This is a genomic window from Leifsonia sp. NPDC058292 (assembly GCF_042880955.1).
Classification (GTDB): domain Bacteria; phylum Actinomycetota; class Actinomycetes; order Actinomycetales; family Microbacteriaceae; genus Leifsonia.
Genome location: NZ_JBHVYL010000022.1, coordinates 1 through 57,671, shown reverse-complemented (window position 1 = coordinate 57,671; position 57,671 = coordinate 1). Strand labels below are relative to the sequence as shown.

The 57,671-nt window shown below is 68.6% G+C and carries 49 protein-coding genes (1 of these 49 running past the window's edge); 22 read left to right on the top strand and 27 right to left on the bottom strand.

The features are described 5' to 3' along the window. The 7 genes from ACFVWR_RS12935 to ACFVWR_RS12905 all read left to right on the top strand — a co-directional run. Positions 1–187, top strand: the final stretch of a protein-coding gene (locus ACFVWR_RS12935) for a DUF917 domain-containing protein (RefSeq protein ID WP_387212447.1). 941 nt of this gene lie to the left of the window's left edge; 187 of the gene's 1,128 nt are visible here — the last part of the coding sequence; its start codon lies off the left edge, out of view; it ends in the stop codon at positions 185–187. 20 nt (positions 188–207) lie between these two features. Next, a complete protein-coding gene (locus tag ACFVWR_RS12930) occupies positions 208–1,245 on the top strand; it encodes a DUF917 domain-containing protein (protein ID WP_387212444.1) in 1,038 nt (345 codons plus the stop codon). Then, positions 1,242–2,765, top strand: coding sequence for a helix-turn-helix domain-containing protein (locus ACFVWR_RS12925; RefSeq protein WP_387212441.1), 1,524 nt, complete (start codon positions 1,242–1,244; stop codon positions 2,763–2,765). Before ACFVWR_RS12930 ends, ACFVWR_RS12925 begins: the two co-directional genes overlap by 4 nt. Before the next feature lie 136 nt (positions 2,766–2,901). Next, entirely contained in the window at positions 2,902–3,972 is a 1,071-nt protein-coding gene (locus ACFVWR_RS12920) for a zinc-dependent alcohol dehydrogenase family protein (RefSeq protein ID WP_387212438.1), read from the top strand. 4 nt (positions 3,973–3,976) lie between these two features. Further along, a complete protein-coding gene (locus ACFVWR_RS12915) occupies positions 3,977–4,582 on the top strand; it encodes an HD domain-containing protein (protein WP_387212435.1) in 606 nt (201 codons plus the stop codon). Between the two features lie 111 nt (positions 4,583–4,693). Then, positions 4,694–6,049, top strand: coding sequence for a DUF222 domain-containing protein (locus ACFVWR_RS12910; protein ID WP_387212432.1), 1,356 nt, complete (start codon positions 4,694–4,696; stop codon positions 6,047–6,049). A gap of 348 nt (positions 6,050–6,397) precedes the next feature. Next, on the top strand, positions 6,398–7,531 hold the full coding sequence (locus ACFVWR_RS12905) for a DUF1611 domain-containing protein (RefSeq protein ID WP_387212429.1): 1,134 nt from the start codon (positions 6,398–6,400) through the stop codon (positions 7,529–7,531). A 3-nt stretch (positions 7,532–7,534) separates the two neighbouring features. Here ACFVWR_RS12905 and ACFVWR_RS12900 read toward each other — a convergent pair whose 3' ends face one another. Further along, a complete protein-coding gene (locus ACFVWR_RS12900) occupies positions 7,535–8,203 on the bottom strand; it encodes a TetR/AcrR family transcriptional regulator (RefSeq protein WP_387212426.1) in 669 nt (222 codons plus the stop codon). A 72-nt stretch (positions 8,204–8,275) separates the two neighbouring features. Here ACFVWR_RS12900 and ACFVWR_RS12895 point away from each other — a divergent pair, with 72 nt between their 5' ends. Then, positions 8,276–9,814: an MFS transporter gene (locus ACFVWR_RS12895; protein WP_387212423.1), complete on the top strand. Its 1,539-nt coding sequence runs from the start codon at positions 8,276–8,278 to the stop codon at positions 9,812–9,814. A 98-nt stretch (positions 9,815–9,912) separates the two neighbouring features. On the opposite strand, the gene ACFVWR_RS12890 is transcribed toward ACFVWR_RS12895, so the two are convergent. Beyond that, positions 9,913–12,480, bottom strand: coding sequence for an ATP-dependent Clp protease ATP-binding subunit (locus ACFVWR_RS12890; protein WP_387212420.1), 2,568 nt, complete (start codon positions 12,478–12,480; stop codon positions 9,913–9,915). A gap of 102 nt (positions 12,481–12,582) precedes the next feature. On the opposite strand from ACFVWR_RS12890, the gene ACFVWR_RS12885 reads away from it, so the two are divergent. Beyond that, on the top strand, positions 12,583–13,686 hold the full coding sequence (locus tag ACFVWR_RS12885) for a DNA glycosylase AlkZ-like family protein (protein ID WP_387212418.1): 1,104 nt from the start codon (positions 12,583–12,585) through the stop codon (positions 13,684–13,686). Between the two features lie 3 nt (positions 13,687–13,689). Here the strand turns inward: ACFVWR_RS12885 and ACFVWR_RS12880 are convergent, their stop codons facing one another. Further along, positions 13,690–14,454: an SDR family oxidoreductase gene (locus tag ACFVWR_RS12880; RefSeq protein ID WP_387212415.1), complete on the bottom strand. Its 765-nt coding sequence runs from the start codon at positions 14,452–14,454 to the stop codon at positions 13,690–13,692. Between the two features lie 101 nt (positions 14,455–14,555). Between ACFVWR_RS12880 and ACFVWR_RS12875 the strand changes: the two genes are divergently transcribed. Together ACFVWR_RS12875 and ACFVWR_RS12870 are read left to right on the top strand one after the other, a co-directional pair. Beyond that, positions 14,556–15,395, top strand: a complete 840-nt coding sequence (locus ACFVWR_RS12875) for a helix-turn-helix transcriptional regulator (protein WP_387212412.1) — start codon at positions 14,556–14,558, stop codon at positions 15,393–15,395. Positions 15,396–15,464: 69 nt separating this feature from the next. Beyond that, positions 15,465–16,367: a hypothetical protein gene (locus tag ACFVWR_RS12870; protein WP_387212410.1), complete on the top strand. Its 903-nt coding sequence runs from the start codon at positions 15,465–15,467 to the stop codon at positions 16,365–16,367. A 27-nt stretch (positions 16,368–16,394) separates the two neighbouring features. Here the strand turns inward: ACFVWR_RS12870 and ACFVWR_RS12865 are convergent, their stop codons facing one another. Together ACFVWR_RS12865 and ACFVWR_RS12860 are read right to left on the bottom strand one after the other, a co-directional pair. Then, complete coding sequence (locus ACFVWR_RS12865) at positions 16,395–16,991, bottom strand: ClpP family protease (protein ID WP_387212407.1); 597 nt, start codon at positions 16,989–16,991, stop codon at positions 16,395–16,397. Further along, entirely contained in the window at positions 16,988–17,563 is a 576-nt protein-coding gene (locus ACFVWR_RS12860) for a ClpP family protease (protein WP_387212404.1), read from the bottom strand. The genes ACFVWR_RS12865 and ACFVWR_RS12860 overlap by 4 nt, the downstream gene beginning before the upstream one ends. 211 nt (positions 17,564–17,774) lie before the next feature. Between ACFVWR_RS12860 and ACFVWR_RS12855 the strand changes: the two genes are divergently transcribed. The 4 genes from ACFVWR_RS12855 to ACFVWR_RS12840 are packed head-to-tail and all read left to right on the top strand — an operon-like array spanning position 17,775 to position 20,909. Then, a complete protein-coding gene (locus ACFVWR_RS12855) occupies positions 17,775–18,437 on the top strand; it encodes a hypothetical protein (protein WP_387212401.1) in 663 nt (220 codons plus the stop codon). After that, entirely contained in the window at positions 18,424–18,780 is a 357-nt protein-coding gene (locus ACFVWR_RS12850; protein WP_387212398.1) for a hypothetical protein, read from the top strand. Before ACFVWR_RS12855 ends, ACFVWR_RS12850 begins: the two co-directional genes overlap by 14 nt. A 21-nt stretch (positions 18,781–18,801) precedes the next feature. Then, positions 18,802–19,671: a hypothetical protein gene (locus ACFVWR_RS12845; RefSeq protein WP_387212395.1), complete on the top strand. Its 870-nt coding sequence runs from the start codon at positions 18,802–18,804 to the stop codon at positions 19,669–19,671. 20 nt (positions 19,672–19,691) lie between these two features. Next, the gene (locus ACFVWR_RS12840; RefSeq protein WP_387212392.1) at positions 19,692–20,909 is read left to right on the top strand and encodes an OmpA family protein; all 1,218 of its coding nucleotides are present in this window, start codon (positions 19,692–19,694) and stop codon (positions 20,907–20,909) included. A gap of 49 nt (positions 20,910–20,958) precedes the next feature. On the opposite strand, the gene ACFVWR_RS12835 is transcribed toward ACFVWR_RS12840, so the two are convergent. The 5 genes from ACFVWR_RS12835 to ACFVWR_RS12815 form a co-directional block, all read right to left on the bottom strand. Beyond that, complete coding sequence (locus ACFVWR_RS12835) at positions 20,959–21,477, bottom strand: hypothetical protein (protein ID WP_387212389.1); 519 nt, start codon at positions 21,475–21,477, stop codon at positions 20,959–20,961. Further along, complete coding sequence (locus ACFVWR_RS12830) at positions 21,474–23,087, bottom strand: MFS transporter (RefSeq protein ID WP_387212386.1); 1,614 nt, start codon at positions 23,085–23,087, stop codon at positions 21,474–21,476. Before ACFVWR_RS12830 ends, ACFVWR_RS12835 begins: the two co-directional genes overlap by 4 nt. Beyond that, positions 23,084–24,514: an ATP-binding protein gene (locus ACFVWR_RS12825; protein ID WP_387212383.1), complete on the bottom strand. Its 1,431-nt coding sequence runs from the start codon at positions 24,512–24,514 to the stop codon at positions 23,084–23,086. Before ACFVWR_RS12825 ends, ACFVWR_RS12830 begins: the two co-directional genes overlap by 4 nt. 93 nt (positions 24,515–24,607) lie before the next feature. Beyond that, a complete protein-coding gene (locus ACFVWR_RS12820) occupies positions 24,608–25,507 on the bottom strand; it encodes an RNA polymerase sigma-70 factor (protein ID WP_387212381.1) in 900 nt (299 codons plus the stop codon). Position 25,508: 1 nt separating this feature from the next. Then, positions 25,509–25,976 carry an ATP-dependent zinc protease gene (locus ACFVWR_RS12815; RefSeq protein WP_387212378.1) on the bottom strand — a complete coding sequence of 156 codons (468 nt, stop codon included), beginning with the start codon at positions 25,974–25,976 and terminating at the stop codon, positions 25,509–25,511. Between the two features lie 44 nt (positions 25,977–26,020). Between ACFVWR_RS12815 and rimK the strand changes: the two genes are divergently transcribed. Next, positions 26,021–27,211, top strand: a complete 1,191-nt coding sequence (gene rimK / locus ACFVWR_RS12810) for a 30S ribosomal protein S6--L-glutamate ligase (RefSeq protein WP_387212376.1) — start codon at positions 26,021–26,023, stop codon at positions 27,209–27,211. Between the two features lie 116 nt (positions 27,212–27,327). Continuing rightward, a complete protein-coding gene (locus tag ACFVWR_RS12805) occupies positions 27,328–29,004 on the top strand; it encodes an AAA family ATPase (protein WP_387212373.1) in 1,677 nt (558 codons plus the stop codon). Positions 29,005–29,033: 29 nt separating this feature from the next. Here ACFVWR_RS12805 and ACFVWR_RS12800 read toward each other — a convergent pair whose 3' ends face one another. The 3 genes from ACFVWR_RS12800 to ACFVWR_RS12790 all read right to left on the bottom strand — a co-directional run bounded on the left by ACFVWR_RS12800 (position 29,034) and on the right by ACFVWR_RS12790 (position 33,229). After that, positions 29,034–31,076: a VWA domain-containing protein gene (locus ACFVWR_RS12800; protein ID WP_387212370.1), complete on the bottom strand. Its 2,043-nt coding sequence runs from the start codon at positions 31,074–31,076 to the stop codon at positions 29,034–29,036. Beyond that, positions 31,069–32,457, bottom strand: a complete 1,389-nt coding sequence (locus ACFVWR_RS12795) for a sigma 54-interacting transcriptional regulator (protein ID WP_387212473.1) — start codon at positions 32,455–32,457, stop codon at positions 31,069–31,071. The genes ACFVWR_RS12800 and ACFVWR_RS12795 overlap by 8 nt, the downstream gene beginning before the upstream one ends. Positions 32,458–32,533: 76 nt before the next feature. Further along, the gene (locus ACFVWR_RS12790) at positions 32,534–33,229 is read right to left on the bottom strand and encodes a hypothetical protein (RefSeq protein WP_387212470.1); all 696 of its coding nucleotides are present in this window, start codon (positions 33,227–33,229) and stop codon (positions 32,534–32,536) included. A 163-nt stretch (positions 33,230–33,392) separates the two neighbouring features. Here ACFVWR_RS12790 and ACFVWR_RS12785 point away from each other — a divergent pair, with 163 nt between their 5' ends. Next, on the top strand, positions 33,393–35,969 hold the full coding sequence (locus tag ACFVWR_RS12785; RefSeq protein WP_387212367.1) for a DUF4062 domain-containing protein: 2,577 nt from the start codon (positions 33,393–33,395) through the stop codon (positions 35,967–35,969). Here the strand turns inward: ACFVWR_RS12785 and ACFVWR_RS12780 are convergent. Both ACFVWR_RS12780 and ACFVWR_RS12775 read right to left on the bottom strand, forming a co-directional pair. After that, positions 35,966–37,234, bottom strand: coding sequence for an MFS transporter (locus tag ACFVWR_RS12780; RefSeq protein WP_387212467.1), 1,269 nt, complete (start codon positions 37,232–37,234; stop codon positions 35,966–35,968). The two genes, ACFVWR_RS12785 and ACFVWR_RS12780, sit on opposite strands and share 4 nt — an antisense overlap. 42 nt (positions 37,235–37,276) lie before the next feature. Continuing rightward, a complete protein-coding gene (locus ACFVWR_RS12775; RefSeq protein WP_387212364.1) occupies positions 37,277–38,338 on the bottom strand; it encodes an NAD(P)H-dependent flavin oxidoreductase in 1,062 nt (353 codons plus the stop codon). A 114-nt stretch (positions 38,339–38,452) separates the two neighbouring features. On the opposite strand from ACFVWR_RS12775, the gene ACFVWR_RS12770 reads away from it, so the two are divergent. Both ACFVWR_RS12770 and ACFVWR_RS12765 read left to right on the top strand, forming a co-directional pair. After that, complete coding sequence (locus tag ACFVWR_RS12770) at positions 38,453–40,252, top strand: DEAD/DEAH box helicase (RefSeq protein WP_387212361.1); 1,800 nt, start codon at positions 38,453–38,455, stop codon at positions 40,250–40,252. A gap of 72 nt (positions 40,253–40,324) precedes the next feature. Beyond that, positions 40,325–41,161 (top strand): MerR family transcriptional regulator, encoded by an 837-nt coding sequence (locus ACFVWR_RS12765; protein ID WP_387212358.1) that lies wholly within the window; start codon positions 40,325–40,327, stop codon positions 41,159–41,161. A 54-nt stretch (positions 41,162–41,215) separates the two neighbouring features. On the opposite strand, the gene ACFVWR_RS12760 is transcribed toward ACFVWR_RS12765, so the two are convergent. The 5 genes from ACFVWR_RS12760 to ACFVWR_RS12740 all read right to left on the bottom strand — a co-directional run bounded on the left by ACFVWR_RS12760 (position 41,216) and on the right by ACFVWR_RS12740 (position 46,827). After that, the gene (locus ACFVWR_RS12760) at positions 41,216–42,391 is read right to left on the bottom strand and encodes an alcohol dehydrogenase catalytic domain-containing protein (RefSeq protein WP_387212355.1); all 1,176 of its coding nucleotides are present in this window, start codon (positions 42,389–42,391) and stop codon (positions 41,216–41,218) included. 106 nt (positions 42,392–42,497) lie between these two features. Next, on the bottom strand, positions 42,498–42,944 hold the full coding sequence (trxA, locus tag ACFVWR_RS12755) for a thioredoxin (RefSeq protein WP_387212464.1): 447 nt from the start codon (positions 42,942–42,944) through the stop codon (positions 42,498–42,500). After that, positions 42,941–44,341 carry an aldehyde dehydrogenase family protein gene (locus tag ACFVWR_RS12750; protein ID WP_387212352.1) on the bottom strand — a complete coding sequence of 467 codons (1,401 nt, stop codon included), beginning with the start codon at positions 44,339–44,341 and terminating at the stop codon, positions 42,941–42,943. The genes trxA and ACFVWR_RS12750 overlap by 4 nt, the downstream gene beginning before the upstream one ends. A 117-nt stretch (positions 44,342–44,458) precedes the next feature. Continuing rightward, positions 44,459–46,318 (bottom strand): thiamine pyrophosphate-requiring protein, encoded by a 1,860-nt coding sequence (locus ACFVWR_RS12745; protein WP_387212349.1) that lies wholly within the window; start codon positions 46,316–46,318, stop codon positions 44,459–44,461. Continuing rightward, entirely contained in the window at positions 46,315–46,827 is a 513-nt protein-coding gene (locus ACFVWR_RS12740) for a uracil-DNA glycosylase family protein (RefSeq protein ID WP_387212346.1), read from the bottom strand. Before ACFVWR_RS12740 ends, ACFVWR_RS12745 begins: the two co-directional genes overlap by 4 nt. Positions 46,828–47,218: 391 nt before the next feature. Here ACFVWR_RS12740 and ACFVWR_RS12735 point away from each other — a divergent pair, with 391 nt between their 5' ends. Together ACFVWR_RS12735 and ACFVWR_RS12730 are read left to right on the top strand one after the other, a co-directional pair. Continuing rightward, positions 47,219–49,057, top strand: coding sequence for an alpha/beta hydrolase (locus ACFVWR_RS12735; protein ID WP_387212343.1), 1,839 nt, complete (start codon positions 47,219–47,221; stop codon positions 49,055–49,057). A 107-nt stretch (positions 49,058–49,164) separates the two neighbouring features. Continuing rightward, positions 49,165–49,614, top strand: coding sequence for a hypothetical protein (locus ACFVWR_RS12730; protein WP_387212340.1), 450 nt, complete (start codon positions 49,165–49,167; stop codon positions 49,612–49,614). Between the two features lie 1,004 nt (positions 49,615–50,618). Here ACFVWR_RS12730 and ACFVWR_RS12725 read toward each other — a convergent pair. The 7 genes from ACFVWR_RS12725 to ACFVWR_RS12695 all read right to left on the bottom strand — a co-directional run bounded on the left by ACFVWR_RS12725 (position 50,619) and on the right by ACFVWR_RS12695 (position 57,024). After that, complete coding sequence (locus ACFVWR_RS12725) at positions 50,619–51,584, bottom strand: hypothetical protein (protein WP_387212337.1); 966 nt, start codon at positions 51,582–51,584, stop codon at positions 50,619–50,621. A 4-nt stretch (positions 51,585–51,588) separates the two neighbouring features. After that, positions 51,589–52,419, bottom strand: a complete 831-nt coding sequence (locus ACFVWR_RS12720; RefSeq protein WP_387212334.1) for a thioesterase family protein — start codon at positions 52,417–52,419, stop codon at positions 51,589–51,591. 41 nt (positions 52,420–52,460) lie between these two features. Then, the gene (locus ACFVWR_RS12715; protein ID WP_387212331.1) at positions 52,461–52,667 is read right to left on the bottom strand and encodes a hypothetical protein; all 207 of its coding nucleotides are present in this window, start codon (positions 52,665–52,667) and stop codon (positions 52,461–52,463) included. Next, on the bottom strand, positions 52,664–53,107 hold the full coding sequence (locus ACFVWR_RS12710; RefSeq protein ID WP_387212329.1) for a VOC family protein: 444 nt from the start codon (positions 53,105–53,107) through the stop codon (positions 52,664–52,666). The genes ACFVWR_RS12715 and ACFVWR_RS12710 overlap by 4 nt, the downstream gene beginning before the upstream one ends. Before the next feature lies 1 nt (position 53,108). Then, a complete protein-coding gene (locus ACFVWR_RS12705) occupies positions 53,109–54,569 on the bottom strand; it encodes a dihydrolipoyl dehydrogenase family protein (RefSeq protein ID WP_387212326.1) in 1,461 nt (486 codons plus the stop codon). 116 nt (positions 54,570–54,685) lie between these two features. Continuing rightward, the gene (locus ACFVWR_RS12700; RefSeq protein WP_387212323.1) at positions 54,686–56,443 is read right to left on the bottom strand and encodes an ABC1 kinase family protein; all 1,758 of its coding nucleotides are present in this window, start codon (positions 56,441–56,443) and stop codon (positions 54,686–54,688) included. 5 nt (positions 56,444–56,448) lie between these two features. Further along, positions 56,449–57,024, bottom strand: coding sequence for a PadR family transcriptional regulator (locus ACFVWR_RS12695; RefSeq protein WP_387212320.1), 576 nt, complete (start codon positions 57,022–57,024; stop codon positions 56,449–56,451). Between the last annotated feature and the right edge of the window lie 647 nt (positions 57,025–57,671).

The following is a 57,671-nucleotide window of genomic DNA, read 5'->3' as shown; positions in this document are numbered from 1 at the left end:
GCCGATCACGACCGAGGGCCTGCGCTACGGCCAGCGCGTGAAGGTGCTCGGCATCTCGACCCCCGACCTGATGCGCACGCCCGACGCCCTCCGCGCTTTCGGGCCGTCGGCGTTCGGACTCAGCGAGACGTTCGTTCCGGTCGAGACGCTCGCGGATGCCGCCGCTGCAGTGGCAGCAGCCGTGTGATTCATGTCTACGCTTGACGCATGGTGAGAACCCTCGAGCAGGCGCAGCTCACTGAGCTCGCCCGGGGGTTCTCTCTGCTCGGCTCCGGGGGTGGCGGCAGCACCGACCTGCTCGAACTGATGATCGCCGATGCGCCGCTCTGGCCGATCGACCTGTACGCCCCCGACGACCTCGACCCCGACACTCCCTGTCTCGCCGCCGCGTACGTCGGCTCCACCTACCTGCTCACCGAACGCATCCCCGACCTAGACCCCTTCGTCTCGCTCATCGCGGCCGCGGAACGGTGGACGGGCGTGCGCGCCGAGGCGGTCTGCTCGCTCGAGGCAGCCGGGATGAACGGACTCACCCCCCTGCTGTTGGCCGCTGATCGCCGGATCGTCGACGCCGACTTCATGGGTCGCGCGCTCCCCCGCGTCGACCAGGTGTCGCTGTTCGCCGACCGGGTTCCCGGAACGGTCACCGTGTGCAGCTCCGGCGCCGACGGCATCGTGCTGGTCGCGACCGACCGCGCCGCCGATGTAGAGCATGTGGTGCGGAGCGCCGTCGTTCAGGCCGGCGGTGTCGGGCCGCTCGTGATCGCCGGCTTCACCGTCGGCGAACTGCGGGAGCACGCCATCCTCGGCAACCACAGCCGCGCGCTCGAGCTCGGGGCGGCCTTCGAAGCGGCTGCGACGGCGCCACTCTCCGAGCTCGCGGTGCGACTGGGCGGCCGGATGCTCGGCACCGGACGGGTGACCGGCGTCGAGGCATCCCCGACCGATCCGCACGCGTCGACCATCGAGATCAGTGACGATCGCGGCGAGATCTTCCGCATCATCGGGCGCTCCGAGTTTCTCGCCTTCATGCGCAACGGCGTCGTCGAAGCAGCGACACCCGAGATCATCGTGACCATCGACTCGATCTCGCGCGACGTGCTCCTCGTCGACGGTGTGACGTTCTCGCGGCACGTCGCCGTGATCGCGTTGCCTGCACCTGCCTGGTGGATGTCGACGCCCGAGCGGCTCCGACACGTCGCTCCGGCTGCGTTCGGGCTCGACGGGCTGGTGCCGGCCGCATGAGTCAGCAGCTCGATCTCGCCTCCCTGCTTGCGCATCCCGCGAACGGCGGACTCCGCCCCGTGGCCGGAACCGACGACTCCCCCTGGAGCGACGTCGTCGTCGACTCCGTCGAGGCGCGGCTGACGGCACAGGGCGACGCCACGACAGACTCCGCCCTCGGCATCCTCACCGTCGAACCCCCGCCGACCTCGTGGCAGCAGGATGCGCTGATCCGTCGCGTGCGCGATCGCGGGTACCGCGCGCTCGCCATGCCGGGAGCCGACCACTTCGGCGCCGGAAGCCGCATCCTCGCCGACCGCATCGGGCTCATGCTGCTGAACACCGACGATCCGATGGTGCTCGCCAAGGCGTGCTGGCAGCTGCTCGAAGGGCGCGACGCCCTCACGCTCGGCTACGTGCGGCGGGTCGCGCAGTCGATCGAGTACCACGCCGACAACCTCGCCGACCTCCTGCGGCACCTCTCGTCGAGCGTCGGTCACGGCATCGCCCTCATCGACGCCGAAGGTGTGCTCCTGCAGGCCGGTGGCGGGCTCCCGGATGCCGTGCACGCCGCCATCGACTTCGGCCCCTGGCTCGACACGGTCACGGTCGCCGACGGCTCCGCCGCCTCCGTGCACGTCGACAGCCCCAGCCGCGCGGGGCTGCGGCTGGCGTTCTTCGGCGCCGGGTTGAGCGCCCTCCAGCTGAGCGCCCTCGCCGTCGCCGCGGAGGTCGCCATGCCCGCCGTCGCCGCGCGCATCCTCATCGACGAGGTCGCCGACGTCAACGACGCCGCCGTCGCCTCCGCGCTCATGCGCGACTTTCTGGAGCACAGGGACGGCCGCGACGCCGAACTCGAGCAGCGCATGGTGGATCGAGGATGGCGCACCAGCGGACATCACCTGGGATTCCGCATCGTCGGCCGCACCCGCGTCGACACCTTCCAGCTGCTGCGGTTCGTCACACGCGAGCTCGGCTCCCTTCCGATGGACTCGCACGCGGTCATGACCGGGAGCGGCCTGATCGGCTGGCTCAGCTTCACCTCTCCCCAATCGCCGAGCGAGGTCGAGGCGCACGTCGCCGCCCTGCGGGCCGTGCACACCGCCACCCGGCGCGGCTTCAATGTGGCCACCGGCATCGGCTCCCCCGAGAACGGCTCGGCCGGGCTCGTCACCACGATCGCCGGCGCCAGGGATGCCGCCCGCATCGCCGTGGACCGCTCGGCGACCGGCTGGTTCGTGCGCATCGACGCCCTCGGTCTCGAACAGCTGCTGCTCTCGTGGACGGAGAGCGACACGTTCGTGCCCGCCGCGCAGTCACTGCTGGCCCCCCTGGTCTCGGCCGCGCCGGAGCTGCTTCCCACCCTCACCGCCTATCTCGACCACGAATCCGGGATAGCCGCCACCGCCGACGCGCTCGGCCTCCACCGCAACACCGTCTCCGCCCGCATCGCCCGCACGCAAGAGCTCCTCGGGCTCGACCTCGGCGACCCCGAGGTGCGGCTCGCGCTGCACCTCGCCTGCCGGGCGGTGCGAGGGTGACGGGCCGTGCGAGGGTGACGGGCCGTGCGCGGGTGCCAGGCCGTGCGCGGGTGCCCGGCCGGGCGAAAGTGAGGGGCGCGCGCATCCGTTGGGCCCGGATCGTGTCCGTTCCGTCGTTCCCGTTGAGAGGCGATCTATGAAAGCTATGGTCTACGAGCGCTTCGGCGGCGAGGTCGACGTTCGGGATGTGCCCGACCCTGTCGCGCCCGACGGCGGCGTCGTGATCCGGGTCGGTGCTTCCGGGCTGTGCCGCAGCGATTGGCATGCCTGGGCCGGCCACGACGACAGCGTGCACCTCCCCCACGTTCCCGGCCACGAGTTCGCCGGCACCATCGAGAGCGTCGGCGACGGCGTCAGCTCGTGGAGTGTCGGGCAACGGGTCACCGCACCTTTCGTGAACGGTTGCGGCACCTGCGCCTGGTGTCTCGCCGGCCAATCCCAGGTGTGCCCGAACCAGACCCAGCCCGGGTTCACCCACTGGGGCTCGCACGCCGAGCTGGTCGTCATCCGCGCGGCCGACCTGAACGTCGTCGCCGTGCCCGACAGCCTCACCGACGATGCCGCCGCCAGTCTCGGCTGCCGGTTCGCCACCGCCTACCGAGCCGTTCGTGCGCGGGCCGACGTTCGTGCCGGCGAGTGGGTCGCCGTCTACGGCGCCGGCGGTGTCGGGCTCAGCGCTGTCATGATCGCCGCCGCCCTCGGGGCGCGCGTGATCGCCGTCGACCGCAACCCCGCGGCCCTCGACCTCGCGCTCACTCTCGGCGCCGAACAGGCCATGCTCGCCGGCGACACCACCCCCGATGACATCGCCGACCTCACCGGCGGCGGCGCGCACGTCAGCATCGACGCGGTCGGTTCCGCCGGCACGAGCAGCGCGGCCGTGCGCTCGCTGCGCCGCCGCGGACGCCACGTGCAGATCGGGCTCCTTTCGTCCGCCGAGCTTCCCGTGCTGCCGCTCGACCGCATCCTCGCCTGGGAACTCGACATCCTCGGCAGCCACGGCATGTCGGCGGCGGACTACCCGGGGATGCTCGACCTCGTTGCCCGCGGCGAGCTGCGGCCCCAAGATCTGCTCGGCGGCGCCGTGACGCTGGAAGCGGGAGCGTCACTGCTGCCTCGGCTCGACCAGGCGAGCGTCACCGGGATCACGGTCGTGCATCCGGGTGCCGCCGGCAGCGCTGCCCACGGCATCCCGGGAGCAGAATAGAGGCGTGCTTCCCACCGACATCCCCACTCCCGACACCGCGGCCGCTCGCGCCGCACTCGAGATCGCCACCGAGTACTACTCGGAGTCGCTGCTCAACCACTGTCAGCGCGCCTGGCTCTGGTCGGTCGGCTTCGCCACCGAGGAGTCGCGCGAGTTCGACGCCGAACTGCTGTACGTCGCCGCGCTCCTGCACGACATCGGACTGGTCGAAGAGTTCGACAACCACACGCTCGCCTTCGAGAACGGCGGCGGCCACGTCGCCATCGCGCTCACCGCCGGCGCCGGGTGGGACGCAGCGCGACGAACACGTGTGCACGAGATCATCGAACGCCACATGTGGCTCTCCGTCGATCCCGCCCAAGACGTCGAAGGCTACCTGCTCGAAACCGCTACAGCCCTAGACATCTCCGGTGCCCGGGCGGATGCCTTGCCCACCGACTTCCAGCGCGCTGTGCTCGCCGCCCATCCCCGCCTCCGACTCGCGGAAGAGTTCGGTGCCCACGTCACCGACCAGGCGCGACGCAAACCGGGCACGTCGTCGGAGCGGATCGTCAAGGGCGGCGTCGTGCGAAAGCTCGCCGACAACCCCCTGGAGCAACTCGGACGCTGAGAGCGCGTCGCGGCCTCCTCCACAGGTGGGGGTGACGGTCGGGTTATCCACAGGTTAAATCCCTGGTCACGGCCCTATTCGAGTGTCGGTGGGTGGTGGTTGGGTTGAGTCATGACCACAGCACGAGACTCCGTTTGGCGGGATGCGTTTGACGCGTTGCCGGATGCGGCGTCGTTGTCCCCGCGAGCACTGTTGGAGTTCGTGGATGAACTCGGGGTGCTGCAGGCGCGGTTGGATGCGGTGAAACTCGGTGCGGTGGGGCAGGTGCTGCGGCGGTGGAACCAGTTGGACGAGGAGGGCCTGGTGCTGCGGGGTGGGCACCGCCATGCGGTGACCCTGGTCGCCGAACGGTGGCAGGTCGCCGTGCCGGCGGCCCGGCAGGTGTGCTTGGTTGCGCAGGCGGTCACCCCGCGGGTGGGGTTGACCGGGGAGATACTGCCGGCCGGGTTCCCGGCGTTGGCTTCCGCACTCGATCCTGATGCGTTGGAGGCGGGGTGGGTGAGTGTGGATCAGGCGGCGGTGATCGTCCGCGAGTTGGGGAAAGCGGCGCCTGCCTGCACGGTCGCGTCGTTGCAGTTCGGGGAACGAGTACTGGTACAGCACGCACCGGGCCTCACGGTGGCTGAACTACGGGTGCTGGCGGGGCAGGTGCGGGACCGGCTCGACCAAGACGGAGTGCTCCCCCGCGAGGAGGTGCAACGGTCACGGCGGTCATTGACGATCAGCACCACATCGGATGGTCTGACGCACATCGACTGGTACCTGCACCCCGAAGCCGCCGGCCACGTCGTGGCTGCCATCGACACGCTGGTCGGACACGAACTCCGGGCCGTGCGATTCCGGGACACCAACGGACCCGACTTCACGGCCGACCGGGCCGAGGAGGAACACCGCACCTTGCCGCAGTTGCGATCGGATGCGGCGGTGGACGTGTTCCGGCACTACGCCACCCACCCCGGCACCGGGAGCACACCACCGGTGACCATGGTGGTCCGCATCGGACTCACCGCTCTGCAGACTGGGACGGGTGTTGGGGAGATCGACGGTGTCTCCACGCCGATCTCCGCCACCACCGCCCGACGGTTAGCCGCCGACGCGAACCTCATCCCGGTGGTTCTCGGCGGGGATGGAGAAGTACTCGACCTCGGCCGCAGCCGCCGCTTGTTCAGTAGCAAGCAGAAGCTCGCGTTGGCCGAACGGGACGGTGGGTGTGCGTGGGCCGGGTGCCCCCACCCACCCTCCTACACGGAAGCGCACCACATCAGGTGGTGGGACAAACACCACGGGGCCACCGACCTCAACAACGGTGTTCTGCTCTGCTCCAACCACCATCACCGGGTCCACGACGACGGATGGGACATCACCGTCCGTGACCACGTGCCCTGGTTCATCCCACCCAGCCACATCGACCACCACCGACGACCCCGACGCGGCGGACGCATCCGACTCCAAGAAACAGCAGCATGACGGCCGCGCGAACCTGTGTCGATCCGATGCCGAAATGAGCGCGCCTGAACCTGTCGCTCCCACCAGGCGGCGCGAACCCGGCCGCGAGTCCGGCGTACTCAGCCGCAGGGGCGATCCGATCGAGTATGCCGCATGGCGAGGGATCGCCGGCCGCCACCCGAACGGCTCCCGCGAGAGCATCCCGAAGCATCCTCAGCAATGACTGCTAGCGTGGGCAGGTCGGCACGTCGCCGACGTCAGGGAAGACTTCTTCGAGAGTGTCGCCTCCTCTGATCCGTTCAGAGGAGCACCATGCCCGCGTTCAACCGACCAGCCGGCCTGTCACCCACTGCAGCATCCACTGCGGCCGTGGCCACCGCACCAGTCCCTACAGCATCCCTTCGGGCCACCGCCGTCGTCTACTGCGAGGGCAACTTCGGCGAACAGGACGGCAAGACGGCCAACGGCCTCATCCGGCACTCCGAGAAGTACGAGATCCTCAGCGTCATCGACAGCCGGTGCGCTGGCGCCGACTCGGGGATGTTCCTCGACGGCGTGCCCAACGGCATCCCGGTCGTCGCAGACCTCGCCGCAGCGATCGACGAGACCGGTGAGCTACCAGCGAACCTCATCTTCGGGATGGCACCGGCGACAGGCATGCTCGACGACGCCCAGCGTTCGGTGATGCTCGACGGAATCGACCGAGGGATGAACCTGGTCAACGGCCTGCACGAGTTTCTGGCCGATGATCCGGAGTTCGCGGCAGCGGCGTTGATCGCGGGCGTGACGATCACCGACATCCGTCGGCCCAAAGCAAAGAAAGACCTCAAGCTCTTCTCGGGCCGCATCTTCGACGTGACCTGCCCGCGCATCGCGGTGCTCGGCACAGACGGGTCCATCGGCAAACGCACGACCGCGACACTCCTGGTCGACGCGCTGGTGGCGCGCGGTGTCAAGGCGGTCATGGTCGGCACGGGACAGACGGCGCTCATCCAGGGCGCGCGCTATGCGGTGGCTCTGGATGCGACGGTTCCGCAGTTCTGCTCGGGCGAGGTCGAGGCGCAGGTCGTGGCAGCGTTCGAGAACGAGAACCCTGACGTGATCATCGTCGAAGGCCAGGGCGCCCTGAGTCACCCGGCCTATCTGACGAGCGCGTACATCCTGCGCGGCAGCCGCCCGGAGGGAGTGATCGTGCAGCACGCACCCAAACGACAGGCCCTGGGCGACTATCCGGCGCTGCCGATGCCGACCGCTGCGAGCGAGATCGCTCTGATCGAGGCTTTCGCCGACACGAAGGTCATCGGGGTGACGATCAACCACGAAGAGATGACGGATGCCGAGATCGGCGCCGCCATCGACGAGCACGAGCTCGAACTGGGCGTGCCGGCGACCGACCCGCTCACCCGCCCGCTCGACCAGCTGGCCGACATGGTGCTGCTCGCCTTCCCTGAGGTGGCAGCAGCGTCCGCACGTCGCAGTGCGACGGGGCCGGCCGCGACCTGACCGCTAGCGCGACCCGGCGCGCAGGCCGACGGCGGGTAGCAGCACCCCGTCGATCAGCGAGATGAGAAACGCCCGGTCGACGGGCTTGCGCAGAACGAGCACCCGATAGGCGACCATCGACGGCGTGATCTGCGCGAGCGTGTCGATGTCGCAGTCTGCGGTGATCTCACCGCGCTCGATGGCCCGCTTCATGAACAGACGGTTCACGGATGCACGGGGCTCGACGATCGCGGCGTTCACCGCTTCGGCGAGTCCGGGCTCCTTTGCCAGCATCGACATCAGCCCGGCCATGATCTGCAGCTTGCGCTCACCGTCTTCGATGCGGTGCGGTTTGATCATGGCGACGAGATCCCCACGCAGAGTGCCGGTGTTCGGCAGGGCATCCGGGTCGACGTCCGCCTTCTTCATGCAGGCGACGGCGTCGATGACGAGGTCTGCTTTCGAGGCCCAGCGCCGGTAGACGGTGGCCTTACCGGCTTTGGCCCGTGCGGCGACCATGTCGATGGTCATGCCGTCGTATCCGGTCTCGGCGAGCACGTCGATGGCGGCCTGAAGAATCTCGGGGTCGCGGGTGTGGTCGCGTTTGCGGCCGAGTTTCGGCGCGTCCGCGCCGGCCGGTGCGGCGGTCTCGAGCTGCGTCATTGCGGCGTCCTCCGTGGTGTTGCTTGTCATTGAGACTATTCTAAGGTTAATTCTAGAACTTGATAGATCCGAAACTGGTTAGTTTCGTATATGCTGACCTGCATGTCACAGACTTCCTCGACCGTTTCGGGTGCCGCGACCGCCCCGGGAGCTCGACCCGTGAGCTCCCGCCGCTGGTGGACACTCGTCACCGTCGCCCTCGCCCAGCTCATGGTGGTGCTCGACTCCACTGTGGTCAACATCGCCCTTCCGTCCGCCCAGGCCGACCTGGGATTCTCCAACGGCGACCGCCAGTGGATCGTCACGGCCTACTCCCTCGCCTTCGGCAGCCTGCTGCTTCTGGGCGGCCGCATCTCCGACCTGATCGGACGAAAGCGCGCCTTCATCATCGGTCTCATCGGCTTCGCCGGCGCTTCGGCGCTGGGCGGCGCGGCGGGGACCTTCGGGATGCTCGTGGGCGCCCGCGCCCTCCAGGGCGTGTTCGGCGCACTGCTCGCGCCGACGGCACTGGCCGTGCTGACGACGACGTTCACCGTTCCGAAGGAGCGCGCCCGCGCGTTCGGCATCTTCGGCGCCATCGCAGGTGCCGGCGGCGCGGTGGGACTCCTGCTGGGCGGTGTTCTCACCGAACAGTTCGACTGGCGCTGGAACCTCTACATCAATGTGATCATCGCGATCGTGGCCGTCGTGGGCGCGGCGTTCTTCGTGACGTCGCTGAAGCGCTCGGGCCCACGCCCGAAGCTCGACCTGCCGGGAACGGTCTTCGTGTCGGGCGCCTTGTTCGCTCTGGTCTACGGATTCTCGAACGCCGAGACCGACGGCTGGGGCTCGCCGCTGACCTGGGGCATGCTCGCGGCGTCCGGAGTTCTGCTCATCGCGTTCGTGCTCTGGCAGCGCCGCGCAACCCATCCGCTGCTGCCGCTGTCGATCGTGCTGGACCGCAACCGCGGCGCCTCGTACAGCTCCATCCTGATCGCCGGCGCTGGGATGTTCGGCATCTTCCTGTTCGTCACCTACTACCTGCAAGCATCGCTCGGCTTCACTCCGATCCAGACTGGGCTCGCCTTCCTGCCGATGATCCTCATGCTGATCACGGCCGCGCAGCTGTCCACGAACATCTTCGTGCCGCGGTTCGGCCCGAAGGTGATGGTGCCGATCGGCATGACCATCGCGATGGTCGGCATGCTCTACCTCACGCACCTCGGCGTCACGGCCAACTACGCCGTGGACATCCTGCCGGGTCTGATGATCATGGGCTTCGGAATGGGCTCGATCATGCCGGCGGCCATCCAGACCGCGACCCTCGGCGTCGACGGCCGGTTCGCCGGAGTCGCCTCGGCGATGGTGAACACGAGCCAGCAGGTCGGCGGCTCGATCGGAACGGCCCTGCTCAACACGCTGGCGGCGACCGCTGCGACCGACTACCTCGCGTCGCACATCCCGCCGACGGCGAGCGTCGGCGCGCAGGCAGCAGTGCACGGCTACGCGACCGCGTACTGGTGGGGCGCGGGCTTCTTCGCCTTCGGAGCGGTGCTCTCGGCCCTGCTCTACCGCCGCCGCGCCACGGCCCCGGCGACCGGAGAGACTGCCGCGACAGCCGCCGCCACGTCGCCGACGGCGGAGCCGGTCGCCGCCCACTAGCGGCGAGCCGAAACTGCGACCCTGTAAACCAGAAACGCTCCCGGGACCGAGGTCCCGGGAGCGTTTCTTCGTTGTCGGCGCTGAGCGCTCGTGGCAAGCTACGCGGCCAGCGGCATCCGCGCGTCGGCCGTCACAGCGAGGGAGCCGTCGCGGACGTCCAGGTGAACTGTGCCGCCATCGACGAGGTCGCCGCTGACGAGCAGGTCGGCGATGCGGTCGTCGACCTCGCGCTGGATGTGGCGCCGCAGGGGACGCGCGCCGTACTCGGCTTCGTAGCCGTTCTCGGCGATCCAGTCGACCGCCGCGTCCGTCACATCGAGAGCGATCTCTCGAGTGGCGATCCGTGCGGCCGTGGCGTTCAGCAGGAGGCGGACGATGCCGCGCAGCTGAGCGGTGTCCAGCTTGCGGAACAGCACGATCTCATCGATGCGGTTCAGGAACTCGGGACGCATCGCCTCACGGAGCTTGCCCATGACACGGTCGCGAAGATCCTTCTCCGAGGCGAACCCGGAAGCGTCGCCGGAGGCGCCCATGGGCACGAAGCCGAGCGCACCGCTGCGGGAGGCGAGGAACTCCGAGCCGAGGTTCGAGGTCATGATCACCACCGTGTTGCGGAAGTCGACCGTGCGGCCCTGCCCGTCAGTGAGGCGCCCGTCGTCGAGCACCTGCAGGAGCAGGTTGAACACATCCGGATGCGCCTTCTCGATCTCGTCGAACAGCACCACGGAGTACGGGTTGCGACGCACGCGCTCGGTGAGCTGGCCGGCTTCGTCGTAGCCGACGTATCCGGGAGGGGCACCGACGAGTCGCGCCACGGTGTGACGTTCGCCGAACTCGCTCATGTCGAAGCGGAGCATGGCTTTCTCATCGCCGAAGAGCGACGACGCGAGAGACTTCGCGAGTTCGGTCTTGCCGACACCGGTCGGCCCGAGGAACAGGAAGCTGCCGACGGGGCGGCGCTCGTCCCCGAGTCCGGTGCGGTTGCGACGAACCGCCTTGGCGACAGCGACCACCGCGTCGTCCTGACCGATCACACGCTGGTGCAGCTCGGACTCCAGACGCGCAAGGCGCTCGCGGTCGGCCTGTCCGACCTTGCTCACGGGGATGCCCGTGGCACGGGAGACAACCGCGGCGATCTCGGGCTCGCCGACCACCGCATCCTGCTGCGGGCGCGAGCCGAGTTCGTCGAGCGAACCCTGAACCGACTCGATCTCGTCACGCAGCCGAGAAGCCTCCTCGTAGTGCTCGGCACTCACGGCGGCGTTCTTCGAAGCTTCGAGGTCTGCCAGCCGGGCGAGCAGCTCCGAGGCGTCGATCCGCTTGCCGAGCGAGAGACGCAGACGGGCACCGGCCTGGTCGATCAGGTCGATCGCCTTGTCGGGGAGGAACCGGTCGGAGACGTAACGGGCGGAGAGCTCGACGGCGGAACGGATGGCCTCGTCCGTGTACCGCACGCCGTGGTGCTCCTCGTAGGCGCTGCGCAGTCCGGAGAGGATCAGCACGGCATCCTCGACACTCGGCTCACCCACGGTCACGGGCTGGAACCGGCGCTCGAGGGCGGGATCCTTCTCGATGCGGCGGTATTCCTTGAGCGTGGTCGCACCGACGAGGTGCAGGTCTCCGCGGGCGAGACGGGGCTTCAGGATGTTGCCCGCATCCATGCCACCCTCGCCGGACCCTCCGGCGCCGACAACGGTGTGCAGCTCGTCGATGAAGACGATCAGCGAATCCCGGTGCGCCGAGATCTCGTCCATCAACGTGGTGAGCCGCTCCTCGAAGTCGCCGCGGTACCGGGTTCCGGCGAGCATGGCAGGCAGGTCGAGGGAGACGACCCGCTTCTCGAGCAGCTGCTCGGGAACGGCGCCGTCGACCACGGCCTGCGCGAGACCCTCGACGATGGCGGTCTTGCCGACACCGGCTTCGCCGACCAGAACGGGGTTGTTCTTGGTGCGACGCGAGAGGATCTCGACGGTCTGCTCGAGCTCGTCGAGGCGGCCGATCACGGGGTCGAGCTTGCCGGTGCGGGCGAGCTCGGTGAGGTCGGTGCCGAACTGGTCGAGCATGGGCGTCTCAGAAGCCTCGGCCCCGGCTCCGTCGGTCGCCGAACCGTCGCCGGCCGCGCCGGCGCCCACGGTGGACGTCTCGCGGAGGGCGGAGGTCAGCGCCTCGGCCGTGACGCCGGCGTTCTGCAGAACCTGCCCGGCGGGCGAATCCTGCACGATGACGAGCGCGAAGAAGAGGTGCTCAGGGTCGATGTAGGTCGAACCGGATGCTCGCGCGACCTGGTACGCGTGGAACAGCGCGCGCTGAGCGGACGGGGTGATGGATGCGGAGTCGATGTCGATCGCGGTGAGACCGGACTGCGGAAGCCGCTGCTCGGCGGCGACGGCCACGCGGCCGGGGTCGACGCCGATACGGCGCATGGCGTCGGCTGCGGGCTCCTGCCCGACCATCACGCGAAGGATGTGAAGCGAGTCGAGCTCGCGGTGGCCGTGCTCCAGGGCGAAGCGCCCCGCCTCGGCGAGGATCTCCTGGGTGCGGCGACTGAGGAAGCGACTGATGTCGATCGAGCGCGCGGAACGCGCGCGCTCACCCGCGAGATAACGGGCGAGGAACTCGTCGAAAGAGTTGCTGCCGTCACCATCGGGAGTGAAGTTCTCGGGCACGAAATCTCCTGTTTCTTGAAAGTTGAGTCGTGAACACTCAAGTTCAACACACGGGCGGGGATGTTATTCCCGGGTGCAGCAAGACGTTGCTAGCGTGAACCCATGACTGCGGTGACCATCGCCAAGGAGGACGCTCGGCGTATCGCGATCCGGGCCCAGCGTCTCGACGCCGACCGTCCGACCGACCTGCTCGACCTCGTGCGGGAGCTGACCTATCTGCAGCTCGACCCGACGGCGGCCATCGCGCCGAGCGCAGAGCTCATCGCATGGTCGCGGCTCGGCTCCTCGTTTCAGCCGACAGCGCTGAAGACCGCCATCGAGGTGGACCGCACCCTGTGGGAGCACAAGGCGCAGGATGAACAGACCAGCCCGGCCATAGCGATGGTGCGCTCGACGGCCGACCTCGGGTTGCACCTGGCCGAGATGACGCAGGGCGTGCGCTACAAGGATGCACGCGAGTGGCTCGCGGCCAACGAGCGGTTCCGGCGCGATGTGCTGGCCAGGCTGCGAGACTCCGACGGCCCGCTGCTCTCGCGGGAGATCGCCGACACCGCTCAGGTGCCCTGGGTCTCCACGGGGTGGACCCACGATCAGAACGTCACGCGGATGCTGGAGTTCCTCGTCGCGGAGGGCGAGGTCGCGACGGCGGGCCGGGTCGGCCGCCAGCGCACGTTCGACCTGGCCGAGCGCGTCTACCCCCGGGGCGTGGTGGCCCTTCCGCTCGACGAAGCCAGACGCATCCGGGATGAGCGACGGCTGTCGGCCCTGGGGATCGCCCGAGCGCCGATGGTCGGCGAGGCTGGCGAGCGGGTGCGGGTCGAGGGCAGCGACCGCGAGTGGCGGGTGGCGCCGGACGCGATCGCCCGCCTGAGCGCCGAACCGTTCGTGGGACGCACAGCCCTGCTGTCGCCGTTCGACCGCCTGATCCACGACCGGGTGCGCTCCCAGGAGGTCTTCGACTTCGAGTATCTGCTCGAGATGTACAAGCCGGCCGCCAAACGGCGCTGGGGCTATTTCGCGCTGCCGATCCTGCACGACGACCGCCTGGTCGGCAAACTGGACGCGCTCGCCGACCGCAAGGCGGCTGCGCTCGTGTTGACCGCGATCCACGAGGATGTGCCGTTCACCAAGACGATGACGGCGGACGTGAACGCCGAGATCGAACAGCTGGCCGGGTGGCTCGACCTCACGGTCACGACCGGCTGACGGTCACTTGCCGTGCGGGTCGCTGGCGTTGAGCGTCGCGACGACCTGCTGGTAGTCGCCACGCGCCTCGCCGAACCTCAGGAACTTCACCCGCTCGACCAGGATCTCGTTCGCCTCGGGGCTGCTCTCGAAGAGCGACACCACCTCGGCGATGAACTCGTCCAACGGCATGGCGTGGTCGTTCTCGCTCTGCCCGGGCATGAGGTCGGTCTGCACCGACGGCGGCACGAGTTCCACGACCTTCACCGTGGTGTCGGCCAGCTGCAACCGGATGCTCTCGCTCAACATGTGGATCGCCGCCTTGGCAGCGTTGTAGCTCGGAGTCGCCTTGAGGGGTGCGAAGGCGAGCCCGGACGACACGGTGACGATGGTCGCGTCGGGGCGGCTCTGCAGGTGCTCGACGAGAGCGCCGATCAACCGGATGGGCCCGAGCACGTTGGTCGTGATGACGGCCTCGGCCGTGTCGACGAAGCCCGCCGGCGTGTGCCAGTCCTCGACTCGCATGATGCCGGCCATCGCGACCAGCACGTTGAGCTCCGGATGCGCGGCGATGACCTCGGCCGACGCGGCGGCGATGCTGGCGGCATCCGTCGTGTCGATGCGGACGGTGCCGATGCCGGGATGTTCGCGAGCGATCGTCTCGAGCAGATCGGTGCGGCGCCCGCCGACGATGACGGTGTTGCCTTTCGCCTGCAGGGCGAGGGCCAGCGCGAGGCCGATGCCGCTGGTCGCGCCGGGGATGAAGATGGTGTTTCCTGTGATGTTCATGCCTCCACTTTCGGCGAACCGAGCGCGAAGCGGGAGAGGAGCGTTCATCGGGGGATCGCCGATCCCTGGTTACCGGCAGCTCGACCCCTCATGATGGAGATATGGACCGCCCAGCGCTCGCCGACTTCCTCCGCACCCGTCGCGGAGCGCTGCAACCGTCGGATGTGGGGCTCCCGTCGGGTGCGCGCCGCCGCGCTCCGGGGCTCCGCCGCGAGGAGGTCGCGCAGCTCGCCGCGATGTCTGCCGACTACTACACGCGTCTCGAACAGCAGCGAGGGCCGCAGCCGAGCGAGCAGATGCTCGCCTCCCTGGCCCGAGCGCTTCGCCTGACCGCCGACGAACGCGATTACCTCTACCGGATGGCCGGCCACAACGTTCCCGACCGGTTCAGCGGCTCGGGACACGTGTCGGCCCCTCTCCAGCGGGTGCTCGACCACCTCGACGACTCCCCCGCCCTGGTGATCTCGAATCTGGGCGAGACCCTGGTGCAGAACCGGCTCTCGGCCGCGCTGCTCGGCGACCGCTCGGGCTTCACCGGGCTCGACCGGTTCGAGGCGTATCGCTGGTTCGTGCATCCGGAGACCGAGCGCAGCCGCTACCCCGAAGACGACCGCGACCGCCAGAGCCGCGCGCAGGTCTCGTCGCTGCGAGTCGCTTACAGCACGATGGGCGCCGAGTCGCGAGCGGGCGAACTCGTGCGCGCGCTCCTCAAGGCCAGCCCGGAGTTCGCCGAGCTGTGGGAACGCCACGAGGTCGCGAAACGGTTCGAAGACCACAAGACGCTCGTGCATCCGGAGCTCGGCCCGATCGAGCTCGATTGCCAGGTGCTGTTCACCGAAGACCAGTCGCAGTGCCTTCTCGTGCTGACGGCGCCGCCGCGGTCGGAGGGGGCGGAGAAGCTGGCCCTGCTCGGCGTGCTCGGCACGCAGGCGTTCAGCTGACGACGACTGTCCTCGCCGCGTGAGCGGACGGTCTTGTGGGGCCCGCGCCACCGCAGTACGGTGGCGCGCATGGATGTCACCGAGTGGCTGCTCGACTCCGATCCGGCGATCCGCTGGCAGGTGCTCCGCGATCTGACGGATGCCTCCCCCGACGTGGTCGCCGCCGAACGCGCCCGCGTGGCCACCGAGGGCTGGGGCGCCGCTCTTCTCGCCGAACAGGACCCGGAGGGCACGTGGGACGGCGACGTGTTCTTTCCGCCGTGGACGTCGACGCTCAACACGGTGCAACTCCTCCACGACCTCGGCATCGATCCGCAGAGCCCGGAGACCCGGCGAGCGATCGACCTGGTGGCCCGCAACGTGCACTGGCAGGAGGAGTTCGGCAGCAACCTTTACTTCGACGGCGAGGTCGAGGCCTGCATCAACGGACGCGTCTTCGCGGCGGGTGCGTATTTCGGGCATCCGAGCACGGTGTTGCGCGATCGCCTGGTGGGCGAGCGTCTGGCCGACGGCGGCTGGAACTGCTACGTGCCGCCGAGCGAGCGCTCCTCTTTCAACAGCACGATCTGTGTGCTCGAGGGCCTGCTCGAATACGAGACGGCCGTTGGCGCCACCGCGGAGACGACGGAGGCGCGGCGAACCGGCGAGCAGTACCTCCTCGATCGCGGGTTGCTGCGCCGGCTCTCGACGGGTGAGATCGTCGACGAAGACTGGACGAAGCTGTCATTCCCCGTGTACTACTCCTACGACGTGCTCCGCGGGCTCGAGTACTTCCGCGCGGCCGGCGCCGAGCCCGACGACCGGTTCGCCGAGGCGATCGCCCTGATCGAAGGCAAACGGGATGCGGACGGCCGCTGGGCGCTGGAGCACACCCACGAGGGCAAGCAGTGGTTCGAGATGGAGCCCGAGGGCGAGCCGAGCCGCTGGATCACGCTCCGCGCACTCCGCGTGCTCGCCTGGTATCACGCCTGAACGGCGGCTGCCGACCCGCCCGCGCGCTCACCCGCCGACTCGCGGTTGGAGCACGTGGTCGACGAGTCCGTAGTCGCGCGCGCTCTGAGCGGTGAAGACCCTGTCGCGGTCGGTGTCGTGCCGGAGGGTCTCGATCGACTGACCGGTGTGCTCGCTCAGAATCGACTCCAGCTCGCCACGGATGCGAACCACCTCGTCCGCCTGCAGGATGAGGTCGGGAATCGTTCCCTGACCACGAGCCGCCGGCTGATGCAGCACGACGCGGGTGTGCGGAAGCACGGCCCGTCGCCCGGTGGCGCCGGCGGCCAGCAGCACGGCACCCGCGGCGATCGCCTGCCCGACGCACGTCGTCGCGACCGGCGACTGGATGTACTGCATCGTGTCGTAGATCGCGAGCATTGAGGTCATGTCCCCGCCCTCGCAGTTGATGTAGAAGTTGATCTCCCGGCCCGAACCGTCGGAATCGAGGTGGATCAGTTGGGCGATGAGAGCGTTCGCGACGCCGTCATCGATGCCCGTGCCGAGGTACACGATGCGCTCGCTGAGGAGGTGCGAGTACACATCCATGATCCGTTCGCCGCGCGGATGCTGCGCGATCACGTTGGGGATCGTGTAGCCGCTCACGGCATCACCTGCTCGAACGAGTCGACGATGCCGTCGACGAAGCCGTAGTCCAGCGCCTGCTCGGCGGTGTACCACCGGTCGTGCAGCGAGTCCTCGAACACGCGCTCGACGCTCTGGCCGGTGTCGTCGGAGATGAGACCGAGCACGACATCCCGCGTCAATCGCAGATCGTTGGCCTGCACCTCGACCTCGACGGCCGAGCCGCCGATTCCGGCCGACCCCTGGTGCATCAGGATGCGCGCGTGCGGCAGCGCGAACCGCTTGCCTTTCGCGCCGGCCGAGAGCAGGAACTGGCCGGCGCTGCAGGCCAGCCCGAGCGCGAGCGTGCTGACGTCGCAAGGCACGAGCCGCATCACATCCCGGATCGCCAGCATCGACGGAACGGACCCGCCCGGCGAGTGAATCCAGAGCGAGATGCCCGCGCGCGGATCCTCCGCCGCGAGGGTGAGGAGCTGCGCGATGAGCAGCGATCCGTTGTCGTCGTCGAGTGGTCCGTCGAGCACGACGACGCGGCGGAACAGCAACTGCTGCCGCATGCGATCGTCGAACTGTGGTTTCTTGTCGTCTGCCATGGGACGAGCCTCCCCCGCCCTGAGCTCTCGCGCAGCAGACTCTGCCCAGGGCAGATCTGCCGTGGGCAGACGACCTCGCGGGGCCGACAACGAGGCCGGTACCTCACACCCCGCTATCGGGATTCATTCGACATTCGCCTAGAAGTTTGCCAGGACGCGTGCGTACGCTCCGATGCCTGACCATGCGGGCAGAACGATGGAGGGGATTCTCTTGGCACCACGGCCACACCGCGCGCCACGCGCAACGCGCAGCCCCTTCCGCGTCGGCCTCCTCGCCCGGCACCGCCTCGAGCGGCTCGCACTGCAGGACTCGGCAGCGATCGCAGCGCAGTCACGGTCGGATAACGATCGCGCGATCGCCGAGACGACCACGCCGACGGTGCAGGCGATCCAGGCGCACGCCAACGCGTACGCCCGCCGCGAGGAGCAGCGCTTCTTCTCGAACGTGCAGAACGAGCTGACCGAGTACCGCGTGCTCACGAAGTCGCTCGAGGCCGATCTGGCCGTCTACGAAGAGAAGACGGCCGGGCTGTCGCTCGCCGACCGCGAAGCGATCGCCCGTGGCAGTGGTCCGGCGATCGAGGAGCTTCGTCGCGTCGAGCGGCGGATCAAACGCGGCCACCGCCGCGCCGACGAGCTGTCGGCACTGATCCACTCGCGCTTCACAGCCGCGAAGCTGCGCGCGGGGCGCTACTACGACTTCTCGGACGAGCGCATCGCCATCTACTGGGGCGCGCTGCGGCGAGCGTCCGCCGGCACGGTGGCCGATGGGATGCGCAGCATTCCGGCACTCGGCCGCCCCGACTGGCTGACCACCAAAGAGAACACCAAGCTGATCGAACTCTGGCAGGGGAGAACCGATGTCCAAGCGTGACAAGCCGCTGGCCGACTACGCCGTTCCGAAGACACGGCGACTGCGCCGCCGGCTGCTCTGGCAGCTGCGCCGGATGCGTGACGCGGTCGACGTCGAGACGCTCGAAGTGTTCGAGCACGAGCTCGGTGCATTCGAACGCGCGGGGGTGGCCGACATCGACCGGCAGCGCACGCGCAACGTCGCGACCAGTGCGGCGCGGGTGGCGACGGCGCAGAAGCGGGAGGAGCTCATCCGCACCGCGATCATTCGTGCTGAGACCGACATCCGCCGCGCCGAGGTGGCCGCCGAGCGGCTCGACGCCAAGCTCGTCGGCCACGACCCCGACCTGCACAACTACGCGTGAGCGCCGAACAGGAGAACTGACATGGCAAGAGACATCGTGTTGAGGCCCCCGCGCATCCGGTCGGGCGTCGGGCACATCTCGCCCTTCGCCCACGTGATCGTCTACGTGCTGCTGCTCGGCATGATCACCGTCGACTACGTACTGCTGTCGCAGGCACTCACCCTGCTGCTGCGCAACGACAGTCAGTACGGCTCCATCGGACTGCAGATGTATGTGATCACCCTCGGCATCTCGCTCGCCGTGGTGACCCTGCCGCACGTCGTCGCGATCGTGATGCGCCGCATCCAGGCGGGGGTCATGACCCGGCGCTGGTCGATCGTCGCGGTGGCGCTCGCGCTCGTCTGGGCCGCACTGCTCGCGGCGATCACGATCGCCCGCATCAAGGCGGGCATCGACGCGCAGAACGCCGGAGGTCTCACCGGTCTCACCGGAGCGACGACGGCACCGGCGACGACCGGATTCTCCTGGTCGGCGCCCGACACGATCATGGCCTTCCTGATGCTCGGCGTTCTGGCCACCTCCGGTGCCATCAGCTTCATCGCCGCGTGGCTGACCACCCGGCCACTGCTCACCGCCGCGGAGAAGGCGCACACCCATGTCGAGAAGCTGCGCGTGCACCACGACCGCCTGCTCGGCGAGGCCGTTGCGGCTCGCGAAGAGACCATGCAGGCCATGCGCCTCGACCATGAAGACGCGGTGCGCTACACCGGCGCCCGCATCACGTTCGCGTCGCGCGTCGACCTCCTGCGCGCCCAGCTGGCGACGAAGCTCGCCCAGCGCGAGCGCGACCCGGAGAGCACGAGCCAGATCATCCGGGAGCTGAAGGCCCGTCACGTCGCCGAGCCGTCCGAGATCTCGCCCGCCATACCGCCCGCGCAGCTCACCGACTGAGCCGCCCCGAAAGGACCCCCGTGATCCGCACCCCCCGCCCTCGTCTCTTCGCCCGCCGCTCCGTCGGCCGGGCCGGTCTCGCAGTCGCCGCCGTCATCGCCCTGGCGGCCGGCCTCACGGCGTGCGCGCCGGCCACCGCATCCGGTCAAGCGTGCGACCAGTCGGCCAGGCGCAACCTCGGCGTCGTGGCGGGAAGCACCGCCAACGCGCCGACCGCCGCGCTCCCGACGTCGGCGGTCACCCAGCTGGCGGCCGTCGGCAAGAGCAACGGCAGCGTGACCGTCGTCGTTCCGTCGGGAACCCCGCAGGTGATGGGCACCACGGTGATCGGGTCGACGGCGCAGGATGCCGTCGTCTGCCAGAACGACCAGCGCACCAAGCTCACCCAGATCACGTCGTACATCAACGCCCTCAAGGCGTCGGCTCCCGAGGTCGACTTCCTCGGCTCCATCGAGCAGGCCGCCCGCAACCTCGGCGCCAACCCGATGGGCGTTCTCGTGATGGGCAGCGGCCTGCAGACGACCGACCCGCTCGACTTCGCGACCAGCGACGTGCTGTCCGCCGACCCGGCGCAGGTGGCAGGCGACCTCCAGACCAGGGGTCTGCTCCCCACCGATCTGAAGGGTGTGACGGTCTACTGGGCGGGGATGGGCGACGTCGCGGGGTCGCAGAGCCCGCTCACCATCCCGGCGCGCAGCAACCTGGCCGCGATCTGGACGGCGATCATCAAGGCCGCGGGCGGAACGCTGTCTCTGCTGCCCGAACCCGCATCGGGCTCGGCTGCCGCCGGGCTGCCGACCGTGACCGCTGTTCCCGTCGCCGCGGTGCAGACGAAGACCGATTGGACGCATCCCATCGTCATCCGCAACAGCGAACTGCTGTTCACGAAAGACGCCGCGACGTTCTCGGATGCGGGCGCCGCCTCCGCCGTTCTGCAACAGCTCGTGCCGTCGATCGAGCAGAACGGCCAGGCCGTCACGATCACCGGCACGGCGTCGAAAGACCAGGCGACGAACAACACCGCCGACACCGCTCTGTCGCTGCGCCGCGCCGAGGCCGTGAAGTCGGCGCTCGTCGCACTCGGCGTGCCGGCGTCGCTCATGACCACGGCCGGGGTGGGCTACGAGTGGTGCGGTTGGAAGAGCGAGACCGATGCGTCGGGCGGGTACTCGGATGCGCTGGCCGAGCAGAACCGCTCGGTGATCCTGACGTCGGCGGGCGTCGACCTCTGCGGCTGACTTGCGGCTGATCGGCGGCTGATCGGCGGCAGCGAGCCCGTCTACCGGGTCAGTGGATCACGGCCTTCAGAAGGATCATCGCGACCCCGAAGGCGGCGGTGCCGAGGCAACCGAGGATGCGCACCGGCCAGCTGCTACCTCGAATGGTGAACGCGCTGTAGCCGATGACGCCGAGGATGACGACCCCCAGCCAGAGCGCGGTGTAGATGGCGACGTCATCCGGGATCGCATGCAGGGCGCCGGCCAGCAGAACGACCGACGGCAGCAGCGCCGACGTCAGAAAGCCGAGCGACCGTCGCAACGAACGCCGCAAGGCCGTTCCGAGGGTCGTGGTGTCTCCTTGCACGACGCCGTGACCGGCGACCGTTCCGGCGTAGACGTGGGCGCACCAGAACACGATCACGGTTCCCAGCACCGTGACGAACGTGGCCCAGGAGCTGGCGTCGTCGGCGCCCGAAACGACGATGATGCCGCTGACGAGGATGGTTCCGTAGACGGATTCCGCGGTGATGAGCGTCTCCCGAGGTTCCGGTGGGCTCGCGGAGGCGGCGCGGTCGGGCGCGCTCATCGAGCCGCCGCCTTCGACCGGGGTCGCCCTCCCACCTCGTGGGGAAGACCACGGGCGAACGCGAGCGACAGCAGGCTGATGGCGATGAGCCCGAAGAAGGAGACGCGCAGCGACGAGAGCTGAGCGTCGCGGTAGATGGTGGTCAGAGTCTTCGCATCCTCATCGGAGAGCCCGGCATCCTCTGCGATCTTGTCGACGCTCGCCGCCGGCACGATGGCGAGACCGCCCTGGGTGCGCTCGTCCACGATCGAGATCGTCTGAGCGGAGAGCTCGCTGCTCGCGACGCCGGAGGCGAACGAGGTCGACAGTGCACCGATCAGGATCGAGCCGATCAGGGCGGTGCCGAGCGAAGAACCGAGGTTCTGGAACACCCCCTGCAGCCCGCCCACCTCGCTGGTCTCCTTCTCGCTGACGCTCGACATGTTCACGTTGCCGAGCTGCGAGGCGAGCAGACCGAGAGCGGCACCGGCCAGGAACATCCCGGCTGCGAACAGCCCGCCGCGCAGGTCGGTCGTCACCGAACCGAGCAACAGGAGCGCGCTGAGAACGAGCACGAGCTGACCGACCCAGACGATCCGCCGCGGCGACCACCGCCGGGAGAGCCGGGTGCCGACGATGGAGAAGAGGATGATCGCGATCGACAGCGGAAAGATCTTGATACCGGTCTGCAGCGCGTCGAAGCCGAGCGTCATCTGCAGGTAGACCGGAACCATGAAGAACAGCCCGGCCGTCACCGCGTACTGCGCGCCGAGCACGGCCAACCCGCTTCGCAGCCGTGTGATCGAGAACATCTCGACGTGAACGAGCGGTGAGGCTCCCCGAGCCACGAGACTCCGCTGGCGCCGGACGAAGAAGTAGATGAGCACGGCACCGACCACCATGAGCCAGGCCGTCAGGGAGATGCCGAGCGGCGCGATCGGCACCCCGCCGATCTCGGGCGAGACGAGAGGGGTGACCCAGCCCCAGGTCTTGCTCTGCAGCATCCCGAACACCACGAGCACCAGCCCGACGGCAGACAGCAGCACGCTCACCAGGTCGATGCGCACCGCCTGCCGCTCGGTGTCGTCTTTCACCACGCGCGTGAAGATCACGACGACGGCCATGATGACGACTTCGGCGACGAACACGTAGCGCCAGCTGAAGTAGGTCGTCACGAACCCGCCGATCAGGGGGCCGGCGGCCACCGCGGCACCGGACACCGCGCCGATGATCGCGTAGGCGGTGATCCTGTCTTTGCCCTTGTAGTTGTCGGCGACGAGCGCCGCGATGGCCGGGATGACGAGCACTGCACCGAGGCCTTCGACGATCGACCAGCCGAGAAAGAGAAACTGCACCGTCGGGCTCAGGGCGGTGATGAGCGAGCCGGCGGCGTACACGCAGGCTCCGATCACGAAGGCGCGGCGCCGGCCCCAGACATCCCCGAGCTTGGCCCCGAGAAGCATGACCGCCGCCATGGTGAGGGTGTAGAAGGTGATCGCAGCCTGCATCGCGGCGACGGTCGTCTTCAGGTCGGCGACGACTGTGGAGATCGACACGTTCATCACGGTTCCGTCGAGCACCATGACGAACTGGGCGCAACCGAGGATGATCACCACCGACCACTTCTTCACGAGGACACCCCGATCGAGTCGCGCGACGCGCGAAGCGGAACCCCGACATCCGCGCCGCCCTCCCGGGTGAGACGGCGACCCATCCGCACCATCGTCGGCGCCGGAACGAAGCCGCCGGCGAACAGCGCCTCTCCTTGCCGAAAGCCGGGCGAGCGCGCGAACATCGCACTCGGTACGAAGCCGAAGATCGTCGACAGCTCCTCCAGATCGCCCGGAGCGGTCATCTTCATCAGGGCGAGATTGTCGCACTGCGAAATGATGCTCGGGTGGATTCGCGACGGGCGCTGGGTCGACAGCAGCAACCACAGCCCGAACTTGCGACCCTCGGCGGCGATCTGGATGATCCGCTCGCGCACGGCCACGTGCAGCGGACCCGTGCCGTCGGGCGAGCACAGATTGTGCGCCTCGTCGATCACGATGAGCAGCGGGCGCCGCTGTTCGCGTTTCGCCCACAGATCGTCGAGCACCGCCATCGCGACCACGAGGGCTTCGTCGGGAAAAGTGAAGCCTCCGAGGTCGAGCACCGTCGCGTCGGGCCGTGTCTCGACGATGTCGGTGACCGCCTGGTAATCCGCCGCCCACACGCTCCAGTCGATGACGCGCAGGTTCTCCACCCTCGAGGCGAGGGCGAGAGCGGATGGCGTTCCCCGTTCGATCAGGCGCGGCACGATGTGCTCGGCCTGCAGCGAGCCCAGCGTCTCGGACAGGTGCATCAGCTCGTTGAACTCCCCTCGGTCGTCGAGCGGATCGAGGTGCAGCACCGCCCCCTGCGCGGCGATGGGGAGGTCGACGAACCGCACGCGCAGTGAATCCGGGTCGGGAGACGACGGACGCAGCACGCGGATGTCGCGCCGTGCGATCTCGCCCACGGCCGGTTCCACCGCCGCGCCGGCCGGGCTCTCCGCCGGCTCGCGCAGGCGCACGAAGTCGCCGTTCGGATCGAAGACCACCATCGGCAGCGCCGTGTGGAGCAGCAGTTGCTCGAGCACCACTCCGAGCGCGTACGTCTTGCCGGAACCGCTCTGACCGCACCAGAACGTGTGCCGGTTGAAGCGGTGCGGCAGCAGGCGAACCGCAACCTCCGGATCGCCGAGGGTCGTGCCGATCTCCAGGGTCGCACCGACGGTCTTCTGCACGGCGTCGATCGATGCACGGTCGGCATCCATCATCTCGGCCGCGCTGAACGGGAACGAGCGCCGGCCGTCGAATCGCCCGTCGCTCGAGATCACGCCGAGGATGCGACCGGAGCCGGAGAGCGGCCCGCCGATGGCGGCGCGCACCTCGTCGACCTGGCCGAGTTGCGTCACGCCGTCAGGAGAGCGCAAGGCGACGACCCCGCCGGTCTCGATGACTGCCCCCGGCGCCGCGGCGAACTGGAACAGACGCCCGTCGAGAGAGAGCGCAGTGTTGCCGATAGCATCCGTCATCGTCGCCATCCATCCAGGGCCGGAGGACCCCTGAGGCACAGAGTAGCGTCGCCGCTGCGTCGAGCGGAAGATGCCGGCTCGGCCGCCGGACCGTCAGCCGCCGAGCGTCAGCGGTGTCTCCGACTCCATGCGGGTGAGCTTCTCGGGGTTGCGCACGTAGTAGACGCCGGTGACCGCGGCCCCCTCGATCGTGACCGCGAGCACGCCGTCGGGCTCTCCGTCGAGACGCAGGAACAGCGCGGGGCTGCCGTTCACGGCGGTGGGGGCCGACGTCACGGAGGCGTTCGCCTTGGTGAGGGCGCCCACCATGAACCTGGCCACCTTGTCGGCGCCGAGGATCGGTCGGAGAGCGGCCTGCTTGAAGCCGCCGCCGTCACTGAGGAGAACGACATCGGGCGCGAGCACGTCGAGGAGGGTCTGGATGTCGCCGGTCGCGATCGCGCGCTGGAAGGACTCCAGCACTGCGCGGGTCTGGCTCGCTGTGACCGTCTCGCGCGGCCGGCGCGCCTCGACGTGCTCCTTCGCCCGGTGCGCGATCTGCCGCACCGCCGCCTGCGACTTGCCGACCGCATCCGCGATCTCGTCGTAGCCGACATCGAACACCTCGCGCAGCACGAAGACGGCCCGCTCCGTGGGCGACAGTGTCTCGAGCACGAGCATCAGCGCCATCGAGACGCTCTCGGCGAGTTCGACGTCGTCGGCCACATCTTGCGAGGTGAGCAGCGGTTCGGGCAGCCACGGCCCGACATACGACTCCTTGCGACGGCTCAGGGCGCGCAACCGGTCGAGCGCCTGACGTGTCGTGATGCGCACGAGATACGCGCGCTTGTCGCGCACCTGATCGAGGTCGACGCCGACCCAGCGCAGCCAGGTCTCCTGCAGAACATCCTCGGCGTCGGCGGCCGAACCGAGCATCTCGTACGCGACCGTGAACAGCAGGTTGCGGTAGGCGACGAACGTCTCGGTCGCCTCGTCCACACGATCGTCTGTCATCTCACGCCCGTCCACGGTTCTTCCGCCGCACCTCGCGCGGCGCCCGGCCGCCGAGAAACGAAGCACTCGGGTCGACGATGAACCCCTGGCGCAGCGCCTCGCGGCCGATGAGCATCCGGAAACCCATCTGGTCGCGGTTGCTGAGCGTGACCTCGGCCGTCACGGTCTCGCCCGAGAGCTGCACCGGCAGCAGCACCACGATGCGCTGCTCGGTGTGCCCCGACGAGCTGCGGACCACCCGGCGGTCGTGCACGGGGCACTCGACCACCACATCCTCCTCCGCACGCTGCCAGGGCCGCACGCGGAACCGCACCCGGTCGCCGGGCAGCTCGTCGATCTCGTATGCGTGCAGAGCCGAGCTACGGGCGCCGGTGTCGAGCTTGGCTTTGATCCAGGGGATGCCGGCACCGGGCAGACCGACCCATTCGCGCCAGCCCACGATGGTGCTTGAATGGACGTCGTCTCTCACCCGACCATCCTCTCAAACCCGACGACCCCCGTAGGGACCCATCCATGAAACTCGCCATTCTTTCGCGCGCCCCGCAGGCGTATTCGACGCAGCGACTGCGGGCCGCCGCCCTGCAGCGCGGGCATCGCGTGAAGGTATTGGACACCCTGAGGTTCGCGATCGACCTCTCCGGCGACGAGCCCGACCTGCAGTACCGAGGCAAGCTTCTCTCCGACTACGACGCGATCCTGCCGCGCATCGGCAACTCGATCACCTACTTCGGCACGGCTGTGGTGCGCCAGTTCGAGCAGATGGACGTGTACACACCGAACACCGCGAACGGCATCACCAACTCGCGCGACAAACTGAGGGCCACGCAGATCCTCTCGCGCCACAACATCGGGATGCCCGCTACGGCGTTCGTGCACAGCCGCGCCGACGTTCGCCTGGCGATCGAGAAGGTCGGCGGTGCGCCCGTCGTCATCAAGCTGCTGGAGGGCACACAGGGCATCGGCGTGATTCTGGCGCCGGATGCGAAGATCGCGGAGGCGATCATCGAGACGCTGCACTCGACCAAGCAGAACGTGCTCATCCAGAGCTTCATCAAAGAGAGCCGCGGGCGCGACATCCGCGCGCTCGTCGTCGGCGACCGCGTCGTGGCGGCGATGCGGCGGCGCGCGAGCGGAGACGAGTTCCGGTCGAACGTGCACCGCGGTGGAACCGTCGAGCGGGTGGAGCTGACGCCGGAGTACGAGCAGGCGGCGGTGCGGTCGGCCCAGATCATGGGGCTGCGCGTTGCGGGCGTCGACATGCTCGAAGGCAACGACGGACCGCTGGTGATGGAGGTCAACTCCTCCCCCGGCCTGGAAGGCATCGAGCGCGCGACCGGCCTCGACGTCGCGGGGGCGATCATCGACTTCATCGACAACCAGGTGGCCTTCCCGGAGATCGACGTGCGCCAGCGGCTCAGCGTGTCGACGGGCTACGGGGTCGCCGAGCTGCTGGTCTACGGCAACGCCGACCTGGTGGGCAAGCGGATGCGCGACTCTGGTCTCGGCGACCGCGACATCACCGTGCTCACCCTGCATCGCGGCGCCCAGGTCATCCCCAACCCGCGCGGAGACGTGGAGCTGGAGGCGGGCGACCGGCTGCTGTGCTTCGGCAGGCTCGAAGAGATGCGATCCATGATCCCCGAACGCCGCCGGCGCCGCGCGAAGGTGCGCAAACTGCCCAAAGAGCCGATCCCCGAAGGCTGAGGCCAGGCGGCCGGGTCTACCCAAAGCGGCGAACCCGGCCTACGGTCAGATGCAAGTATTTGTGTGAAGCGCGTCGCACCCCCGCTGCGCGCTCCCGAAAGGACGCTGTAACCGCTGTGGCTCTCGACATCCCCGCCCTTCCCCTGATCACCGCCCGTTTCGGTGGTGACAACACGGGAGAGTTGAGCGTCGACGGCGTGAGCGAATCGATCGACGCCGAGAGCACGGAGCACCTGCGCGAGCAGATCCTCACGCGGGTGACGGCGATCGCGGCCGAGCTCGGACGACCCGTGCAGATGACGACCCAAGACGATGAAGGCCAGTGGATGCTCGTCGTGCACCCGGACGGCGAGATCGGTGAGGAGGAGCTGCTCGCCGCTGAGACCCAGGAGACCGACCCGCAGTCGCACGCGGAGCACCCGCACCCCGAGCACCCGCACCGAGCGCCAGCGGCCCCCGAGCCGCAGACCGATGACGTACCGGACGGGGTCTCGTATCTCGCCGACTTCTTGTCGGAAGACGAGCGCCACGACTCCGCCTGGCACATCGACAGCGAAGAGAGCGACGGGGCCGAGGCTGCCGACGACGCCGACCCCGTCGAGGACCCCGACGAGGACGCCGACGGCATCGACGATCCGGTGGTGACGTCGTTCGAGGAGCTGCTCGGCGGCGTCACGGTCGAACGCATACCTCCCGCGCCGCTCCCGAGCCCGCCGCCGCCGGGCGAGTCGCCGGTGTCCGTCGTCTCCTCCGAGGCGGCGACCCAGACCGCGCCGAGCCTGCTCATCCCTCCGCTGATCGCGCAGCCGCCGATGACGCCACCGGCCGAGGCCTCGCCGCTCCACACCGTCTCCGCGCCCGAGCCCGCACCGACTCCCGGCCGGGCCTCCTTCCTCGCCGAGGAGCGTCAGCCCGACCGGGCGAAGAAGGGCTGGCGCGGCTTCCTCGCGAAGACCGGCCTGCCCATCCCTGCGTCGACCAAAGAGCTCACCGAGCGCGCGGAGGTCCACGCCGTGAGCCAGCACTGGGCCGGCCCGCGCACGATCGCGATCGTGAACGGCAAGGGCGGCGCGAACAAGACCCCGACCACGGCCATGCTCGCGGCCGTGTTCGCGCGCAACGGTGGTTCCGGGGTGCTCGCGTGGGACAACAACGAGACCCGCGGAACGCTGGGCTGGCGCACGGAGCAGGGCACGCACGACGCCACGGTGCAGACGCTGCTGCCGAACACCGACCACCTGCTCTCCCCCGGTGCGCAATCGTCGGACCTGTCGCACTTCGTGCACCACCAGACCGGTGACAAGTACGACGTTCTGCGCTCCAACCCGACGATGCTCGCCACCCAGCAGCGCATCACGACCGACGACTTCGACCAGCTGCACTCGGTCGCGGCCAAGTACTTCCGGCTCATCTTCATCGACAGCGGCAACGACGAGTCGGCCGAGCGTTGGCTGAGGATGATCGACCACACCGACCAGCTCGTCATCGCCACCACGGCGCTCGGCGAGCACGCCGAGGCCGGGGCGCTGCTGCTCGAAGCCCTGGCTCAGCGGGACGAGCGGTCGGCGAGCCTCGCATCCGGAGCCGTCGTCGTCGTGTCGCAGTCGGAGAAGACGGGCAGCCTGGATGCGGCGCGCAAGACGGCGGCCGGGTTCGAGCCGCTCGCGCGCCGGGCGGTCGCCGTTCCGTATGACGCGGCCATGCACGGCGGGCGGCTCGAATACAGCGCGCTCGCCCCGGCGTCACGCCGGGCCTGGCTGCACGCGGCCGCGGCGGTGGCCGAAGGGCTCTGATCCGGGCCAGGGTCGCCGGGAGGCGCCGCCTACACCCACCACCCGCGACCGCCGAACCAGTCGCCGTAACCGCTCCCGACGTCGTCGGAACGGGACGACCCTCGCGTGCCGAGATAGGAGCCGACGACCGCGGCGCCGAGATCGTCGGGTTCCGGGGCGACGACGCGGCCCGACACGCGGCGCGCCATCGAGTCGATGAAGCGCGCGAGCCCGGGGTCTTCCCCGAGCCGGAAGAAGGTCGTCTGAGCGCCGAGACGGCCCGAGTTGTCGAGTTCGGCGAGCGTGCGCGCGATCGTTCTGGGATGCGGCGGATACGAGAAGCTGATGACCCCGTCGGCCTCGAGATGGGAGGTCGGCTCGCCGTCGGTGACGATGAGCAGCACGGGCTGGGCGTTCGGGTGCTTGCGGAAGTGCCGGTTCGCGAGCAGCAGCGCGTGATGCAGGTTCGTGCCCTTGTCCCAGACGGCGTCGAGGGCGGTGAGCTGCTCGATCTGCATGACCTCGGCGGCGCGGCCGAACCCGATCAGCTGCAGATCGTCACCGCGGAACCTCGACTTGATGAGCGTGTGGAGCGCGAGCGCGGTGCGCTTCATCGGCACCCAGCGGTCATCGAGGGCCATGGAGAAGGATGTGTCGACGAGCAGCGCGACGGCGGCCTGCGTGCGCGCCTCCGTCTCGGCCACCTCGATGTCGTCGACGGCGATCAGCCGCACTGGCCCGGCGGACCCGGGGTCGCCGGAGCCACGCTCGCCGAACCGCCGCTGCACGCCGTTCAGCACCGTGCGCGGGATGTCCCAGGGTTCGGTGTCGCCGAACGCCCAGGGGCGGGTGGCTCCCGAACTCTCCCCTGCGGCTCCGGCCTGGTGCAGCTCGCGCTCGCCCTGGGGCCCGGAGGAGCGCGTGGCGATGTCGCGCAGCAGCGACTTGCCGAGCTGCCGCATCGCCTTCGGAGTGAGCTGCAGGTCACCGGTCGAGTCGCGCCGCAGCGTGCCGCTGTCGCGCAGCGTCTTCTCGAGATCTTGGAGCGTGCGCGCGGAGACGGCCGCATCATCCCCGAGCTGACGTTCGAGGCGATCGAGGTCGATGTCATCGAGTCGGGCGCCGCGATACGACTGGGAGAGCTGGTCGCTGAGCTGGTCGAGGTCGGCGAGGTCTTGGAGCACGCCGGTGCCGTCACCGAGGCCCAGTGCGTCGTCGCCGTCGAAGTCCTCCGAGCCTCCCCAGTTCTCGCCGGGCCGCAACGCCTGCAGATTCGCATCCAGCTGGGCGAGCGAATCCATCAGCGCCGGCGTTCCGAAAGCCTGGGCCGACAGCTGCATGAGCTCGTCGCGCTGCTCGGGGGTCATCGAATTGAGCATCCTCTGCGCCGCGGCCGACCGTTGCGCGAGCGTGTCGATCAGGTCGTCGATGTTCTCCGGATGCTCAGGGAACGCATCCCCGTGCTTCTCCATGAAGTCGTCGAAATCCTGCTGCGTGTCCTCCCCGCGACGATGCTTCTCCAGCAGGCCGTTGAGGTCTTGCAGCATCTCGTTGATCGCCGCCCGGTCGTCGTCGTCCGCGTCGGCGAGGGCCTGTTTCATTCCGGCGAAGCGCTGATCGAGCAGCTCGCGCCCGAGCAGGTCTTTGATCTTGTCGTAGTCGGCGCGCGCCTGCGACGACTGCCAGCGGTAGTCGCCGAGTTCGTTCACCGCCGCAGCGGTCGAATCGGGGAGGTTGTCGAGCCGTAGCTCAGCGAACGCCCGGTCGGCGTCGTCCATCGTCGCGTCGCGCACCAACTGCTTGCGCTCCTCGAGCAGCGCATGGTCGAGCAGCTCTTTGACCTGCTGCAGGGTGCCGTCGAGGTTGTGCCGCTTCACCAGCTCGCGGCGTCGCTGCGCGACCCGCCGTGCGAGGTCGTCGAGACCTGTCTGGTTCTTGCCACCCCGACGGAGGAACTCGCCCATGGCACGCTCGGGCGAGGTGCCGGCCATGACACTCTCGCCGATCGCATCCAGCGCCTCGGCGATGTCCACCGGCGCCGCGAGCGGGTCTCCGCCGTCGTAGCGCCGGAAGCGCGAACGGCTTTTAGCCATAGACCGTTTCGATCCCGTCGGTGTCTTTGCCCACCTTGCGGGCGAGGTAGAGTCCCTCGAGCGCCAGCTCGACGGCGGCGGCCTGCTCGCCGGCGGTGTCGGCGTCGAGTGCGTCGAAGATGTCGTCGTACAGTTCCGACTCGCCGAGCACGGGCAGTTCGTCGAGCAACTGCTGCGCGGTGACCTGCTCCCCGGTGACGACCATGGCGCCGTCTTCGATCACCGCGACGAGCGGGCCGAAGTCGATGCCGCGGAAATGCTCGCGCACGGCATCCGCCGTCGCCGTGCGCAGCAGGTGGGTGAGGATCTCGGGCTCCCGCCCCTCCTCGCCGTTCTCGAACTCGATCTTGCCGCCCAGCACATCCACCGCGGTCTGGAGGTCGACGACGCGCGCGACCGCTTCGTCCTCCCCCTGCGAGGTCGCGCGATGCAGCGCCGCCGCGGCGATCGTCTCAGCGCCGGCGATGGCGAACCGCGCGCTAACACCGCTTCGCTGGTCGACCGATGACGACTCGCGCAGGTTGCGGGTGAAGCGCGCGAGGATCTCGACGAGATGGTCGGGCACCTCGGCCACGAGGTCGGCCTCCTGACGGATCACGGCGATCTCGGCTTCGAGGCGAGTGGGGTAATGAGTGCGGATCTCGGCGCCGAACCGGTCTTTCAAGGGGGTGATGATGCGGCCGCGGTTCGTGTAGTCCTCGGGGTTCGCGCTGGCGACGACCAGCACATCCAGCGGCAGTCGCAGCACGTACCCGCGCACCTGGATGTCGCGCTCCTCCATCACGTTCAGCATCGCGACCTGGATGCGCTCGGCGAGGTCGGGCAGTTCGTTGATCGCCACGATGCCGCGATGGCTGCGCGGGATCAGCCCGAAGTGGATGGTCTCCGGGTCGCCGAGCGAACGCCCTTCCGCGACCTTCATCGGGTCGACGTCGCCGATCAGGTCGGCCACCGACGTGTCAGGGGTCGCCAGCTTCTCGACGTAGCGCTCCGACCGGTGTCGCCAGGCCACCGGCAGTCTGTCGCCGAGTTCGAGCGCGCGGCGGCGGGATGCGTGGGTGATGGGCTCATACGGATGCTCGCCCAGCTCCGACCCCTCGATCACCGGCGACCACTCGTCGAGCAGACCCCCGATCGTGCGCAGGACGCGCGTCTTGCCCTGCCCGCGCTCTCCGAGCAGAACGATGTCATGCCCCGCGATGAGAGCGCGCTCGAGTTGCGGGATGACCGTGGACTCGAACCCGTGCAGCCCGGGCCAGGGGTCGTCGCCCGCCCTGAGTTTCGCGAGCAGATTGTCGCGGAGCTCGGCCCGCAACTGCTTCTGCACATGCCCGGAGGCACGCAGCTCTCCGACGGTTTGGATGGTGGGCGCTTCGGTCACCGTGCTGGTCACCTCTTCAGGCTAACTCCGCCGCAGGCACAGGTGGCCGGGATCGGCGATATTGGTCGCGAAGACCTCAGAATCCGCCGAAATCTCCGCCGCCGAAGTCTCCGCCACCGAAGTCTCCGCCGCCGCCGAAATCACCCCAGCCTCCGCCACCGTCGGCCGAGGCCGCGGAGGCGTCCGCGCCGCCGGCGTCTGCGCCGCCCGCGTCTGCTCCCCCGGCGTCAGCGCCGCCATCGGAGCCACCGTTGTCGCCGCTGTCGCCGTTGTTGTCGCCGCTGCCGTCCGCTGCCTGCTGGTCGGCCGGCGACGGCAGAAACGCGCTGACCAGGGTCGAGGCGATCACGTAGCCGGCGACGCTGCCGAGGAGCGAGCTGGCGAACATGCTGCCGAACCCCATCCCCGAGCCGCCGCCCATCGAGCGTTCGAGCGTGCCGGGTTGCCGCAGCTCCGCCCTGGTCGCGGACTGGGCGAGGGATCGAGCGTCGTCGCCTCGCGGCTGCTCGCCGGCCGGCGCGTTCTCGCTGAGCTGCTTGAACAGCAGCTGCCGCTGCTCGGGCGATAGCTTTGAGAATGCCTCCTCGTGCACCTGCTCGATGGTCTCGGGCGGCGCCGTGCGCAGGAGGTAGCGGTACCGCTCGACCGCGATCTCGTCGTCGCTGCGTTGCGGCTGCGTCGACGGTTGAGGCACCTGGGGCGCCTGCGGCCGATACTGCTGCTGCGGCCGCTCCGGCTCTTCACGGCCGAGAAGTCTGTCGAGAAACCCCATGTCGATCACATCCATTCCTGCGGTGACGAATCCCGGATGTTCAGGCGAATCCCGGGTACCACGAAACCTATGGTGCTCGCATGAGACGGCGCACGACAGTGCCTGTGTAGCGGCTGAGCATCCGGCACTGGACTATTGAGCCGAAAAGCAACAAAATGCACACATGAGTGGCCCTCATATAATCCGCACGCCGGATCAGCGGCTACGGATCTTCGTCAGTTCCACCTTGCAAGAGCTCGCACTCGAACGCAGGGCGGCGCGCACGGCCATCGAGCGCCTGCACCTGGCCCCGGTGATGTTCGAACTCGGCGCGCGGCCGCATCCGCCGCGCGAGCTCTACCGCGCCTACCTCGACCAGAGCGACGTCTTTCTCGGTGTGTACTGGGAGAAGTACGGCTGGGTCGCGCCCGACGAGACCGTCTCCGGGCTGGAAGACGAGTACAACCTCTGCCCGCCGCACCTTCCCCGCCTGCTCTATGTGAAGACGCCCGCCGAGCGCGATCCCCAGCTGACCGAGCTGCTGAACCGCATCCGCGACGACGATCGCGCCGCCTACAAGTATTTCGAGACGCCCAAAGAGCTGGCGGCCCTCGTGGAAGCCGACCTGGCCGTTCTGCTCGCCGAACGCTTCGACCAGAGCCGCGAGACGGGCGCCATCGACATCGTCGGTCGCGCCGAGCGCGTGGTCGAGGCCGTGCGGCTGCCGGTGAGTCTCACCGACCTCATCGGCCGAGACGGCGACATCGCCGAGATCAAACGGATGCTCGAATCCAGCACCCGGCTCGTCACGCTCATCGGGCCCGGCGGCATCGGCAAGAGCCGCCTGGCCGTCGCCGCGGCCCGGGCGGCCTCCCCGTCGTTCGACGACGGCGCGGTGTTCGTGGATCTCTCCGCCGTGCACGACCCCGAACGGGTGCCCAACACCATCGCCCAGGCTCTGGGCGTGCGCGACACCGGCGACGCTCCGGTGCTGGAGAACCTGGTCACGGCCCTGGGCGACCGCAGCATCCTGCTGCTGCTCGACAACTTCGAGCAGCAGCTTCCGGCGGCGCCGCGCCTCACGGCACTGCTCGCTGCGGCACCGGGCGTGACAGCGCTGGTCACGAGCCGCTCACTGCTGCGGGTCGGGGCCGAGCAAAGCTACGAGGTGGGTCCACTGGCCGAGAAGTCGTCGATCGACCTGTTCACCGAGCGCGCGAGGGCGGCCAAGCCCGACTTCGAGCTGACGGCCCGCAACGCACCGGACATCGCGGGCATCTGTGCAGCGGTCGACGGCGTGCCGCTCGCGATCGAACTGGCCGCGGCCCGCATCCGGGTGCTGTCCCCGGGCGACCTGCTCGACCGTCTCGACCGCAAGCTCAGTCTGCTCGTCGGCGGCTCTCGCGACCTGCCGGAGCGACAGCAGACGATCCGCCGCACGATCGAGTGGAGCACCCAACTGCTCGACGATGATCAGCGGCGACTGCTGTCGAGACTCGGCGTCTTCGAAGGCGGCTTCACCCTCGACGCCGCGGAGTTCGTCGGCACCGACGGCGGCCGCGACCAGGATGCCGGGGATGTGCTCACCGCCCTGACCGCGCTCGTCGACAACAGCCTGGTCGGGCCGCACGACAGCGGCGAGCGCCCCGGCTTCTCGATGCTCGCGAGCGTGCGCGAGTACGCGCGGGAGCAACTCGCCGAGACCGGCGACTCCGCCAACGCTCGCGACGCGCACGCTCGGTACTTCATCCGGTTGGGCGACAGCATCGAGTCGCAGCTGAAGGGCGAACGCCAACGAGAGTGGCTGCGCCGGCTGCGTGACGAGCGCGACAATCTGCGCGCCGCCGAACGCTTCCTGCTCGACGCCCAGGACTGGGATCGCGCGGCTCACCTGGCGTTCAGTCTCTACCTCTACTGGTGGGTGGCGGGCCTCCTGGGCGAGGTGCGCACGTGGATGGGCGAAGCTCTGGACTCGCACGCGCGCCTCAGTGATCGCACCAGGGCGATCGCGCTCTACTTCACCCGCACGATCATGTTCTGGAAAGATCCGGACGGCGCCGTCGCGGCCGACCTGACCAAGAGCGCCGAGCTGTTCCACCGCGCGTCCGACGCCGACGGCGAGGGTCTCGCTCGCATCTCGCTCGCTCTGGCCCTGCTCGCCGGAACGAAACCCGACACCGGCCGCGCTCGCGAGGTGATGGAGACGAGCCTGGCGCTGTTCCGGGGCAGCGGAAGCCGGTGGGGCGAGTCGATGGCCCTCGTGCTGCTCGGTCGTGTCGCGCTGCTGCAGGGCGAGACCGAAGAGGCCCGCGATCATTTCGAGAAGAGTCTCGCCATCACCCGCGTCACCGGCGACGCGGTGGGCGAACGCGTCGCTGCCTACCACCTCGGGTGGGCGCGTCTGCTGCTCGGCGATGCCGAGGCCGCCCGGTCGGACTTCGCCAAAAGCGTCAGCCTGTCCGCCACGCTCGGTCATGCCGAAGGGATGGCCTACGGCCTCGAAGGCATGGTCGCCGTGGCCGCGCTCGCGGGCGACGTCGAACACGCCGGCCGCATCGCCGGCGCATCCCGTGCCCTGCGCGAACGCAGCGGAACCCACAACGGCCCGATGTTCACCTTCCATCAGGCCTACCTCGACCGGCTGGTGGCCGAGGGCCGCGGCGACGAGCTCGCTGCCGCGATCGCTGCCGGGCGCGAGCTCACGGTCGAACAAGCTGTGGCGGAGGCTCTGGCGGTGGGCAAGCAGACCGAGTCCGGCTAAGGCTGGTCCGACGGCTCGGCCTTCTTGACCACGGTGGCGATGTCGGCCGGATCGTCCTGGCGGCGGCTGGCGAAGAGGAAGGGCAGCTCGATCAGCTGCACGACGCCCCCGATCACGAGCGAGGTGCCGTAGCCCCAGAGGTCGGCGGAGCGGCCGAGGGCGGGCTGGATGACGACCCCGCCCAGGCTGCCGAACAGCGAATCGAACGACAGCACCGTCGCGCGCTGCTTCGAGGGGATCATGTCGTTCAGGTAGGCCTGCCGCACCGGTCCGGCGACGGCGAACACGAAGCCCCACAGCACCAGCAGCACCACCGCCAACCAGAAGAAGCTGTTCACGCCCAGCGCCACGAGAGCGACGATGCTGGCGACCGATGCTCCGATCACGGTGGTCGTGCGCTTGGCGAACAACCCGCGCACCCGCGGCGCGAGCAGACCGCCGCCCACCTGCGCGAGCGAGATGACGGCAGCTGCGATCCCCGCGATCGAGTAGGCGGACTCGTCGCCGTACAGCTGCAGCAGGTACGGCTGCAGCGCATAGAAGGCGTAGATCCCGACGCCCGACGCGAAGGGCGCCGACAGGATGATGTAGCGCACCGAGCGCTTCTTCAGCCCGTGCTCGATCGACTGGCTGAGCACGTTGCGAGTCGCCTTCAGCGGTCCCATCGAGCGATCGGGACTGAAGCCGAGGTCTTTCATCGCGACCGCCGCGAACACGAGCATGAGCACGAGCACGCCCGCGCGCACCAAGAAGGGCACGCCGAGGTTCGTCGCCTGGGCGATGACCCCGCCCAGCACCGAACCGACGAACATCGAGACTCCGGAGACGACGAGGCCTCGCCCGAAGACGGCCTCGAGGCTGCCGGTGTAGTGCGTGAATGCGAGGGCGTCGACGAGCCACGCGTCCACCGCGCCGGAGAAGAACGTGAACCCGAGACCGAGCAGCGCCGACGCCAGCGCCCACCAGACGAACGGGGCGTGCCAGAGCCACAGCATCCAGTAGAGCGCGGTGCTGATCGAGAGCGTGATCGTGCCGAGCAGGTAGGAGGCCTTTCGTCCCACCGTGTCGGCGACGACGCCGGTCGGGATCTCGAAGACAACCATTCCGACGGTGAAGAACGCGTTCGCGGCGAACGCCTCGAAGTTGGTCAGGCCGGCGTCGAGCAGGAACAGGGTGTTGATGCCCCAGATGAACGAGGCCGCCAGCGTGTTGCCGAGCAGCAGCACCAGGTACACGCGCTGGACGCGGCGAGCGGCCGGGTTCACGACCCGTGACCGCTCCGACGACCGCATCCCGTCACAAGGTCATCATCGTCCTTCCGAGGGAACTCCCGCCAGCAACTCGGCGAAGACATCCCGCGAGTCGCTGTGCTGGGCGAGCGCCGCCGACTGTCCCGCCCACAGCGATTGCAGCTCGGCGGCGCCCCGCTTCACCGCCTCGGCGCGGAACCGGCCCGTCAGCCAGTTCTGCACGGGGAACGGCGCGATCACGCCGCCGGCCTCGATCTCGCGGATCGCGCGGTTCGGGATGCCGCGCGCCAGCCGGCCGCTCATCGCGCGCGTGAGCACGGTACCGTCGGCGGTTGCGCCCCGGATCGCCTCGCGGTGAGCATCGTTCGTCGCCGACTGCCTGGTCGCCAGGAAGGCCGTGCCGACCTGCACACCGCTCGCGCCGAGCGCGAAAGCCGCGGAGACCCCGCGCCGATCGGCTATCCCGCCGGCCGCGATGACGGGCACGCCGACCGCATCCACCACCTGGGGCACGAGCGCGAAGGTGCCGACCAGCGACTCCTCGGCAGACCGGAGGAACGACACCCGGTGGCCCCCGGCTTCCAGCCCGGTGGCGACGATGGCGTCCGCTCCGGCGGCATCCAGCGCCCGCGCTTCGTCGACCGTCGTCGCCGTGCCCACCACCAGACTGCCCTGGGCGTGGATCGCCTCGACGACATCGCGTGCGGGCACGCCGAACACGAAACTCACGACCGCCGGGGCCTGCTCGAGCACCGCATCGAGCTGCTCCTCGAACGTCGGCAGGTAGCGCTCCGGCCGCGTCGGCAGCGCCATCCCCATCTCGCGGAAGTAGGGGGTCAGCGCGGCGGCGAAGCGGTCGAACTCCGCCGGCGACACGTCGGCGGCCACCGCGTCGTCGTGGGGAATCCAGAGATTGAGGGCGAACGGGCGCTCGGTGAGACCGCGCAGGGCCGCGACGGTCTCCCGGATGCGCCCCGCCTCGAACCCGTAGAGCCCGAACGAGCCGAGCCCGCCGAGCTCGCTGACGCCGGCCGTCAGCTCGACGGAGGACAGACCGCCGAACGGCCCGAGCACGATCGGGCTGTCGATGCCGAAGAGATCGGTGAGGGTGCTGCGCATGAAGGCTCCCGGTCGTGTCGTGTGGTGCGATGGATCCCGTCCGGAGCAACGATAGCCAGCCGAGGGGCGATCCGGCAGGCGCGAAGGCGGGCCTGCTGGGGCTACCGTTGGAACATGACGTCTCCCGAAACACCGCAGACCGAGGCAGAAACTGCCGGCGCTGCGACGACCTTCTCCGACCTGGGGCTCGACGCCGCCGTTCTCAAGGCTCTGAACGATGTCGGCTACGAGAATCCGTCGGCCATCCAGGCTGCCACCATCCCACTGCTGCTCGCCGGACGCGATGTCGTCGGCCTCGCGCAGACCGGAACCGGCAAGACCGCGGCCTTCGCCCTGCCCATCCTGTCGCGCCTCGATCTGGCGCAGAAGAGCCCGCAGGCGCTCGTGCTCGCCCCGACCCGCGAGCTGGCGCTCCAGGTCGCCGAGGCGTTCGAGAGCTATGCGGCGCACATGCGCGGCGTCCACCTGCTGCCCGTATACGGCGGCCAGGGATACGGCGTGCAGCTGTCGGCGCTGCGCCGCGGCGTCCACATCGTGGTCGGCACCCCCGGCCGCATCATGGACCACCTGGAGAAGGGCACGCTCGACCTCTCCCAGCTGAAGTACCTGGTGCTCGACGAGGCCGACGAGATGCTGAAGATGGGATTCGCCGAAGATGTGGAGACCATCCTCGCCGACACTCCGGACGACAAGCAGGTCGCACTGTTCTCGGCGACGATGCCGGCGCAGATCCGCCGCATCTCGAAGAAGTACCTCCACGACCCCGAAGAGATCACGGTCAAGAGCAAGACCACGACCTCGGCCAACACCACGCAGCGGTACCTGATGGTGTCGTACCCGCAGAAGGTCGACGCCCTCACCCGCATCCTCGAGGTGGAGAACTTCGAGGGAATGATCATCTTCGTGCGCACCAAGAACGAGACAGAGACTCTCGCCGAGAAGCTGCGAGCCCGCGGGTACTCCGCTGCCGCCATCAACGGCGACGTGCCGCAGGCCCAGCGCGAGCGCACCGTCGAGCAGCTCAAGTCGGCCAAGCTCGACATCCTGGTGGCGACGGATGTGGCGGCCCGCGGACTCGACGTCGAGCGCATCAGCCACGTCGTCAACTTCGACATCCCCATCGACACCGAGTCGTATGTGCACCGCATCGGCCGCACAGGGCGCGCGGGCCGAAGCGGCGCCGCGATCAGCTTCGTCACCCCGCGCGAGCGCCGCCTGCTGACCGCCATCGAGAAGGCGACCCGCCAGCCGCTCACCCAGATGCAGCTCCCCAGCGTCGACGACGTGAACGTCACGCGTCTCGCGCGGTTCGACGACGCGATCACCGCGGCGCTCGGGCAGGAGGATCGCATCTCCCGGTTCCGCGACATCATCGGTCACTACGTCGAGCACCATGACGTACCCGAGGCGGATGTGGCCGCCGCGCTGGCGGTCGTCGCTCAGGGCGACGAACCGCTGCTGTTGTCGCCCCAGGACGTCCTCAGCCAGCGCGTCGAACGCGACGCCCGATCGGGCGACGACTGGGGCGGGCGCGGCGATCGAGGTGGCCGCGACGATCGCGGTTCACGCGGAGACCGCGACGACCGCCCCCCGCGTCGCCAGCGGAGCGACAAGCCGATGGCCGCCTACCGCATCGAGGTGGGCAAGCGCCAGAAGGTGGAGCCGCGCCAGATCGTCGGCGCACTGGCCAACGAGGGCGGCCTGAGCCGCGAAGACTTCGGGCACATCCGCATCATGCCCGACTTCTCGGTGGTGGAGTTGCCCGCCGACCTGTCGGGGGATGTGCTCTCGCGCCTGTCCGGCACCCGCATCAGCGGAAAGCTGATCGAGATGCGGCCCGACCGTGGACCGGGCGCGCGCCGCGAACGCAACGACCGCGACGACCGGCCGCCTCGCAAGCCACGGCACCAGTAGCCGAGGGGCCGTCCGGGCCGGATTCTTCCGTTTGACTCTCACACTGTGTCATGGTCGAGCGTGGGTTCCATCATGTACACCATCGGAGAGTTCGCCGCCTTCGGGCGGGTCAGCGTGCGGATGCTGCGGCACTACGACGCGATCGGGCTGCTGACGCCCGCGCGCGTCGACAGCAGCACCGGCTACCGCCAGTATTCGAACGATCAGCTGCAACACCTGCTGCGGATCGTCGAGCTGCGCGGGCTGGGCATCGGTCTCGACCGCATAGCGGCAGTGTTCGACGCCGGCTCCACCGCCGGCGACGAGTCCTCTGCCTTGCGGACGGTGCTGGAGGAGAGGCTCGGCGAGATCGAGTCGTCCCTGGCCGAAGACACCGCACGACTCGAACGCATTCGGCGACGCCTCCGACTTCTGGAAGGAACCGAAACCATGTCCGAATCAGTCACCTACCGTCCGATCGAGCCCGTCACCGTGTATGCCGTTCGCGGCATAGCTCCCGGAATGGGGCCCGAAAACGTCGGCCCCATGGTCGGCCCGCTGATCGGGAGACTCGACAGAGCCCTCACCGCCGCGGGACGGCCCATCCTCGAGCCATCGATCTTCTGGTACGAGGAGGTCGAAGGCTCCGAGGGCCTCGCTGTCAACATCTCCTACCCGGCCGAAACCGAACCGGTCGCCGGGACAGGCTACGACGTTGTGGAACTGCCGGCGATTCCGCTGGCCGCCACCACACTCCACCGGGGAGACATGTCGGGCATCGGCGACTCCTGGTCGGCTCTCGTCGACCAGGTCGTGGCAGACGGCTACCGGATGACCGGGGCGAGCCGCGAGGTCTACCTCGAAGCCAAGGGCCACATCCCTGGCCCCGACTGGGTGACCGAGATCCAGGTGCAGGTCGAGCGGATCTGAGTCAGCGCGACGGCTCGCCCGTCGACCGGGCGAGCCCTCGCATCCGGCTCGGCGTCAGGGGTTCAGCACAACCTTGATGCAGCCGTCCTGCTTGTCGCGGAAGAGGTCGTACATCCGGGGAGCTTCGTCGAGACCCACGCGGTGGGTCACCAGGTCTTCGGTGCCGAGCGGGTCGGCCGGGTCCTCAACGAGCGGCAGGATCTCGTCGCGCCAGGTCTGGACGTTGCACTGCCCCATCCGGAGGGCGATCTGCTTGTCGAAGAGGTTCATGAACGGCACCGGGTCGGCGACACCGGCGTAGACCCCGCTGAGCGAGACCGTTCCGCCGCGGCGCACGGCGTCGAACGCGAGCATCATCGCGGCCAGGCGGTCGAGGCCCACCGTCGTCATGAGCTTCTTGGCGACCGGATCGGGCAGCAGCCCGACGGCCGACTGAGCGACGGCAGCGGTCGGATTGCCGTGCGCCTCCATCCCCACCGCATCGACGACGGCGTCGGGACCGCGCCCGTCCGTCGCCTCGCGCAGCCAGGCCGCCGCGTCGTCGCTCAGGTCGAACGTGTCGACGCCGTGCCGCTCGGCCATCGCCCGGCGCTCGGGCACGGGGTCGACCGCGACAACACGGTGCCCGAGGTGCACGCCGATGCGGCTGACGAACTGGCCGACCGGGCCGAGGCCGATCACACCGAGCACACCGTCGTCGGGCAGGTTCGCATACTGCACGCCCTGCCACGCCGTCGGCAGGATGTCGCTCAAGAAGAGGTAGCGCTCGTCGGGCAGTTCTTCGCCGACCTTGAGCGCGTTGAAGTCCGCGAGCGGAACGCGCAGCCGCTCGGCCTGCCCGCCGGGGACGGACCCGTACAACTCCGTGTACCCGTAAAGGCTCGCTCCCGTGCCGTGCTCGCGATTCTGCGTGACCTCGCACTGCGTGGTGAGCCCGCGCTTGCACATGAAGCACTCACCGCACGCGATCACGAACGGGATGACCACCCTGTCGCCGACAGCGAGCGAGCGCACCGCAGAGCCGACCTCCTCGACGATGCCCATCGGCTCGTGTCCGAGGATGTCCCCCTTCGCGAGGAACGGCCCCAGCACGTCGTACAAGTGCAGATCGGAGCCGCAGATCGCCGTCGACGTGATGCGGATCACCACATCCGTGGGCTGTTCGATCACGGGATCGGGCGCGTCGACGACCTCGACGCGCTTGGTCGCTTGCCAGGTGAGAGCTTTCATGCATCCCGTTATAGGCCGGGGCTCATCCCGCGACTACCCGGTTCCGCAGGGTGAACAGGCGGGGTACTCTCACCCCGGTGAGGCGTCGCCGCCCGGCGGAGCGAGCTCAGCGGCCCTCGGCTTCGGCCTTCTGCTTCGCGTACTCGACGCGGATCTCGTCCATGTCGAGCGCCCGCAGCTGGGCGATCAGGTCTTCCACGGCCTCGGCGGGGAGGGCGCCGGCCTGCGAGAACAGCGGGATGCCGTCGCGGTAGGCGATCAGGGTCGGGATGGACTGAACGCCGTAAGAGGCGGAGAGGTCCTGTTCGGCCTCGGTGTCGACCTTGCCGAACGTGATGTCGGAATGCTTCTCGGATGCGCCCTCGAAAACCGGGGCGAACATGTGACAGGGGCCGCACCAGTCGGCCCAGAAGTCGAGCAGCACGATGCCGTCGGCGACGGTCTGGTCATGGTTCTGGCTGGTGATCTCTGTGGTTGCCATGCTGACCCGAACACCGCGGCCTACGCGGGTATTCCGCTCAGTCGTTGATGCCTCAGCCGTTGACGAGCTCAGCCGTTGATGATCTGCGGCACCGCCACCGACTTCAGCCCTTCGACGCCGAACTCGAGGCCGTAGCCGGAGCCTTTCACGCCGCCGAACGGGATCATCGGGTGAACGCCGCCGTGCGAGTTGATCCACACGGTACCGGCCTGCAACCGGGCCGCGACCGCCCGGGCCTCGTCGCGGTCGCCCCACACGGAGCCACCGAGACCGACATCGAGACGGTTCGCGCTGGCGACGGCCTCGTCGATGTCGCTGTACCGGATGATCGGGAGCGTCGGCCCGAACTGCTCCTCGTCCACGATGGCGACCCCGTCGGCGACGTCGGCCACCAGCGTGATCGGGTAGAAGAGCGGGCCGAGGTCTGTCGCAGGCTGACCGCCGGTGACGATGCGGGCGCCGTTCGCTTTCGCATCCTCGACCAGGCGGTTCACGATGTCGAACTGCTGCTTGTTCTGCAGCGGCCCGAGCACGTTGTTCTCGTCGAGACCGTTGCCCATCGGCGTCTGCCCGGCGATCTCCGCCAGCGCGTCGACGACCTGGTCGTAGATCGAGTCGTGCACGTAGAGCCGCTTGAGCGCGGCACAGGTCTGCCCGGTGTTGATGAACGCACCCCAGAACAGGTCTTGCGCGATGGCCTGCGGGTCGGCGCTCGGCAGCACGATGCCCGCGTCGTTTCCGCCGAGCTCGAGTGTGAGCCGCGCGAGGTTGCCCGCCGAGCTCTCGATGATCTTGCGGCCCGTGGCGGTGGAGCCGGTGAACATGATCTTGTCGACATCGGGATGGCTCGCCAGCCGTGCACCGACGTCGCGCCCGCCTGAGACGCCGATCACCACATCCTTCGGTAGCACCTCGTTCATCACGCCGATGAGCGCGAGCACGCTGAGCGGTGTGTACTCGCTCGGCTTCAACACGACGGTGTTGCCCATCCGGAGGGCCGGAGCGAGCTGCCAGATGCCGATCATCAGAGGCCAGTTCCAGGGGCCGATCGCCCCGACCACACCGACAGCCTTGTAGGTCAGCTCGGCGTGCGTGTCGCCGTCGTCGACGACGACCTCCGGCTCGAGCGCGAGCGTCGCGGAGGTGCGGAGCCACGCTGAGCACGCCCCGAGCTCGAAGCGCGCGTTCGGCCCGTTCAGCGGTTTGCCCTGCTCACGCGAGAGCAGGCGGGCGAGCTCCTCGGCGTGCGCGTCAATCGCATCCGCCGCCCGCAGCAGAATCTCGGTGCGCTCGGAGTGACCCCGCGCCTCCCAGGCCGGTTGCGCATCCCGGGCCCGCGCGACGGCCGCGTCGAGATCGTCGACGGTCGCCTCGGGCGCCCGCCCGATCAGCTCACCCGTGGCTGGGTCGTGGATGTCGCGGCCTGTCGCAGCGTCGGCGCTGACTCGGTCGAGCAGGGTGTCGGGCATGGGGTGCTCCTTTGCGGTACGGCTCTACCCACCCAGCTTCCCCCGCCGCGCACACCGACGTTTGTCCACCGGCGCACGCGGGATGACGGCCCGCGCAGGGAGTGCACCGGCGCCACCCTAGTCGGCGTCTTTCCCGGCGTCTTTCTCGGCGGCCTTCTCGGCGGCGTCTCCGAGATGCAGCTTGCCTTTGACCCGCTCGACCCCTTCTGTGATGAGGGCGGCCGCGGAGTCGCGGATGACGGCCAGCTCACTGGGATCGCCCTTCAGCAGCGCGGCAGCCGTGTTCTTGGCGTATTCGGCGGTGATGTGCGGCGGCAGCGGCGGCACGTTCTTGCTCGTGTGCGCGTCGATCAGGGTCACGCCCTGATGCGCGAACGCCTGGTCCCACGCCGCGCCGACCTCCTCATCCTTGGTCACCCGGATGCCCTGGAACCCGAGCAGTTGGGCCCACCCTGCGTAGTCGACCGACTCCACGACCTGGGCCGTATTCCACACCGGGTTGGCGTCTTCGGTGCGCATCTCCCACGACACCTGGGTCAGGTCGTCGTTGTGCACCACCAGAACGATGAACTGCTTGGTCTGCCACCTGTCCAAGTATTTCTTAACCGTGATCAGCTCGTTCATCCCGAGCATCTGAAAGGCGCCGTCACCGATGGTGCAGACGACCGTTCGCTCCGAGTACGCGAACTTCGCCGCGACCGCGTACGGCATCGCGGCCAGCATCGTGGCGAGGCGGCCCGAGAGGTCGCCCATCATGCCGGGGCGCAACCTGATGTGGTGGCCGTACCAGTCGGCGGTCGTTCCGGCGTCCGCGGTCACGATCGCTTGCGCGGGCAGGCGCTTGTTCAGCTCGTGGAAGACGCGACGCGGATTGACGCCGTCGTCGTATTCGAGCATCGCCTGCGCCTCCATCTCCGACTCCCACTGCACCATTTCGTCGGCGACCTTGCGCTGCCAGCCGAGATCGGACTTCGCCTGCAGCAACGGGACGAGTTCGGCAAGTGTCGCCGTCACATCGCCCCACAGATTCAGCTCCGTGGGGTAGCGCAAGCCCATCTGCTCCGGCTTGAGGTCGATCTGCACAGCGCGTGCCTGGCCGCTTTCGGGCAGGAATTGCCCGTACGGATAGCTGGTGCCGAGCAGCACGAGTGTGTCGCACTCCTTCATCTGATGCAGGCTCGGCAGCGAACCGAGCAGTCCGAGTTGCTGCGAGTGGTGGGCGATCTCCGACGGCACGACCTGCTTGCCGCGCAGTGCCGTGATGATGCCGGCGCCGGCGAGTTCCGCGGCGGCGAGCACCTCATCCGTGGCGCCGTTCGCGCCGTGGCCGACGAGAAAGGTCACCCTCTCGCCAGCGTTGATGATCTCGGCCGCCTTCACCAGCTCGCTGCGCGGCGGAACGATCGCCGTGTCGGGTGCGATGGCGCTCGACCGTGACACCCACATCGCCGGCGACGGTTCGACCATCTTCATCCCCTGCACGTCGTGAGGGATGATGACGACCGCCGGTTGGAGACGCGCACGCGCCGTGCGGAACGCGGTGTCGATCACCGCCTGCGCCTGCCGCGGTGACACGATCGTCTGCACGTAACACGCCACGTCGGCGAACGTGCGCTCGAGGTTGCTCTCCTGCTGGTTGAACGTGCCGAGGGAGTCGAGGCCCTGCTGGCCCACGAGCGCGACGACGGGCTGGTTGTCCATCTGGGCGTCGTAGAGACCGTTCAACAGGTGAAAGCCGCCGGGACTCGACGTGGCGATACAGACGCCGACCTCGCCCGTGAACTTCGCGTGGGCGGTCGCCATCAGCGCGCAGATCTCCTCGTGCGTCGGGCGGATGTACTCGAAACCTTCGCCATCGCGCTCGGCTTTGCCGAGCATCCCGTCGAACTCGCCCATGCCGTCGCCCGGGTACCCGAACACTCGGCTGACGCCCCACTCCTTCACTCGCTGTATGACGTACTCGCTGACGTTGGTCATCGGATTCCCTTCTCACGTTCGCTTGAAACTTCCCTAGCTGCCGTCTCAAGGTCGGAGACGAACGCGTCGAACGCTTCGTCCCAGCCCTGCTTGCCACGCAATCGCAGAAGCGCCGACGGATGGGTGGTGATGAGCGCGGCCGCGTTCGGGTTGCCGTTCACCTGACCGGGCGGCATGACTTTTCCGCGTTCCGCCTCGATGCGGGCCGTCCTTCCCAGCACCGATCGCGCAGCCGTCGCGCCGAGGCAGACCACGATCGCGGGCTTCACCACCGCCAGCTCGGCTTCGAGCCACGGGTGGCACGCGACGATGTGCCCGACGGCAGGCTTGTCGTGGATGCGCCGCTTACCTCGCGGCTCGAGGTGATGCCGGAAATGCTTGACAGCGTTGGTCAGGTATACGTCGCCGCGCTCGATTCCGGCAGCAGCCAGCGCCTTGTCGAGCAGCTGCCCGGCCGGACCGAGAAGACGACCTGAGTCGCGTCGCGCCAGAGCTCGCAGCCGCGGCATCCCGGCGCGGCCTCACGCAGCGCCCGCAGATTCGGGGACGCCGGAACGAACGGCTCGGCGGTGTTGCGCGGCTCGGCGCTCGTGCGCTCGGCATTCATATCGCCACCCGACACCGCAACCGGTCGAGGATCGAGGGCTTGACATCAGTGGTCGAAGAGGCGACCGCCTGCTGGGGTCGATCTTGCCGACTGCACCCGTCGTCTCGCTGTGTTCTTGTATACCGAAATCATTTCTGACCAGGGTTATTGCTTGCATTCGCTCAACCCATAACCTGCTTATCAGCGCCGGGGGGCGCTGATCATCCACAAGCATCTTGGGGGCTGCCGTTGTCCGTACTACGAGTCGATGTCGCCGTCGTCCTGGCGGACCCGGCTTTGGCGCGGGCGTTCTGATGCCGGTCGATGTAACGAACCCGGGCGCCGGGGAGCCAGCTGCGATCAGGCATCTCGCGATCATCCGGGCACGGAAAGCCACCGAACTGCGCGACGTACACGCGACCGTGACCGCAGCACAAGCCACCGTGACTGACTCCGGCTGGTCAGGTAAAGCCCAGGTCGCGTTCCTCGCCGCGATGAACCAGACCACCCCCGACCTGTTCCTCCTCGCCAACGGTCTGGACGCCCAAGCAACAGCACTACGCGCCTACGCCGAAGCGCTGGTGGAGATCAAACACGAACAGAAACGTTTAGAGGCACGCCGCAACACCGCCGAACAGGCGATCACAGACGCTCAAGCGATGCAGGACCACACAATCTCCCCCCTGGAACGCGACGTTCTCGCCCTCACCGGAGCAGACCCCACCTCGACCGCGTCGCTGCGCCGCCTCGAAGAGACCATCGACACCGAACGCGCCGCACTCCGCAAGGTGCAACGCGACTGGGAAGACCTCCTCGCCCGCCGCCACCAAGCGAACACGGCCTGCGTCACCGCCCTCACCGGCACCTCCGCTTTGGGTAGAACCGCCCCCTTCCTCAGAAACGCGATCGTCACCGCCACCCCCACCGGCCTCCTCAGCTCCCTCACCAGCCTCTCCGCCACCGACCTGGCCATCCTCCTGAAGTTCCGTCCCGGCCTGGCCGCCACGCTCGCCTCAGCCGACCCCGCCACCGTCGCCGCCTGGTGGACCAGCATGAACAGCCCCACCTTCGGCACCGCATCCCCCGCCCAAGCCGCACTCATCGCCGCTCTCCCCGGCGTGATCGGCACCCTCGAAGGCGTCGCCTACTGGTCCCGCCACCAAGCCAACACCACCGTCCTCGACCGGGCACTCGAAACAGCATCAGCCCCCGGCGGCGACCCAGAGCAACTCAAGGCGCTGCGCGCGCTCAAGACGGCCGTCCGCGGAGGGATGGATGAGGCGCCCCCGCGCCAACTCATGTCCCTCACGCTCGAACCCGCGGTCGGCGCAGCACTCTCGATCGGCGACCTCGACAAGGCCGAATTCGCGACGTACTTGGTGCCCGGCATGGGCACGACCGTCGCCGGCGACATCGGGGCGTACAAGAACGCGGCCACCAACCTTCGCGACGCGCAGGGGACCGTTGCGAGCCACCCAACGGGTTCTTCAGCTGTCATTGCGTGGCTCGACTACTTCCCTCCGGGGTCGACCGATGTCGTCGGCGTAAAGACTGACGATTCTGCCAAAGCCGGAGCCTTGAGGCTCGCTGATTCCCTCAATGGACTGCATGCGGTTTATGCATCCCAGGGCAGATCGCCAGAAATTTCCCTGGTGGGCCATTCCTATGGCAGCACAGTCGCCGCCATCGCGCTCACCTCGGCTAGCGTTGACCACTTCGTGATGCTCGGGTCAGCCGGAATCTCCACGACAATCGACAGTGCAGCCGCACTCAACGTGCCCCTTGGCGAGGTATTTGCGTCCCAAGCGCACCACGATGGCTGGGCACCGACAGGTCAAGCGCTGAGCGGGCGGCAAGATCCAACCGCTCCCGGCTTCGACACGGAAGTGTTCAGCTCAGAGGCCGCAGTGGACGCGCACGGCAAGGAACTATATGAGGTGACTCAGCACGGTCCTTTCGGCGCACCTGGAGACCCGGAGAGTCGTAGCTATTTCGACCGCAACACGACGTCCCTTTACAACACGGCCCTGGTCACGACCGGCCGCGGAGCGGCGACGATATCCGGCGGGACGCCGGCCGACCGGCTCGCGCTGCAGTCGCGCGATCGCCTCGTCGATTGGATGACGAAGGGAATCCCGTGGGCCGCCAAATAGGCAAAAGCTTGGCAGTACTGATAGTTCTGACGGCGACCGTGAATCTCGCGAGTGCGTGTAGTAGCGCGCCACCAGTAACGACGACCCAGGAAACGAGGAAAACCCAGTTGACGCCCGAAGAGGCAAAGGCAGAAATTCAAGACATTTTCGAGAGCACTCGAGAGTTACTCGGCGGGAGTTGGACGACCTACTCACGCAATTGGCTTGAGTGCTCCGACCCCGAAGCTGAGCCGATGGCGCAGTACTCGATGATGTACCGACGCGTGGAACAACCGTCGCCAGGCGACCCAGCCGACGTCGCAGAGCAGTTGCGAAAGCTGTGGAAGGCGCATGGGCACGATGTCGAAGTGCTGTTCGACTCCGCTGTCGCGCCGTCTCGCTATATCCTCTCCGACCCGCCGTGGATGTCCGGCTCCAGCCGCGATCTTCCCCTCATTCAATTCACGATCAGCGACAACTTCGCGACCTTCTCGGGAACGAGCCGTTGCGTTCCCGGCGATGAAGGAGAACTTGGGATGTGGGAGCCCAAGCGCGGCGAAGGCCAATACGACGAGTGAAGTCCGCCCCGCAGGCGGCCGCGGCCGCAATGCACGGCAATTGCACTCACCTCGCGAGGCCGACCGGAGCACAAGCGTTCAGCTCTGAAGCCGGCGTCGACGTGAACGGAAAGAAGCTGTATGCCGTGACTCAGGCCCCTTCGGCGCGAAGGGTGATCCCGAGAGCCATAGCTATTTCGACGCGAACACCACAGCCCTGGGCGACCGGGCCGAAGACATCATGAAAAAGGGGACACCTTGGTCCGCCCGCTAATGAACAAGGTCCTGGCGGCTGTCGCCTGTACGTTGTTTGCGTCGATGGCGGGCTGCGCGTCCCCAACACAACCCAGGAGCGCATCAACTGGAAATGAAAGAAGTTCAGCTATGACCCCAGAAGAGGCCGCCGATGAGGTCCGCACAATGTTCGAGGTGACGAGCGAGATGGTTGGTGGCAAGTGGGACATAAGTTCTCGCCATTGGATGGCTTGCACATTGGACGGTGGCGACGATGGAGCGTCGTACGCGATCTTCTACCAACGCCGCGGCTAGCCCTTAGACGCCCAACCAGCTAAGGTCGCCGACCAGGTTCGCTCCCTCTGGGCGGAGCACGGGCACGACGTGGCGATTGTCTTCGACCGAAAGATGACACCTGCTCGCTACATCCTTTCGGGTCCGCCGTGGCTATCCGGAACCGTGAGCGGCAAGCCTCTCGTCCAGTTCACGGTAGGAACCGGACACGCGGACTTCTCGGCCAGGAGCCGCTGCGTGCGCGGCGACGCCTACGAGTTGGAACTCCAAGAGCCAGGAGGCGCCGAATCCGATTCCAAGGCCGACCCAGATCTCGACTGAGCCTGTGATTGATCAAAAGGAGCGTGAGGGAATCGTCTTGGACGCCCGCAAAGCGAGTTGCTCACGACGAGCCGCTGGTTCGTCGGAGATCTGGACGCTGGTGCGAAAACTGGCCCTACCAAATCTGCGCGTGACCCTACGTGCCCAGCGCCGTCGAGGCATCGAGCGCTCGGGCCTCAGCCCTTCCACCACTCCTCGTTGACCCCGCCCGTCCACCGTTCGGTGTCGCCGGATGCGACCGCGACACCGTCACGAAGCCACACCGTCTCGTCGGGCGCCCAGCCGGCGATTACGCCGGCCCAGTCGTCAACGACCTCGATCGCCCGCCCGGCGGCACTCAGGTAGCCACCGACCGTCAGATGCACTCCGTCGTAGTCGCCCGCGACGCGAACCCAGTCCGGTACTAGCCAACGCCCGCTTCTGCCGGTCGCGCGCGACCAATCGTTCTCGCGGGATGCGGTGACATCGAGCGGATAACGTCGGCACAGGTCGGCCCACTCCGTGGCGCCGGCGATGTCGAGCACACGCGCATCCTCGGCGATCGCAACGCGGCACACATCTGCGTGACGCCAGTCGAACGCATCCTCGACGAGGTGCACGCCAAGCGGCCCCAGACGGCCGAACGACCTTGTCGTGCGCAGAAGCGCGCGGGGCGGGACAGACCACCAGGGTCCGCTCATCGCGACCGGGCCGGGGGCATACCCACGCCACCGCGTTTCGTCGCCCTCCACCGCCGCGCGCCAGACGTCGAGCGTGCGTCGCGCGCCCGGCCCGGACCCGGCCTGCGGCGAATGCGCGGGCGCGGGCGCACCCGGCGCGCCCTCGAAGGTCACGAGCCATTGGTCCTGCCTGTCGGTCGAGGATGCCCACCAGGCCGCGAGCGGCGACTCGGCGATCATCCGGGCGGCGCGCATCAGCGACGCCCTCTGCTCCGGTTCGCCCGCGAGCATGTCCTCCGGGTCCGGCTCCTGCCAGTACATCGCGCGACTCACCGAGGTTCGAAGAGCCTGCAGCACGACCGTATCCGTCAGCTCACCGTCAGCTTCAGGGTTCCCGTTCAGCGCGCGCTCGACCTCGAGGCACAGCCGCCGGCCGCGTGGACCGTCGAGCAGCACCTCGGCGCTCATCCCCTCGCGAGGCATCCGCTCAGTGCTCGGGGCTCAGCGGCCGGATCGTGAGCGCCTGCTGCGCCACGCCCACCGGGCCGGTCTCGTCGTGGAGCACGCTGCTCGTGAGGCCGTGACCTTGGGCGCCGAACACCACGGTGGTGTCGAGGCCGATCCAGCGCCCGGCCGGGCGGCGGTGCAGGTGCACGGTCAGGTCGACGTTGGGGAACATCCACTCGGCCGGCGACTGCCGCACGGCGACGCCGTTCGCGGTGTCGATGAGTCCGATCCACGAGGCGAGCGGCGACGCCTCCTCTCCCGCGACCAGCGCGGTCTCCGTGGCGAGCCAGACCGTGCCGCGCCCGGGCTCGGAGGCGCCGGCCGCGCGGGCGTCGAGCGAGGCGACGAAGCCACCGCTCCACACCGTTCGGAGGGGCAGGGATACGGCCGACTCAGGCCCGGGGAGCGGCTCGCCCTGGCCGCCGGCGACCGAGCGGGTGTCGAAGCTGTCGAGAAACCAGGCCCGAGCACGAACAGCCGCGCGCCCGGCGATCGTGGCCGTCGCCTCGACGAGCTCGATGCTGCGCCCGGGCCGCACCGTCTCGACGGCGATGTCGATCGGCTGGGCGGCGAGAAACCCGAGGATGTCGAAGCTGATCCGGGCGACCTGCAGCCCGTCCCCGCGTCTCCCCGACTCCTCGGCCGCCGCGACGTGCTGCTCGATCGCATGCGTGATCAGACCGCCGAGCGGCGCGAAGTGGATCTCGTCGGGGCTCCACGCTCCGCCGGCGCGTTCGGTCGGCTCATACCGGTTGCCGCCGAGCGCGACGAAGTACGCGCCCTGCGGGGTCGTTGAATTGTTTTCGGCCACCTACCGAAACCTACGCCACTCCTCCACCGTTCGACCGCTCCCTACGCCGAACGCACCAGCCGGTACCCTGCGTCGGCGAACGTCTTGGTCATGTGGGCGGCGTACCACTCCGGCCACTGCTCGTCGTAGACGCCCTTGAGCTCGACGGCCTCGTGAACGCCGTGCGCGGCCGCTGCCGCCTTCAACGCTTCGAGGATGACCGGGGTCATGTCCGCGGGGTCGGGCGCGGCCGCATCCTGGTCGCTCATCGCCCTGGCAGCCTGGTCTTGATCTCTTGAAGGATCCAGCCGTTGCCGTCCGGATCCTCGAAGGAGGCGAACGAAGAATAGTCGGCACGTTCCGGATGCGGCCCACTCAGCCGTTCCCGCGTGCCCGCGTGGTGGAACACCCCGGTCGAATCGTGCCAGATCTCCGACACATCCACGCCGGCCTTCACGAGCGCATCCCTTGCCTCGTCGAGGTCGAAGACGGTGAGCTGCAGCCCCTGGATCGACCCGGGCGTCATGTCGGTCACACCCGTGCCGAAGATGATCGACGCCTCCGACTCCGGCGGCGTGAACTGCACCACCCGGTAGCGGGCGTCGAGCGGGAAATCGGCGTCGAGACGCCAGTCGAGACTCTCGTAGAACGCCTTCGCCCTGTCCACATCGGAGACGGGGACGACGACGACTTCCAGCTTCATGAACATGTCAGCTCTCCTTCTGCTCGGCGGCTTCTCGTGCTGCTTTTCTGGCGTTCAGCCGGTAGGTCTCCAGCAGCCGCAACCAGATCTCGCTCACGGTCGGATACGACGGCACCGCGTGCCAGAGCCGGTCGATCGGAACCTGCCCGACGACGGCGGTGGTCGCGGCGTGCAGCATGTCGCCGACATCCGGGCCCACCAGCGTCGCGCCGAGCACCACGCGGCGGTCGTCGTCGACGACCATCCTCGCCTTGCCCGTGTAGCCGTCCGCGCGCACGACGGCGCCTGCCACCCAGCCGATGTCGTAGTCGGCGACGCTCACCGTGTAGCCGGCCGCCCGGGCCGCGGACTCGGTGAGGCCGATGGATGCGATCTCCGGTTCGGTGAACGTCACCTGCGGCACCGACTCGTGGTCGGCGGTGGCGACGTGCTGCCCCCACGGCCCGTCGAACACCTCGTCGCCGTTCGCCCGCGCCGCGATCACGTCACCGGCGATGCGCGCCTGGTACTTTCCCTGGTGCGTCAACAGCGCTCGGTGCGTGACGTCGCCGACGGCGTAAAGCCAGTCGAAGCCGGGCAGACGCATCGTGTCGTCGGTCGGCAGCCAGTCACCCGGCTTCAGGCCGACGGTCTCGAGGCCGACCGCTCCGGTGCGCGGCTTGCGCCCTGTGGCGACGAGGATCTCGTCTGCGGTCACCGTGCCGCCGTCGCCGAGCTCGACCCGCACGCCGTCGGCTGTGCGCTCGACGCGCGCGACCTCGGTGTCGAGCAGCAGGGTGACGCCCTGCTTCCGCAACGCCTCAGCGAGCATCTCGCCGGCGAACGGCTCCATGTTCGCGAGGAGCCCGCCGCGCGAGATGAGCGTCACCGCGCATCCGAACCCCGCATACGCCGTCGCCATCTCGCAACCGACCACCCCGCCACCCAGAATGGCCAGACTCGATGGAACGTCTTTGACGCTGGTCGCATCCCTGCTCGTCCACGGTTCGCTGTCACGCAGGCCGGGAGTGTCGGGCACCACGGGGTCGGAGCCGGTCGAGATCACGACGGCCGAGCGCGCGGTGAGCTGCGTCGTCGAACCGTCCGCTGCGGTCACGCTCACGCGCTTCTCGCCGACGAGCTGACCGTGCCCGCGAATCAGGTCGATACCAGCGCCGTCGACCCAGTCCACCTGGCTCTGATCCGACCAGTCGTACACGAGGCGATCCCGCCGTCTCAGCACGGCGGCGACGTCGATCTCGCCGGTCACGGCTTCTGCCGCACCATCGACGGACTGGGCCGCCCGCACCGTCTGCGCCGGTCTCAACAGCGCCTTCGACGGGATGCACGCCCAGAACGAGCACTCGCCCCCGACCAACTCGTGCTCGATCAGCACGGCGGTCAGACCGCCTTGCACGGCACGCTCTGCGACGTTCTCCGCCACCGCCCCGCCGCCGATGATGACGACGTCGTATTCGCTGCTGCTCATCCCGAGTCCTCGCGTCCGTCCGACGGCGGACGCTCGCTATCAACGGTGAGCAGACCGGGCCGGTCCCCAACTACTGAGCAGTCGTCAGCTTAGACCGGAGCCCTCCCGCACGGCAATCATCGGCCGCGACGACCGGGGAACAGCGTGTACAGCAGAGGCAGCACCGAAACACTGAGCACCACCGTGCTGAGTACGGCGTCACTCCCCCGCAACACGGCACCGGCAACGAGGAGGGCGCCGAAGAGCACCGCCCCCACGAGGCGGCGGGCCGTTCTCTCCAGGCGCGAGACCCGTTTCTCGAGCTCGGGCGTTCGCACCGAGACGGTGCCGTCTTCGAACCGTGCGGCGAGGGCATCCAAGCGTTTCGGCAGCCGTACGGCGACACCCGCGATCTCCAGCGCCTGCCGTGCGACATCCTGCACCACGTTGCCGCGCTCGTCGCGCACCAGCTGCGCGGCGTATGGCTCCACCGAATCCCAGAGGTTGAACTCGGGGTCGAGCGCGCTGCACACCCCGGAGGTGAGCGACATGGCACGGATGATCAGCAGAAAGTTCTCGGGCAGCTGGAACGGGAGCGACCGCACCACGTCGCCGAACTGCACGGCGAAGTCGCGGAACTCGCGCGGATCGACTTCGCGCAACTCGGCGAATCCCATCCCGCCGAACCGGGCGAAGAGTTGCGTCATCGCGCGTTCCAGGTCGGCGGTGTCGGCCGACGGCAGCAGCACACCGACGTCGCGCATCGCGTCCACGAGCCCCTTGCCGTCACGCGCTGCAGCGGCGATGAGCAGCTTGCGCAAGCCGGTGCGCGTGCCGGTGGGCACCTCGCCCATCATGCCGAAATCGATGAACGTGAGGCGCCAGGCCGTGCCGGGGGCTGCGCCTGCGGATGCTCCTGCGGCTGCTCCTGCAACTGCTCCTGCCGCCGCTCCGGCGAGGGGCGTCACGAAGATGTTGCCGGGGTGCGGGTCGGCGTGGAAGAAGCCGTTGGTGAACAGCTGGTCGAACATCACCGCGGCGAACACCGGCGCCACCTCGGCAGGGTCGATGCCCGCGGCGCGCAAGGCATCGACATCCGTGATCTTGATCGCCGTCACATCGGCGAGCGTGAGCACGCGCCGCGTCGTGCGCTCCCACACGACCTCCGGCACCGACACGCGTTCGTCGGCGGCGAAGTCGGCAGCGAATCTTTCCGCGCTGGCGGCCTCGTGCAGGTAGTCGATCTCTTCGAGACTGGTGCGGGCGAACTCTTCGACGAGGGCGGGTGCATCCACCCGGTCGGAGACGAGCCGCACATGACTCAGCCAGCGGCCGACCCGACGCAGCGCCGCCAGGTCGACGTCGACGATCGCGTCAATGCCGGGCCGCTGCACTTTGACCACGGCGCGTTCCAGCCCCGTGTCCTCCGCATCGACGGCGGAGAGCACGGCGCGATGCGCTTGGCCGAGGGATGCGGCTGCGACGGGCGTCGGCTCGACCGACGCGAACGCGCGCTCCAGCGGCACGCCCAACTCGGCCTCGGCCAGCGCCCGGATGCCGGGGAACGGCACGGGAGGCACCTCATCCTGCAGCCCCTCGAGTTCGGCGGTGATCTCGGGAGGCAGCACGTCGAGCCGCGACGACATGAACTGCCCGACCTTGATCATCAGACCGCCGAGCTCCACGGCCAGCACATGGAACCGCTGCGCGAACCTGCGCATGCGCTTCGACCGGGTGCGCTCGGTGACACGCGCGAACCCGATGCGCGGCAGCACGAGCTCGTACCACCAGGTGACGGCGAGATTCCAGCCGGCGAACCGCAGGATGCGGCGGTAGCGCGCACGTGCTGGTCCGGCGGCGGGCGCATCCGCCTGCTCGCGTGCGACCGACGTCACCCGCGTCAGTCCTGCGCGAGGATGGCGTAGAGCCGGCGCCGGGCCTCGTCGAGCACGGTGACGGCCGCCTCGACCTGCTCCGGCGTTCCGGTGCGGCGCACCTGCGCGGCGGCCTGCGCGAGCTCGAAGCCCGCCTTCGGCAGCGCGCCGAACGCGGCACTGTCGCCGGCTCCGGCGCCTGTACCCGCGGAGCCTTCCCACGGCGCGGGGCCCGCGTCGGCGGCTTCCTCGCGGCCGGCCTCCGTGAGCGCATACGTCTTGCGTCCGTTGGACTCTTCGGCCGTGATGATGCCCTCGTCGGCGAGCAACTGCAGCGTCGGATACACGGAGCCGGCGCTGGGCTTCCAGCTGCCGCCGCTGCGCTCCTCGATCTCACGGATGATCTGGTAGCCGTGCATGGGCTTCTCGGCGAGCAGTGCGAGCACGGCGGCCCGCACATCCCCGCGGCCCATCCTGGTGCCGACCTTCTTCTCGAACGTCGACCGCAACTGGTCGAACGCCTGCCACATGCCCTCGGGGCCGCCGAAGCCGCCTCCGAGCCCGCCTGCGCCGAACCCTCCGGCCGGGAATGAACCGCTCATGATGTCCTCCTCGTGTGAGTCGTAACGATAGTCAACGATATATCGTTCGCGGGGGTGGCGGTAGGGGGGATGCGTTGGTGCGGTGAATGCACAGGGGTCATTGAGTTGCGGCGAACCCGTCCAGCGCCTCGGCGTAAGCATCCGGATCGTTTCGCGTGGCTCTTGAGACGAGAATCGTCGCCTCACTCAACGCGCGGGAGTATCGGCCTTGCACGGGCACTTCGACGACAACCCTCAAGCCGGCCCGCCACGCACGAACTGCACTCGTAGACACTGCGCGCTCGGCGTCACCGTGCGCTCCCTTGGCAAGTTCACTCGCCCAGGCATCGACGCGGAACCGCGACTCGACGCACCAACTTGCTGGCGAGACAGGGAATGCGCCGATGCCCCGTTTGAGGTCTCTTATAGGTGATAGTCCGCGGGTCTGACCTAAACGAGCGACGGTGTGCTCGATAGAGTCCAGCTTCGCCAAACCGCTTCGCGCTCCGGCTACAGGGCATGTCACCGCGGGCTGCGCCCCAAACGCTCCCCCAAACGCCGCCTCACGCTGCGCGTTCGGTGGCGCCCGGGGCCCCTCGCGGCGGGGACCCCGGTAGACAGCAGCGAGTAACGACAAAAAGAGGTGGGCCGCGGTTCGCATTGCGAAC

Coding starts and splice junctions, on each gene's coding strand:
- ACFVWR_RS12705 (WP_387212326.1), bottom strand. CDS start 54,569: ATGAGCAGCAGCGAATACGACGTCGTCATCATCGGCGGCGGGGCGGTG.
- ACFVWR_RS12880 (WP_387212415.1), bottom strand. CDS start 14,454: ATGAACATCACAGGAAACACCATCTTCATCCCCGGCGCGACCAGCGGC.
- ACFVWR_RS12750 (WP_387212352.1), bottom strand. CDS start 44,341: ATGCCCGACACCCTGCTCGACCGAGTCAGCGCCGACGCTGCGACAGGC.
- ACFVWR_RS12820 (WP_387212381.1), bottom strand. CDS start 25,507: ATGACAGACGATCGTGTGGACGAGGCGACCGAGACGTTCGTCGCCTAC.
- ACFVWR_RS12715 (WP_387212331.1), bottom strand. CDS start 52,667: ATGAGCGACCAGGATGCGGCCGCGCCCGACCCCGCGGACATGACCCCG.
- ACFVWR_RS12760 (WP_387212355.1), bottom strand. CDS start 42,391: ATGAAAGCTCTCACCTGGCAAGCGACCAAGCGCGTCGAGGTCGTCGAC.
- ACFVWR_RS12770 (WP_387212361.1), top strand. CDS start 38,453: ATGACGTCTCCCGAAACACCGCAGACCGAGGCAGAAACTGCCGGCGCT.
- ACFVWR_RS12845 (WP_387212395.1), top strand. CDS start 18,802: ATGGCAAGAGACATCGTGTTGAGGCCCCCGCGCATCCGGTCGGGCGTC.
- ACFVWR_RS12930 (WP_387212444.1), top strand. CDS start 208: ATGGTGAGAACCCTCGAGCAGGCGCAGCTCACTGAGCTCGCCCGGGGG.
- ACFVWR_RS12735 (WP_387212343.1), top strand. CDS start 47,219: ATGCCGGTCGATGTAACGAACCCGGGCGCCGGGGAGCCAGCTGCGATC.
- ACFVWR_RS12920 (WP_387212438.1), top strand. CDS start 2,902: ATGAAAGCTATGGTCTACGAGCGCTTCGGCGGCGAGGTCGACGTTCGG.
- ACFVWR_RS12860 (WP_387212404.1), bottom strand. CDS start 17,563: ATGGCAGACGACAAGAAACCACAGTTCGACGATCGCATGCGGCAGCAG.
- ACFVWR_RS12885 (WP_387212418.1), top strand. CDS start 12,583: ATGACTGCGGTGACCATCGCCAAGGAGGACGCTCGGCGTATCGCGATC.
- ACFVWR_RS12895 (WP_387212423.1), top strand. CDS start 8,276: ATGTCACAGACTTCCTCGACCGTTTCGGGTGCCGCGACCGCCCCGGGA.
- ACFVWR_RS12710 (WP_387212329.1), bottom strand. CDS start 53,107: ATGTTCATGAAGCTGGAAGTCGTCGTCGTCCCCGTCTCCGATGTGGAC.
- ACFVWR_RS12725 (WP_387212337.1), bottom strand. CDS start 51,584: ATGCCTCGCGAGGGGATGAGCGCCGAGGTGCTGCTCGACGGTCCACGC.
- ACFVWR_RS12745 (WP_387212349.1), bottom strand. CDS start 46,318: ATGACCAACGTCAGCGAGTACGTCATACAGCGAGTGAAGGAGTGGGGC.
- ACFVWR_RS12695 (WP_387212320.1), bottom strand. CDS start 57,024: ATGAGCGGTTCATTCCCGGCCGGAGGGTTCGGCGCAGGCGGGCTCGGA.
- ACFVWR_RS12790 (WP_387212470.1), bottom strand. CDS start 33,229: ATGGGGTTTCTCGACAGACTTCTCGGCCGTGAAGAGCCGGAGCGGCCG.
- ACFVWR_RS12825 (WP_387212383.1), bottom strand. CDS start 24,514: ATGACGGATGCTATCGGCAACACTGCGCTCTCTCTCGACGGGCGTCTG.
- ACFVWR_RS12785 (WP_387212367.1), top strand. CDS start 33,393: ATGAGTGGCCCTCATATAATCCGCACGCCGGATCAGCGGCTACGGATC.
- ACFVWR_RS12800 (WP_387212370.1), bottom strand. CDS start 31,076: ATGGCTAAAAGCCGTTCGCGCTTCCGGCGCTACGACGGCGGAGACCCG.
- ACFVWR_RS12910 (WP_387212432.1), top strand. CDS start 4,694: ATGACCACAGCACGAGACTCCGTTTGGCGGGATGCGTTTGACGCGTTG.
- rimK (WP_387212376.1), top strand. CDS start 26,021: ATGAAACTCGCCATTCTTTCGCGCGCCCCGCAGGCGTATTCGACGCAG.
- ACFVWR_RS12775 (WP_387212364.1), bottom strand. CDS start 38,338: ATGCGCAGCACCCTCACCGATCTCTTCGGCATCGACAGCCCGATCGTG.
- ACFVWR_RS12870 (WP_387212410.1), top strand. CDS start 15,465: ATGGATGTCACCGAGTGGCTGCTCGACTCCGATCCGGCGATCCGCTGG.
- ACFVWR_RS12925 (WP_387212441.1), top strand. CDS start 1,242: ATGAGTCAGCAGCTCGATCTCGCCTCCCTGCTTGCGCATCCCGCGAAC.
- ACFVWR_RS12850 (WP_387212398.1), top strand. CDS start 18,424: ATGTCCAAGCGTGACAAGCCGCTGGCCGACTACGCCGTTCCGAAGACA.
- ACFVWR_RS12875 (WP_387212412.1), top strand. CDS start 14,556: ATGGACCGCCCAGCGCTCGCCGACTTCCTCCGCACCCGTCGCGGAGCG.
- ACFVWR_RS12765 (WP_387212358.1), top strand. CDS start 40,325: ATGTACACCATCGGAGAGTTCGCCGCCTTCGGGCGGGTCAGCGTGCGG.
- ACFVWR_RS12740 (WP_387212346.1), bottom strand. CDS start 46,827: ATGCCGCGGCTGCGAGCTCTGGCGCGACGCGACTCAGGTCGTCTTCTC.
- ACFVWR_RS12900 (WP_387212426.1), bottom strand. CDS start 8,203: ATGACAAGCAACACCACGGAGGACGCCGCAATGACGCAGCTCGAGACC.
- ACFVWR_RS12835 (WP_387212389.1), bottom strand. CDS start 21,477: ATGAGCGCGCCCGACCGCGCCGCCTCCGCGAGCCCACCGGAACCTCGG.